The sequence below is a fragment of the Pseudomonas capeferrum genome, from assembly GCF_000731675.1.
GTDB classification, from domain to species: domain Bacteria; phylum Pseudomonadota; class Gammaproteobacteria; order Pseudomonadales; family Pseudomonadaceae; genus Aquipseudomonas; species Aquipseudomonas capeferrum.
Genome location: NZ_JMIT01000003.1, coordinates 162,463 through 218,866, shown reverse-complemented (window position 1 = coordinate 218,866; position 56,404 = coordinate 162,463). Strand labels below are relative to the sequence as shown.

54 protein-coding genes (2 of these 54 running past the window's edge) are annotated in these 56,404 nt (G+C 64.1%); 24 read left to right on the top strand and 30 right to left on the bottom strand.

Translation table 11 applies throughout. The annotated features are described in order from the left end of the window. From urtC to urtA, 3 genes are all read right to left on the bottom strand, one after another. On the bottom strand, window positions 1-612 hold the 5' portion of the coding sequence (urtC, locus tag PC358_RS18675) for an urea ABC transporter permease subunit UrtC (RefSeq protein WP_033701763.1). It extends 468 nt beyond the left edge of the window; the window shows 612 of its 1,080 coding nt (coding positions 1-612); the start codon lies at window positions 610-612; the stop codon falls past the left edge of the window. Then, a complete protein-coding gene (gene urtB, locus PC358_RS18670) occupies window positions 612-2,099 on the bottom strand; it encodes an urea ABC transporter permease subunit UrtB (protein ID WP_033701761.1) in 1,488 nt (495 codons plus the stop codon). Before urtB ends, urtC begins: the two co-directional genes overlap by 1 nt. Before the next feature lie 129 nt (window positions 2,100-2,228). Continuing rightward, window positions 2,229-3,494 carry an urea ABC transporter substrate-binding protein gene (gene urtA, locus PC358_RS18665; RefSeq protein WP_033701760.1) on the bottom strand — a complete coding sequence of 422 codons (1,266 nt, stop codon included), beginning with the start codon at window positions 3,492-3,494 and terminating at the stop codon, window positions 2,229-2,231. 265 nt (window positions 3,495-3,759) lie between these two features. Here urtA and PC358_RS18660 point away from each other — a divergent pair, with 265 nt between their 5' ends. Next, window positions 3,760-5,211: a hypothetical protein gene (locus PC358_RS18660; protein ID WP_033701759.1), complete on the top strand. Its 1,452-nt coding sequence runs from the start codon at window positions 3,760-3,762 to the stop codon at window positions 5,209-5,211. Window positions 5,212-5,253: 42 nt separating this feature from the next. Here the strand turns inward: PC358_RS18660 and cycA are convergent, their stop codons facing one another. The 11 genes from cycA to PC358_RS18605 all read right to left on the bottom strand — a co-directional run bounded on the left by cycA (window position 5,254) and on the right by PC358_RS18605 (window position 16,438). Next, window positions 5,254-6,660: a D-serine/D-alanine/glycine transporter gene (gene cycA, locus PC358_RS18655; RefSeq protein WP_033701758.1), complete on the bottom strand. Its 1,407-nt coding sequence runs from the start codon at window positions 6,658-6,660 to the stop codon at window positions 5,254-5,256. Window positions 6,661-6,792: 132 nt separating this feature from the next. Beyond that, window positions 6,793-8,157 carry a PepSY-associated TM helix domain-containing protein gene (locus tag PC358_RS18650; RefSeq protein WP_033701757.1) on the bottom strand — a complete coding sequence of 455 codons (1,365 nt, stop codon included), beginning with the start codon at window positions 8,155-8,157 and terminating at the stop codon, window positions 6,793-6,795. A gap of 58 nt (window positions 8,158-8,215) precedes the next feature. Then, window positions 8,216-10,282 carry a TonB-dependent copper receptor gene (locus PC358_RS18645; protein ID WP_033701756.1) on the bottom strand — a complete coding sequence of 689 codons (2,067 nt, stop codon included), beginning with the start codon at window positions 10,280-10,282 and terminating at the stop codon, window positions 8,216-8,218. 66 nt (window positions 10,283-10,348) lie between these two features. Beyond that, a complete protein-coding gene (locus PC358_RS18640; RefSeq protein ID WP_033701755.1) occupies window positions 10,349-10,789 on the bottom strand; it encodes a DUF2946 domain-containing protein in 441 nt (146 codons plus the stop codon). A gap of 23 nt (window positions 10,790-10,812) precedes the next feature. After that, window positions 10,813-11,298, bottom strand: a complete 486-nt coding sequence (locus PC358_RS18635; protein WP_033701754.1) for a copper chaperone PCu(A)C — start codon at window positions 11,296-11,298, stop codon at window positions 10,813-10,815. Window positions 11,299-11,344: 46 nt separating this feature from the next. After that, the gene (locus PC358_RS18630; protein WP_033701753.1) at window positions 11,345-11,734 is read right to left on the bottom strand and encodes a DUF2946 domain-containing protein; all 390 of its coding nucleotides are present in this window, start codon (window positions 11,732-11,734) and stop codon (window positions 11,345-11,347) included. A gap of 141 nt (window positions 11,735-11,875) precedes the next feature. Then, complete coding sequence (locus PC358_RS18625; RefSeq protein WP_033701752.1) at window positions 11,876-12,730, bottom strand: SPFH domain-containing protein; 855 nt, start codon at window positions 12,728-12,730, stop codon at window positions 11,876-11,878. A 26-nt stretch (window positions 12,731-12,756) separates the two neighbouring features. Continuing rightward, window positions 12,757-13,194 carry an NfeD family protein gene (locus tag PC358_RS18620; protein ID WP_033701751.1) on the bottom strand — a complete coding sequence of 146 codons (438 nt, stop codon included), beginning with the start codon at window positions 13,192-13,194 and terminating at the stop codon, window positions 12,757-12,759. A 226-nt stretch (window positions 13,195-13,420) separates the two neighbouring features. Beyond that, window positions 13,421-14,143, bottom strand: coding sequence for a cobalt-precorrin-6A reductase (locus PC358_RS18615; protein ID WP_033701750.1), 723 nt, complete (start codon window positions 14,141-14,143; stop codon window positions 13,421-13,423). Then, window positions 14,140-15,234 (bottom strand): cobalt-precorrin-5B (C(1))-methyltransferase, encoded by a 1,095-nt coding sequence (locus PC358_RS18610; RefSeq protein WP_033701749.1) that lies wholly within the window; start codon window positions 15,232-15,234, stop codon window positions 14,140-14,142. The genes PC358_RS18615 and PC358_RS18610 overlap by 4 nt, the downstream gene beginning before the upstream one ends. Continuing rightward, on the bottom strand, window positions 15,227-16,438 hold the full coding sequence (locus PC358_RS18605; RefSeq protein WP_033701748.1) for a bifunctional cobalt-precorrin-7 (C(5))-methyltransferase/cobalt-precorrin-6B (C(15))-methyltransferase: 1,212 nt from the start codon (window positions 16,436-16,438) through the stop codon (window positions 15,227-15,229). The genes PC358_RS18610 and PC358_RS18605 overlap by 8 nt, the downstream gene beginning before the upstream one ends. Window positions 16,439-16,569: 131 nt before the next feature. Here PC358_RS18605 and cobG point away from each other — a divergent pair, with 131 nt between their 5' ends. The 7 genes from cobG to PC358_RS18570 all read left to right on the top strand — a co-directional run bounded on the left by cobG (window position 16,570) and on the right by PC358_RS18570 (window position 23,079). After that, window positions 16,570-17,901 (top strand): precorrin-3B synthase, encoded by a 1,332-nt coding sequence (gene cobG, locus PC358_RS18600; RefSeq protein ID WP_033701747.1) that lies wholly within the window; start codon window positions 16,570-16,572, stop codon window positions 17,899-17,901. Then, complete coding sequence (locus tag PC358_RS18595; RefSeq protein WP_033701746.1) at window positions 17,894-18,520, top strand: precorrin-8X methylmutase; 627 nt, start codon at window positions 17,894-17,896, stop codon at window positions 18,518-18,520. The genes cobG and PC358_RS18595 overlap by 8 nt, the downstream gene beginning before the upstream one ends. Beyond that, on the top strand, window positions 18,517-19,251 hold the full coding sequence (locus tag PC358_RS18590; protein ID WP_033701745.1) for a precorrin-2 C(20)-methyltransferase: 735 nt from the start codon (window positions 18,517-18,519) through the stop codon (window positions 19,249-19,251). The genes PC358_RS18595 and PC358_RS18590 overlap by 4 nt, the downstream gene beginning before the upstream one ends. After that, window positions 19,239-20,936, top strand: a complete 1,698-nt coding sequence (gene cobJ / locus PC358_RS18585; protein ID WP_077068672.1) for a precorrin-3B C(17)-methyltransferase — start codon at window positions 19,239-19,241, stop codon at window positions 20,934-20,936. The genes PC358_RS18590 and cobJ overlap by 13 nt, the downstream gene beginning before the upstream one ends. Window positions 20,937-21,035: 99 nt before the next feature. Then, a complete protein-coding gene (locus PC358_RS18580; protein ID WP_033701743.1) occupies window positions 21,036-21,725 on the top strand; it encodes a hypothetical protein in 690 nt (229 codons plus the stop codon). Between the two features lie 63 nt (window positions 21,726-21,788). Then, entirely contained in the window at window positions 21,789-22,469 is a 681-nt protein-coding gene (locus PC358_RS18575) for a hypothetical protein (protein ID WP_033701742.1), read from the top strand. Beyond that, window positions 22,456-23,079, top strand: coding sequence for a hypothetical protein (locus PC358_RS18570; RefSeq protein ID WP_033701741.1), 624 nt, complete (start codon window positions 22,456-22,458; stop codon window positions 23,077-23,079). Before PC358_RS18575 ends, PC358_RS18570 begins: the two co-directional genes overlap by 14 nt. Here PC358_RS18570 and PC358_RS18565 read toward each other — a convergent pair. The 9 genes from PC358_RS18565 to PC358_RS18525 form a co-directional block, all read right to left on the bottom strand. After that, window positions 23,076-23,672, bottom strand: coding sequence for a MarC family protein (locus PC358_RS18565; protein ID WP_033701739.1), 597 nt, complete (start codon window positions 23,670-23,672; stop codon window positions 23,076-23,078). The two genes, PC358_RS18570 and PC358_RS18565, sit on opposite strands and share 4 nt — an antisense overlap. 53 nt (window positions 23,673-23,725) lie before the next feature. Further along, complete coding sequence (locus tag PC358_RS18560; protein ID WP_033701737.1) at window positions 23,726-26,497, bottom strand: hybrid sensor histidine kinase/response regulator; 2,772 nt, start codon at window positions 26,495-26,497, stop codon at window positions 23,726-23,728. A gap of 135 nt (window positions 26,498-26,632) precedes the next feature. Next, a complete protein-coding gene (purD, locus tag PC358_RS18555; protein ID WP_033701736.1) occupies window positions 26,633-27,928 on the bottom strand; it encodes a phosphoribosylamine--glycine ligase in 1,296 nt (431 codons plus the stop codon). Between the two features lie 99 nt (window positions 27,929-28,027). Then, complete coding sequence (gene purH / locus PC358_RS18550; protein ID WP_033701735.1) at window positions 28,028-29,635, bottom strand: bifunctional phosphoribosylaminoimidazolecarboxamide formyltransferase/IMP cyclohydrolase; 1,608 nt, start codon at window positions 29,633-29,635, stop codon at window positions 28,028-28,030. A gap of 79 nt (window positions 29,636-29,714) precedes the next feature. Further along, window positions 29,715-30,035 (bottom strand): DNA-binding transcriptional regulator Fis, encoded by a 321-nt coding sequence (gene fis / locus PC358_RS18545; RefSeq protein ID WP_012274390.1) that lies wholly within the window; start codon window positions 30,033-30,035, stop codon window positions 29,715-29,717. Next, window positions 30,032-31,045: a tRNA dihydrouridine synthase DusB gene (gene dusB, locus PC358_RS18540; RefSeq protein WP_033701734.1), complete on the bottom strand. Its 1,014-nt coding sequence runs from the start codon at window positions 31,043-31,045 to the stop codon at window positions 30,032-30,034. Before dusB ends, fis begins: the two co-directional genes overlap by 4 nt. Window positions 31,046-31,258: 213 nt before the next feature. Then, the gene (locus PC358_RS18535) at window positions 31,259-32,614 is read right to left on the bottom strand and encodes a DUF3426 domain-containing protein (RefSeq protein WP_033701733.1); all 1,356 of its coding nucleotides are present in this window, start codon (window positions 32,612-32,614) and stop codon (window positions 31,259-31,261) included. 40 nt (window positions 32,615-32,654) lie between these two features. Continuing rightward, a complete protein-coding gene (gene prmA / locus PC358_RS18530) occupies window positions 32,655-33,533 on the bottom strand; it encodes a 50S ribosomal protein L11 methyltransferase (RefSeq protein WP_033701732.1) in 879 nt (292 codons plus the stop codon). A 198-nt stretch (window positions 33,534-33,731) separates the two neighbouring features. Further along, window positions 33,732-34,187, bottom strand: coding sequence for a MaoC family dehydratase (locus tag PC358_RS18525; RefSeq protein WP_033701730.1), 456 nt, complete (start codon window positions 34,185-34,187; stop codon window positions 33,732-33,734). A 143-nt stretch (window positions 34,188-34,330) separates the two neighbouring features. On the opposite strand from PC358_RS18525, the gene PC358_RS18520 reads away from it, so the two are divergent. From PC358_RS18520 to PC358_RS18510, 3 genes are read left to right on the top strand one after another with little or no spacing between them, the layout of a single operon-like run. Continuing rightward, complete coding sequence (locus PC358_RS18520) at window positions 34,331-34,693, top strand: CidA/LrgA family protein (RefSeq protein WP_033701729.1); 363 nt, start codon at window positions 34,331-34,333, stop codon at window positions 34,691-34,693. After that, the gene (locus tag PC358_RS18515; RefSeq protein ID WP_033701728.1) at window positions 34,690-35,406 is read left to right on the top strand and encodes an LrgB family protein; all 717 of its coding nucleotides are present in this window, start codon (window positions 34,690-34,692) and stop codon (window positions 35,404-35,406) included. Before PC358_RS18520 ends, PC358_RS18515 begins: the two co-directional genes overlap by 4 nt. Window positions 35,407-35,415: 9 nt before the next feature. Further along, window positions 35,416-36,006, top strand: a complete 591-nt coding sequence (locus PC358_RS18510; RefSeq protein WP_033701727.1) for an LON peptidase substrate-binding domain-containing protein — start codon at window positions 35,416-35,418, stop codon at window positions 36,004-36,006. Between the two features lie 21 nt (window positions 36,007-36,027). On the opposite strand, the gene PC358_RS18505 is transcribed toward PC358_RS18510, so the two are convergent. Together PC358_RS18505 and PC358_RS18500 are read right to left on the bottom strand one after the other, a co-directional pair. Beyond that, entirely contained in the window at window positions 36,028-37,344 is a 1,317-nt protein-coding gene (locus PC358_RS18505; RefSeq protein WP_033701726.1) for a bifunctional DedA family/phosphatase PAP2 family protein, read from the bottom strand. A 3-nt stretch (window positions 37,345-37,347) separates the two neighbouring features. Then, window positions 37,348-38,016: a DNA-3-methyladenine glycosylase gene (locus PC358_RS18500; RefSeq protein ID WP_033701725.1), complete on the bottom strand. Its 669-nt coding sequence runs from the start codon at window positions 38,014-38,016 to the stop codon at window positions 37,348-37,350. Between the two features lie 260 nt (window positions 38,017-38,276). Between PC358_RS18500 and PC358_RS18495 the strand changes: the two genes are divergently transcribed. The 13 genes from PC358_RS18495 (at window position 38,277) to PC358_RS18435 (ending at window position 50,720) form a co-directional block, all read left to right on the top strand. After that, window positions 38,277-39,548 (top strand): glutamate-5-semialdehyde dehydrogenase, encoded by a 1,272-nt coding sequence (locus tag PC358_RS18495; RefSeq protein WP_033701724.1) that lies wholly within the window; start codon window positions 38,277-38,279, stop codon window positions 39,546-39,548. Between the two features lies 1 nt (window position 39,549). Beyond that, window positions 39,550-40,209 carry a nicotinate-nucleotide adenylyltransferase gene (gene nadD, locus PC358_RS18490; protein WP_033701723.1) on the top strand — a complete coding sequence of 220 codons (660 nt, stop codon included), beginning with the start codon at window positions 39,550-39,552 and terminating at the stop codon, window positions 40,207-40,209. A gap of 42 nt (window positions 40,210-40,251) precedes the next feature. Continuing rightward, window positions 40,252-40,674 (top strand): ribosome silencing factor, encoded by a 423-nt coding sequence (rsfS, locus tag PC358_RS18485; RefSeq protein WP_033701722.1) that lies wholly within the window; start codon window positions 40,252-40,254, stop codon window positions 40,672-40,674. Between the two features lie 9 nt (window positions 40,675-40,683). Further along, on the top strand, window positions 40,684-41,151 hold the full coding sequence (gene rlmH, locus PC358_RS18480; RefSeq protein WP_023382530.1) for a 23S rRNA (pseudouridine(1915)-N(3))-methyltransferase RlmH: 468 nt from the start codon (window positions 40,684-40,686) through the stop codon (window positions 41,149-41,151). A 16-nt stretch (window positions 41,152-41,167) separates the two neighbouring features. After that, window positions 41,168-43,057, top strand: coding sequence for a penicillin-binding protein 2 (gene mrdA / locus PC358_RS18475; RefSeq protein ID WP_033701721.1), 1,890 nt, complete (start codon window positions 41,168-41,170; stop codon window positions 43,055-43,057). 38 nt (window positions 43,058-43,095) lie between these two features. Next, window positions 43,096-44,199, top strand: coding sequence for a rod shape-determining protein RodA (gene rodA / locus PC358_RS18470; RefSeq protein WP_050506153.1), 1,104 nt, complete (start codon window positions 43,096-43,098; stop codon window positions 44,197-44,199). Between the two features lie 17 nt (window positions 44,200-44,216). Next, window positions 44,217-45,227, top strand: a complete 1,011-nt coding sequence (gene mltB / locus PC358_RS18465; RefSeq protein WP_033701719.1) for a lytic murein transglycosylase B — start codon at window positions 44,217-44,219, stop codon at window positions 45,225-45,227. Beyond that, on the top strand, window positions 45,227-46,228 hold the full coding sequence (locus PC358_RS18460) for a septal ring lytic transglycosylase RlpA family protein (RefSeq protein WP_033701718.1): 1,002 nt from the start codon (window positions 45,227-45,229) through the stop codon (window positions 46,226-46,228). Before mltB ends, PC358_RS18460 begins: the two co-directional genes overlap by 1 nt. A 240-nt stretch (window positions 46,229-46,468) precedes the next feature. Then, window positions 46,469-47,629: a D-alanyl-D-alanine carboxypeptidase family protein gene (locus PC358_RS18455; RefSeq protein WP_033701717.1), complete on the top strand. Its 1,161-nt coding sequence runs from the start codon at window positions 46,469-46,471 to the stop codon at window positions 47,627-47,629. Window positions 47,630-47,704: 75 nt separating this feature from the next. Next, window positions 47,705-47,980 carry a DUF493 domain-containing protein gene (locus tag PC358_RS18450; protein WP_033701716.1) on the top strand — a complete coding sequence of 92 codons (276 nt, stop codon included), beginning with the start codon at window positions 47,705-47,707 and terminating at the stop codon, window positions 47,978-47,980. Continuing rightward, entirely contained in the window at window positions 47,980-48,627 is a 648-nt protein-coding gene (gene lipB / locus PC358_RS18445) for a lipoyl(octanoyl) transferase LipB (RefSeq protein WP_033701715.1), read from the top strand. Before PC358_RS18450 ends, lipB begins: the two co-directional genes overlap by 1 nt. 2 nt (window positions 48,628-48,629) lie before the next feature. Beyond that, complete coding sequence (gene lipA, locus PC358_RS18440; RefSeq protein WP_033701714.1) at window positions 48,630-49,646, top strand: lipoyl synthase; 1,017 nt, start codon at window positions 48,630-48,632, stop codon at window positions 49,644-49,646. A 135-nt stretch (window positions 49,647-49,781) separates the two neighbouring features. After that, the gene (locus PC358_RS18435) at window positions 49,782-50,720 is read left to right on the top strand and encodes a S66 peptidase family protein (protein WP_033701713.1); all 939 of its coding nucleotides are present in this window, start codon (window positions 49,782-49,784) and stop codon (window positions 50,718-50,720) included. Between the two features lie 27 nt (window positions 50,721-50,747). On the opposite strand, the gene PC358_RS18430 is transcribed toward PC358_RS18435, so the two are convergent. The 5 genes from PC358_RS18430 to leuS form a co-directional block, all read right to left on the bottom strand. Further along, window positions 50,748-52,064 carry a lytic murein transglycosylase gene (locus tag PC358_RS18430; protein WP_033701712.1) on the bottom strand — a complete coding sequence of 439 codons (1,317 nt, stop codon included), beginning with the start codon at window positions 52,062-52,064 and terminating at the stop codon, window positions 50,748-50,750. 60 nt (window positions 52,065-52,124) lie between these two features. Further along, window positions 52,125-52,289, bottom strand: coding sequence for an alternative ribosome rescue factor ArfA (arfA, locus tag PC358_RS18425; RefSeq protein WP_016501800.1), 165 nt, complete (start codon window positions 52,287-52,289; stop codon window positions 52,125-52,127). A 144-nt stretch (window positions 52,290-52,433) separates the two neighbouring features. Further along, window positions 52,434-53,471 (bottom strand): DNA polymerase III subunit delta, encoded by a 1,038-nt coding sequence (gene holA / locus PC358_RS18420; RefSeq protein ID WP_033701710.1) that lies wholly within the window; start codon window positions 53,469-53,471, stop codon window positions 52,434-52,436. Window positions 53,472-53,508: 37 nt separating this feature from the next. Then, on the bottom strand, window positions 53,509-54,114 hold the full coding sequence (locus PC358_RS18415; protein WP_033701709.1) for an LPS-assembly lipoprotein LptE: 606 nt from the start codon (window positions 54,112-54,114) through the stop codon (window positions 53,509-53,511). 60 nt (window positions 54,115-54,174) lie between these two features. Then, on the bottom strand, window positions 54,175-56,404 hold the 3' portion of the coding sequence (gene leuS / locus PC358_RS18410; protein WP_033701708.1) for a leucine--tRNA ligase. Its footprint extends 377 nt past the window's final position; the window shows 2,230 of its 2,607 coding nt (coding positions 378-2,607); its start codon lies off the right edge, out of view — the gene reads right to left on this strand; its stop codon occupies window positions 54,175-54,177.

Below are 56,404 nucleotides of genomic sequence, written 5' to 3'. Positions count from 1 at the left end.
CCGTGTGCCTTGCGCGGCAATGTCAAAGCCCAGAATGGTGCGGAAGCTGGTAAAGCCGTTGTTGCCGCCAAACCCGGTCTCGTTGCGAAAGAACAGCAGCATGCCGGCAAAGGTCAGGGCCTGGGTCATGATCGAGAAGTAAACGCCCTTGATCCGCGAGCGGAAGGCGAAAAAGCCGAACACCAGCGCCAGCAGCCCAGGCGCCAGCACCACCAGGCACAGGGCCCAGGCAAAATGCTGGGTGCCGGCCCAGTACCAGGGCAGCTCGGTCCACGACAGGAAGGTCATGAAACCCGGCAGGCCATCGCCGGCGGCCTGGCGCATCAGGTACATGCCCATGGCGTAGCCGCCGAGGGCGAAGAACAGCCCGTGGCCGAGCGACAGCAGCCCGGCATAGCCCCAGACCAGGTCCAGGGCCAGGGCGACGATGGCGTAGCAGAGTATCTTGCCGACCAGTGTCAGCGTGTAGGCCGAGACCTGCAGGGCATGGTCGGCCGGCAGCAACGACAGCAGTGGTAGTGCCAGCAGCAACAGCACGACGACAGTGCCGATGGCCAGCGACAGGCGCGGCCCGGCTTTTTGCGAAGCGGTGACAAGCAGTGGCTGGTTCATCAGTCGATTACCCGTCCCTTGAGGGCGAACAGGCCTTGCGGGCGCTTCTGGATGAACAGAATGATCAACGCAAGGATGAGGATCTTGCCAAGCACCGCGCCGATCTGCGGCTCCAGCAGCTTGTTGGCGATGCCTAGGCCGAAGGCGGCCCAGAGGCTGCCGGCCAGTTGCCCGACACCGCCGAGTACCACCACCAGGAACGAGTCGATGATATAGCTTTGGCCCAGGTCCGGGCCGACGTTGCCGACCTGGCTCAGGGCCACGCCACCGAGCCCGGCGATACCGGAGCCGAGGCCGAAGGCGAGCATGTCGACGCGCCCGGTGGACACGCCACAGCAGGCGGCCATGTTGCGGTTCTGCGTCACCGCGCGCACGTTCAGGCCGAGCCGCGTGCGGTTGAGCAGCAGCCAGGTCAGCAGCACCACGGCGAGGGCGAAGCCGATGATCACCAGGCGGTTGTACGGCAACACCAGGTTCGGCAGCAGTTGGACACCACCGGACAGCCACGCCGGGTTGCTCACTTCGACGTTCTGCGCGCCGAAGATCAGGCGGATGGCCTGGATCAGGATCAGGCTGATACCCCAGGTCGCCAGCAGGGTTTCCAGCGGGCGGCCGTACAGGTGGCGGATCACCGTGCGCTCCAGCGCCATGCCGACCCCGGCGCTGACGGCGAACGCCACCGGCAGGGCGATCAGCGGGTAGAACTCGATGGCGCCCGGGGCGTAGCGCTGCAGCAGCACCTGGACCATGTAGGTGCTGTAGGCACCGAGCATCAGCATTTCACCGTGGGCCATGTTGATCACCCCGAGCAGGCCGAAGGTGATCGCCAGGCCCAGCGCCGCCAGCAGCAGGATCGACCCCAGCGACAGGCCGCTGAACGCCTGGCCCAGCAGCTCGCCAACCAGCAGCTTGCGTTTGACCTGGGCCAGGCTGGTTTCGGCAGCGGTACGCACGCCGGCATCGCTTTCGACGCCGGGCTGCAGCAGCGCCTCCAGGCGGGTGCGGGCGACCGGGTCGCCGGTCTCGCCGAGCAGGCGCACGGCGGCCAGGCGTACCGCAGGCTCGCCGGCGCCCAACTGCAGGTTGGCCAGGGCAAGGCCGAGGGCGGCGTGTACGGCAGGGTCCGCTTCGTTGGCGAAGCGCCGGTCGAGGAAGGCCATCTGCGCCGGTTGCGCGCTCTTCTGCAGTTGCTGGGCGGCGGCCAGGCGCGCGTCGTTGTTGTCGCTGAGCAACTGGTGGCTGGCCAGGGCGTTGTCGATCAGGCCACGCAGGCGGTTGTTCAGGCGCACCTTGCGGGTGTCGCCTTCGGCGATGCGGCCTTGGCGCAGGTTTTCCAGCAGCCCCAGGCGCGCGGCATCGGGTTGCGCCGCCCAGCCTTCGAGCAGGCGAGCCTGTTCGGCGGGCTTGGCGCTGAGGAAGAATTCGCCCTCGCTGGCCTGGGATGCCAGGGGCAGCATAAGGAGCAGGGTGAGCAGGAGTCTGAGCATGCGGGCAATCCTGGAAATCAGTGTGGATGCTTCGCGGGGCAAGCCCGCTCCCACAGGCTCGAGGCTGTTCTCAAGACCTGTGGGAGCGGGCTTGTCCCGCGAATGGGCTGCACAGCAGCCCCAGTGCACTCAGTTACCTTTCACTGCGTAATCAGGGCGCTTGTCGTTACCCGGAATGAACGGGCTCCAAGGCTGTGCCCGCAGTGGCTGCTCGGTCTCCCAGACCACGCTGAACTGCCCGTCATCCTGGATCTCGCCGATCATCACCGGCTTGTGCAGGTGGTGGTTGGTCTTGTCCATGGTCAGGGTGAAGCCGGACGGTGCCTTGAAGCTCTGCCCAGCCAAGGCTTCGCGCACTTTGTCGACCTCGGTGGACTTGGCTTTTTCCGCCGCCTGCGCCCACATGTGGATGCCCACATAGGTGGCTTCCATCGGGTCGTTGGTCACCGCCTTGTCGGCGCCGGGCAGGTTCTTGGCCTTGGCGTAGGCCTTCCAGTCGGCGACGAACTTCTGGTTCACCGGGTTATCCACCGATTCGAAGTAGTTCCACGCCGCCAGGTGGCCCACCAACGGCTTGGTGTCGATGCCACGCAGTTCTTCTTCACCCACCGAGAAGGCTACCACTGGCACGTCGGTGGCCTTCAGGCCCTGGTTGGCCAGCTCTTTGTAGAACGGCACGTTGGAGTCGCCGTTGACGGTAGAGATGACAGCAGTTTTACCGCCGGCAGAGAACTTCTTGATGTTGGCGACGATGGTCTGGTAATCGGCATGGCCGAACGGGGTGTAGACCTCTTCGATGTCCTTGTCGGCCACGCCTTTGCTGTGCAGGAAGGCACGCAGGATCTTGTTGGTGGTGCGCGGGTAGACGTAGTCGGTGCCCAGCAGGAAGAAGCGCTTGGCGCTGCCGCCTTCTTCGCTCATCACGTATTCCACGGCCGGGATGGCCTGCTGGTTGGGCGCGGCGCCGGTGTAGAAGACATTCGGCGACATCTCTTCGCCTTCGTATTGCACGGGGTAGAACAGCAGGCCGTTGAGCTCTTCGAACACCGGCAGCACCGACTTGCGCGACACCGATGTCCAACAACCGAACACCACGGCAACCTTGTCCTGGGTCAGCAGCTGGCGGCTTTTCTCGGCGAACAGCGGCCAGTTGGATGCCGGGTCGACCACCACCGGTTCGAGCATCTTGCCATTCACGCCACCCTTGGCGTTGATCTCGTCGATGGTCATCAGCGCCATGTCCTTGAGCGAGGTCTCGGAAATGGCCATGGTCCCCGACAGCGAATGCAGGATGCCGACCTTGATGGTCTCGGCGGCCTGGATGCTCCAGCTAAGGCCCATCGCAGCAATCGATGCGCTGAGGGTAAAGGCCTTGATCAGACTGCGACGCTTCATGTGCTCTCTCCGCTGGTTTTTTTTGGTGTTGGCCAAGCGGGAGGGGCGTTGCAAGGGGTGTGCCGAACCATCGGATGGCTCTGGAACGGGGTTTACAGTGGTAGATCGGGGTGGCTGTGCACTGCGATGGGAAGGCGGTGCAGAGCATGCTTCAAGTTGGGGCGTTGTTGCCGAGGACCTGATAATTCTGTCAGTAGCCGATTTTGCGCACGCCTTACACACTGAGGCAGTGTTTATTCTGTGCTCAACGAAGGAGCTCTGAGTTATGCCACTGACCCCCCTCTACAAGGTTATTGCAGGGACTTGCGCGCTGTCGTGTGTCCTCGCCACTACCGGTTGCGCACAGGTTTCAAGCGTCGAGGCGCCAGTGCCGGTTTCCGCTGATGTCTACGCTGATCAGATCGGAGACAGCCGGTTCGAGCCAGGCGCATTGCAGCAGCAGGCAAGCGGTTACAGCGTGCAAAGCGGCAATCTTCTCGGCAAGCAGGGGGTAAGCGGCGCCATGGTGGTGATCCGCGCACCCGATGGCGCCGTGACCGTCTTCGTTGACCGCGAAGGCAATCGTGGGCTGCTGCAGGTGGATGCCTCAGGCAAGCGAACTTTCACGCCTGATGTCGAGTTCGATCCACTGCAGCTAGACACTGTCGAGGACAAGCCGCAAGAAACAAGACCCTCCGCGCTACCGGCGCCCGGTGCTGTCACTTACGTGGACGCGTTGGTCGGTTTCACCACCCAGGCATTGGCCGCAAGAGAAGTCGACCCATATGCTTTTGCGCTTGGCCAGATGGAGTGGGTCAATTTGAGCTTGCGCAATTCCGCAGTCAGAAACATCGAGTTGCGCCTAGCGGGGGTTCTCGTCACTCAAGAAGATATTCCGGTGACTACCGCAGGGCTGTCGACGTGGCAGCAGCGACTGACGGCGCTGCGCTCCAGTTACCGGCATGACATCAACGTCGGCTTCTCGGTAGGCGGGGACGCCGGCGGCTGGGCCTACAGACCTGGGTATTCAAGTGTCAATTCCATCCATGGGACTTCGCCGTTCAAACACGAAATGGGCCACAACGTTGGCGGTGCCCACTGTTACCCCGCCGCTGGGGACAACTACAGACACGGCTTCGATGCGGGAGGTGGCTTTACCACCAACCTCTGTGGCAACAGCCGGCCTTATTATTCGACGCCCGACATTAGCGTCGACGGCCGCGTTATTGGTGACGCGAAAACGGCCGACATGGCTAGGCTCTGGCGCGAGCAGGCTGGTCGGCTCAGCAGCTATAGCCCAGCATTGGCCGGTGAGCGACTTATCTACGTGTCCACACAGGGAGCTGCGCAGGTTACCCTCCCGGCCGGTAATGCGAGGCGTCGCGTGGGCGTAGTGGCGCTTTCTACGGAAGTTGGCCCGATCTCCCTGGTTTACGGTGGGCAAGGTGTCACAACATTAACCGTCAAGTTGCAGGGCGCCGACGGGCGGCAGCATCCCGTCAACTTCCGCGCACTACGACACATGTCGGGGTGTCCACAGACCACGACGATGAACAGCTATCAGCTGTGCCACCCTGACAGTGGGGGGGCCATGACGCTGATTCTCTCCTACGAAGTCGAGGACAACCTTCAGCTTCCAGCGGGTTGGTACAACGGCACGGTAGAGCTGAAGGCTCTGGACGTCGACAATTCCACCTGGTCAGTCCCTATTCTGGTCACCATGGCCGTGCGTCGCTAAGCATGAGCAAGCACAGGGGCCGAGAGCAGCCCCTGTGCTTCATCAGGTATTGCGAACTGACGTCCGCGGACGGCGTTGACTGCGCACAGATTGATAGGTGACCGCCAACAGCACAAACCAGATCGGCGTGACGACAAGCGCGGAGCGGGTGTCTGCTTCAAGGCTCAGCAGCACCAGAATAAAGGCGAAGAACACCAGGCACACGTAGCACATGAAGCGCCCGCCGGGCATCTTGTACTTCGAAGCCTGGTGCAGCGCTGCGCGGGTTTTGCGGTACTTCAAGTACGACAGCAGGATCAGCGTCCAGACGAACATGAACAGCACCGCCGAAACCGTAGTGATCAGGGTAAACGCCTCGACCACGTCAGGAATCAGGTAGATCAGCACCGCGCCCAGCAACAGGCAGGTACAGGAGAAGTACAGGCCGTTGGCCGGTACCGCGCGGCGCGACAGTTTCTCCAGTGCCTTCGGCGCGTCACCTTCCTGGGCCAGGCCGTAGAGCATGCGGCTGGTGGAAAACACGCCGCTGTTGGCCGACGAGGCCGCCGAGGTCAGCACCACGAAATTGATGATGCTGGCCGCTGCCGGCAGGCCGGCCAGGACGAACAGTTCGACGAATGGGCTCTTGCCCGGTACCACGTCGCGCCACGGGGTCACGGCCATGATCGCGAGCAGTGCCAGCACGTAGAACACGATGATACGGATCGGGATCGAGTTGATCGCCCGGGGCAGGGTGCGCTCTGGGTTTTTCGCTTCGGCGGCAGTGGTGCCGACCAATTCGATACCGACGAAGGCGAACACGGCGATCTGGAAGCCGGCGAAGAAGCCCATCAGGCCATTGGGGAACATGCCGCCGTCGTTCCACAGGTTGGCCAGCTGCGCGGTGCGCCCGCTCGGCGACTCGAAGCCGCTGATGACCATGTACAGGCCGGTGGCAACCAGGCCGAGGATGGCGACGATCTTGATCAGGGCGAACCAGAACTCGAGTTCGCCGAACATCTTCACGGTCACCAGGTTCAACGACAGCAGCACCGCCACGCAGGTCAGCGCGGGTATCCACTGTGGCAGTTCCGGGAACCAGAATTGCGTGTAGGCGGCGATCGCCACCACATCGGCGATGCCGGTGACCACCCAGCAGAACCAGTAGGTCCAGCCGGTGAAGTAGCCGGCCCAGGGGCCCAGCAGGTCGGCGGAGAAGTCGATGAACGACTTGTAGTTGAGGTTCGACAGCAACAGTTCGCCCATGGCGCGCATGACGAAGAACAGCATGAAGCCGATGATCATGTAGACGAAGATGATCGATGGGCCGGCAAGGCTGATGGTCTTGCCCGAGCCCATGAACAGGCCAGTGCCGATCGCGCCGCCGATGGCGATGAGCTGGATGTGGCGGTTGGTCAGGTTGCGCTGCAGATGCTGCTCTTCAGCGGGAGGGGAAGAGGTCCGGGTCATTGGCTGCATTCCATTGAGGGTCAGTCTTTTTTTGTGAAAGCCAAGTAGGCTAACACGGGCGTCCCAATTCGGGGCGCGACAGATCGACACGATTCATGGGTTGCAGGGGGCCGCTTTGCGGCCCCGCAGGCCTCAAGCCTGGGCCAGTACCCGGCGGCGCACCACCAGGCTGTCGACCAGCCACATCACTACCATCGACACCCCCACCAGCGGGAACATCACCCCCAGCACGACCATCACCCCGACCGCCGTCTTCCAGCGCGGCAGGTCATGGCGCAGCGGCGGCACACCCAGCCCGCCCGTTGGCCGGCGCTTCCACCACATCACCAAGCCACTGACCGACCCCAGCAGAATCATCAGGCACACCACAAGGATGATGATCTGGTTCAACGCCCCGAACATCTTGCCTTCATGCAGCATCACGCCCAGCTCGGTAGCCCGGGCGACCGGGCTGTAGTCCTGCCAGCGCACGTCGGCCAGCACCTTGCCGGTGTACTGATCGACATGCAGGGTGGCGTCGTTGCGCGGGTCGTCGGCGAACACCGCAACGGTGAACACGCCGTCGGCCGTGGTCGGCAGGGTAATGCTGTAGCCCGGCTCGACCTGACGCGAAGTGGCGATGTCCTCGACCTGCTGCAAGCTCACTTGCGGCGCTGCCGGGGCGTTCGACATCATGTGGTGCCCGGCATGTTCGGCATGGGCGCCGGACTGCGGCATGGGGGTGTTCTCCACCGCCCAGGGCACGGTCTGGCGGTGGGCGCTGTTGAGCTCGCGGGCCTGCTGGTCGGACTTGGGCACGTCGTTCCACATCGCGGCGGGAAAACGGTTCCATAAGTCGGCGTACTGCTTGCCCCACATGCCCGTCCAGGTCATGCCACTGAGCAACATCAGCAGCAACAGGGCCGAGCCCCAGAACCCGGTCACCGCATGCAGGTCACGCCACAACAGCCGACCGCGTGCGGAAAACCGCGGCCACAGCACGCCGGCGCTGTTGCGCCCGCGTGGCCACCACAGATACAGGCCCGACACCACCAGCACGATGCCCCAGCCCGCCGCCAGCTCGACCAGGCGATCACCGACCGTGCCGACCATCAGCTCGCCGTGCAGGGCACGGGCAACCGCCTGCAGGTTCTGTTTGCCATCCTGCTCGCCGAGCAGCTTGCCACTGTAGGGGTCGACGAACACGTTCAATTCGCGCCCGCCGTCATGCACCACGAACTGCGCGCTGCGCTCGGCATCCAGCGGCGGCAGGTACTGGCCGACATGGCCTTGTGGATAAGCCTTGCGCACCTCGGCCAGCAGGGTGTCGGCAGGCTGTCGATGATGGCCGGCTTCGACCACCATCAGGTCGCGGTACAGCAGCGGGTCGAGCTGCGGTTTGAACAGGTAGATGATCCCGGTGATCGCCAGCAGGATCATGAACGGGGCGACGAACAGCCCCGCGTAAAAATGCCAACGCCAGGCCAGGTTGTAGAAAGAGATGCGTGTTCCGCGCATGGGAACCTCCTGTTTGACCAGGTGAGGGGCGCGACCGCAGCCGCGCCCATTGTTGTTGTCAGAAGCTGAAGTCGACCTTGGTCCAGAAGGTCCTGCCTGGCTCGTTCACCGGCTGTGGGTCTGTGGCCGGGTAGCCGAACCCGGCGTTCCCGGCCAGGTTCAAGTGCTCGGCGTAGGTTTTGTCGAACAGGTTGTCGACCCCTGCGCTGAGCTTGAGGTTGTTGTTCACCTTGTAGGCACCATTGAGCGAGAACACGCCGAAGCCAGCGCTCTTGTCGTAGTCCTTGCCCACCACATTGCCTTGGTTCTCGGCGATGCGGTTTTGCGCGGCCACCAGCCGCCACAGGGCGCCGACACTCCAGACGTCGCGGCTGTAGGTCAGGCCCAGGCGACTCTCCAGGGGCGGCATTTGCGGTAGCGCTTTGCCATCACTGCTGTTCTTGCCCCAAGCGTAGGCCAGGGTAGCGTCGGCTTTCCAGTTTTCGCTGAGCTTGTAGGCCGCGCCCAATTCGCCGCCCATGATGCGCGCGTCGATGTTCTGGGCCTGGGAGGTGCTCATGCCCATCATGCCGGTGCGGTAGTCGAACAGAATGTAGTCGCGGATCTGCCCGACATACCCCGAGGCCCAGGCCTCCAGGCGTTCGTCGCGGTACTGGATGCCGAAGTCGAGCTGGGTGGTCTTCTCTGGCTTGATGCCGTCGAAGGCGTTGGCAGCACCGGCCGGCGCTTGCTTGGGCGAGAACAGTTCCCAGTAGTCGGGGAAGCGCTGGGCATGGCCCAGGCCGATGTAGGTGGTAGCGGAAATGGCCGCCAGGTCGTGCTCGTAGCGCACGAAACCGCTGGGCAAGGTATCGGCGCGGGTGTCGCCTTCAGTGGCGCTGCCTTTGCGCAAGTCACGGGCCGAGGCACGGTCCAGGCGGGCGCCGCTGATCAGCCGGTCTGCGTCGCTGACGTACCAGGTCAGCTCGCTGAAGGCACCGTAGTTATGGAAGTCGGCGTCCTTGGTCCAGGCCTGGCCCTTGTGCGCATCGACGCCCATGCCGCCGCGCTGGCGATGCTCGTTGGTCTGCGCATCGATGCCGCTGACCAGTTGCACATCGGCCCAGCGCCAGGTCGCCTTGACCCGGGCGCCCATGGTGCGGCGGTCGACGTTGCTGACCATGGGCATGCCCATCATGCCGCTGCCGGAGGGGGTACGCAGGCTGTAGTTGTCCATCACGTGGTCGGCGTAGTTGTAGTAGACCTGCGCCTCGACCTTGTCGAGCACGTCGCCGAGGTTGGACTTCTCGAACCGCAGCCCCAGGCTTTCACGCTTGAACTGCGAGCCGTCCATGCCGCGCCCGGCATAGCGTGCTTCGCCGTCGCCCTTGCCGGCGGTGAGTTCCAGCAGGGTGTCCTGGTCGGGGGTCCAGCCGAGGGTGACATCGCCGTTCCATTTGTCCCAGCGCGACGGCACGGTGTCATCGTTGCCGTCATGGTAGTCGTCCGAGCGCGACTGGTTGCCGACGAAGCGGGCATAGGCCTGGCTGTTGCCGGCGGCGGCGTCCAGTACCTTGTCGAAGCGGCCATTGGAGCCGGCCAGCAGGCTGGCGTTGACGCGGCTGCCCAGGGTGCCGAATTTTTCCGGTTCGCGTTCGAAGAGGATGGTACCGGCCGAGCCGCCAGGGCCCCAGATCACGCTTTGCGGGCCTTTGATCACGGTCAGGCGGTCGTAGGTTTCGGGTGATATGTACGACGTCGGTGCATCCATGCGGTTGGGGCAGGCGCCCAGCATCACGCCGCCATTGGTGAGGATGTTCAGGCGTGAACCGAACATGCCGCGCAACACGGGGTCACCGTTGGTGCCGCCGGAGCGGATTGCCGAGAAACCGGGGATGGTCTTGAGGTAATCGGCACCGTCGCTGGCCGGTACCGGCTGGCGTGGGTCCTTCGGGTTGGTGACCACGGTCAGCGGCGAGCTGGGCGCCACGGCGGTGATCACCGTCGGGCTCAGCTCGGGGGCGGCATGCGCGTGCTCGGCGTGGCTGAGGTCGCTGGCCAGGGCCATGGGCGCGATCAGCGAACCGCAGACGGCGGCGATGGCCCCGCGCAGGGACAGGGCAAAAACAGGGGTGCAGCCAGACATAATGATTCCAGTCGATCAGTCATGAGTGAGCGCGAAGCCTCCTGGCTCCGTGCGGACAATGTGTTTTCAGACGCTGATCGAGGAAGGCGGCGCGCGGCTGCGCGCACCCGGGAATACAGCCTGCCGGGCATGCCCCTGGCGCGTGGTTGCAAGAAGGTGAGTGGAGGGGACTGCTACGCCGGCACTGAGCGGGCTGAGGGTTTGCGGCAGTGCGGGGCAGTTGAACAGCAGGCTGCAGTAGCCGCACTTTTCCCACATCACATGCAGTTGGCCATCGCCGCCATGGCCATCATGGCTGTGGTGCGAGTCCACGCTCTGCGCGTGCTCGGGGGCCATCGACATGCCCGTCGGCATGTTCATGCCGGCGTGGTGGTCCATCGGCATCGACTGGGAAACCAGCGGGCCGATGAAGATCATCCACATGGCGAACAGGCTCAGCCAGCCGCCCCCAACGCGCCTGCGTTCAGGGCGGGGGGTACGGCTGATGCTGTTGCGCGGCAGGCTCATGGCGAGTGCCTGTCAGCTAATGTTCAGTGCGCGTGTTCGTGAGCCTGGGGCTGGCCCGAGGGCGCCTCTTTCTGCACGGCGACTTCGACCGTGACATCACCGGCCTTCTCGAAGTGCAGGGTCAACGGGAAACGCTTGCCGTCGCTGAGCAGGCTGCGGTCCTTGGGCTGCATCAGCATCACGTGGTAGGCGCTGGGGGCGAAGGTCACATCCTTGCCGGCGGGTACTACCACGCTGGGCACCTGTTGCATCTTCATGGTGCCGCTGGCCGTCATGGCATGCTCGTGCAACTGGGCGTCATCGCTGATGGGGCTGTCGACACTCAGCAGGCGGTCATCGGCCTGGCCATTGTTGTGCACGACGAAATACGCGGCGACGTTGGGCGCGTTGGGGGGCAGTTGCAGCGACCAGGGGTGCGCGATGTGCAGGTTGCCCACGGTGTATTCGTGGGCAGTGGCGAAGGCGCTGGGCAGCAGCAGGGCGGCCACGACGAGGGCTTGCTTGAGCATGGTGAGTCTCCGATCTGTTCAGGTTCAGGCGGACAGCGTGAGCAACTCAGACCAGAGGGGAGGCACGGGGGTTGAGCGCGGGCCATAGCTGGCGCGGCGTGGGTTGGTAGTCGGCAAGCAGCGGCAGGTGCCCGGCGTGCAGTGTCGGCGGGTTGTGCAGCTGCGGCGGGTAGCCGGGCAAGGCCAGCAGCGGTGCGGCACCCGAGCAGCACCAGCAGTTCATCATGCTGGCGCTGTCGTCGCTTTGCGGGCCGAGGTCGATCTTGGCCAGGGCCTGGACGTCGACCTTGGCCTTGTTGGCCATGCTGGAACAGAAAGCCCCCCACAGCAACTGCTCGGCCGGGCCCTTGGGCGCGGCAGAAGACAGCGGCATGGCCAGCAGGTTGAACAGCACTGCTAGGCAGGCTATCCAGGCAATGTGCCGACGTGGGGGCATGGAGAGATCCGGTCAGGAATCGTGGTGGGTATTGTAAGGCGCAGTATAGGTAAAAAAGGCGGGGTGCGGTGAAGTGACGCAGGTGGGGAGGGGCTGGGGCCGCTTTGCGGCCCCTTCGCGGGGCAAGCTTGGCCCGCTAACTCAGGGCTTGTTGCGGCCCATCAGGCCGCGCACGGTCTCTTGCAGGTCTGCCGGCAACACCACGACTTTGGCATTGCTGCTGCTGGCCAGGTTCTCCATCGCGCCGATGTAGCGCTCGCCCAGCAGGTACATGGCCGGCACGGTCTCGTTGCCCACGGCCTCCTTGACCAGCGAAATCGCCCGTGCCGACGCCTCGGCCAGGTTGATCTGCGCCTCGGCGTCCAGCTTGGCGGATTGCAGGCGTGCTTCAGCTTCGAGGATCGCAGCCTGCTTGGCACCCTCGGCACGGGTGACGTCGGCTTTACGTTCACGCTCGGCAGCGGCCTGGCGTTCCATGGCCAGTTGCATGTTCTCGGACGGCTTGATGTCCTGGATCTCGACCGAGCGCACGGTCACGCCCCAGTCTTCGGTCTGCTCGGACATCGCCTCGCGCAGGCGGGCCTTGATCTGCTCACGGCTGGACAAGGCTTCGTCCAGGTCCATGGCACCGACGATGGCGCGCAGCGAGGTCATGGTCAGGCTGGTGACGGCGAAGGAGAAGTTCTGTACGCCGTACGAGGCCTTCTGCGGGTCGACTACCTTGGCGAAGCACAAGGCGTTGGCGACGATCACCGCGTTGTCCTTGGTGATGATTTCCTGCTCTTGCACATCGAGGATGATGTCTTTGGTGGGCAGGCGGTAGGCGACCACGTCCACGTACGGAATGACGATGTTCAGGCCGGGTTTGAGGGTGTTGTTGTAGCGGCCAAGGCGCTCGACGATCCACTCCTCGCCTTGGGGCACGATACGCACCCCCTTGAACACGGTGATCAGGACGAACAGGGCGAGGGCGCCCACGACGATAAGGCTGGTCATGATACGAACTTCCTTTCAGTACGGATTCAGGCCCGGATGACGCGGGCGGTATTGCCTTCGATGGCGGTGAGGCGCACACGCTCGCCGGACGGGATTTCAGTGTCGGCGACGCAGGTCCATTCTTCGTTGCCGAGGATCGGCTTCTGGAAACGCACGCGGCCTTTCTGGAACTCGGAAACGCTGGCGGTCAGCAGGCCGACTTCACCGATCACGCTATCGGCCGTCCATCGCACATCCGGTTTTTTGCGCCGGAACAACTTGAACCACAGGGCGGTGGTGGCTGAAGACAGCAGCACCCACAGCAGCATCTGCATATCCAGTTGCAGGCTGGGTGCGGCGAGCGAGATGAGCGAAACCAGCACGGCACCGATGCCGAACCAGAGAATGAAGAACGTAGGCAGGACCAGTTCGAGCAGGATCAGCGCGATACCGAACACCAGCCAGATCCACCATTGCATTTCCATATGAATGAAGCCTTCCGGGGGAGGGGGGAAGAGTTTAGGGCAGAGAATGGGCGGAAGGCTATTCAGACAAGTTGGCGTTGGGTGTAGGGAGAGGCTGATTTGGCATGGAGGCGGTTGGGGGGGAGAAGTGCTTGCCGTAGGTTTTTTGGCGCCTTGAAGATCGAGCGCCGCCCGCGCGGCGCTCGATCTCGAAGGCGCTACAAAACCCACGCCATGCGCCTCGTCCCTACCCGCGGCCCAAGTCCGCCATCAACGCTTCACACGCCCCATACTCCCGATCCACCCCAGGCAGCGCCGGCCGCTCCAGAATCAACACCGGCACCCCCAGCTCCCGGGCCACTTCAAGCTTGGGCTCGGTCGCCAGGCTGCCGCTGTTCTTGCTGATCAGCACATCAATCTGCCGCCGCGCGAACAACGCACGCTCGTCTTCAATACGAAACGGCCCACGTGCGCCAATCACTTCGCAGCGGTCGTTACCCGGGCAGGCTTCCAGGGCCCGCAATGTCCAGAACTGTTCTGGCGGTATCTCTGCCAGATGCTGCAACGGCTCGCGCCCCAGCGTGAACAGCGGCCGCCGGAAGGGCGCGAGTGCGTCGATCAGCCCCGCCCAGTCTTGTACCTCGCGCCAGTCGTCACCCGGCTGCGCCTGCCAGGCAGGCCGGCGCAACGCCCAGCACGGAACACCTGCAGCGCGTGAGGCAACAGCGGCGTTGTGGCTGATTTGCGCGGCATAGGGGTGGGTGGCATCGATCAGCAGGGTGATACCCGCCTCACGCAGGTAGCGGGCAAGGCCTTCGGCACCGCCAAAGCCGCCAACCCGCACCTGGCATTGCAGGCCCTGCGGCACGCGGCCGATGCCTGCCAGGCTGTAGACATGCTGCGGGCCAAGCTGGCGGGCGATGGCCAGGGCCTCGGTCACGCCGCCCAGCAGCAGGATGCGCGCGCTCATTGCACGCCCGCCTGGCCGACGATACCGCCTTGGCGGTCGATGGCGAACACCTCGACCTGGACCTGCGCGGGCACCACGCTGCGGGCGAATGCCAGCGCATGCGCGCAGACGGCGTCGCCCAGGGCAATGCCGGCGGCATGGGCCAGTGCCAGGGCTTGCTGGCTGGTGTTGGCGGCGATGATCGCGGCCTGAAGGTTTGCATCGGCGCCGACAGCCGCCGCCCAGCCGGCCAGTTGCGGCAGGTCGATGCTCGAATGGCGGCTGTGCAGGTCCATGTGCCCGGCGGCCAGCTTGCTGATCTTGCCGAAGCCACCGCACAGGCTCAGGCGCGGTACCGGCACCTTGCGCAAGTGCTTGAGTACGGCACCGACGAAGTCGCCCATTTCGATCAGGGCGATTTCCGGCAGGCCGTAGACCCGGCGCATGGTGTCTTCGCTGGCGTTGCCGGTACAGGCGGCAATGTGCGTGTAGCCGTTGGTGTGGGCCACGTCGATACCCTGATGGATCGAGGCGATGTAGGCCGCGCAGGAAAACGGCCGGACGATGCCGCTGGTGCCCAGGATCGACAGCCCGCCGAGGATGCCAAGGCGCGGGTTCATGGTTTTGAGCGCCAGCAATTCACCGCCCTGCACGTTGACCGTCACTTCGAAGCCGCCGTGATAGGCACACGCCTCGGCCAGGCGTTGCAGGTGTTCGCCAATCATGCGCCGGGGCACCGGGTTGATCGCCGGCTCGCCCACCGCCAGTACCAGCCCCGGGCGCGTCACGGTCCCCACACCATGGCCGGCGACAAAGCGGATGCCGGGCTCGGCCAGCAAGCGGACCTGGCTGTAGAGCAGGGCGCCATGGGTCACGTCCGGGTCGTCGCCGGCGTCCTTGAGGGTACCGGCTTCAGCGCACTGGCCTGCGCGACGGCAGAACTCCAGGCGCATCTGCACCACCTTGCCCTTGGGCAGGGTGATGCTCACTGCGTCGTCACAGACGCCTGTCAGCAGCAGGCGCGCCGCTGCGAGGCTGGTGGCGGTGGCACAGCTGCCGGTGGTCAGGCCGCTGCGCAGCGGCGCGGGTTGTTCGTGGGTTTCTTCACGCATCGAAGGGTTTCACCACGTCCAGCAAGGTGATCGGCAAGGCCTGGCGCCAGGTGTCGAACGCCCCTAGCGGCTGCACGTGGGCAACATGGATACGGGTCAGCTCGCCACCGTGCTGCTCGCGAAAATGCGCCAGGGCCAATTCGCTTTGCAGGGTGACCGCGTTGGCCACCAGCCGCCCACCCGGGCGCAGACCCTCCCAGCACAGCTCCAGCACGCCTTCACGGGTTACCCCGCCACCGATGAAGATCGCGTCGGGCTGCTCAAGGCCTGCCAATGCCGCCGGCGCCTTGCCGCGTACCAGTTGCAGGCCGGGTACGCCCAGTGCATCGCGGTTGTGTTCGATAAACCCCTGGCGCCCTTCGTCGGCCTCGATGGCCAACGCACGGCAGGCAGGGTGGGCACGCATCCACTCGATGCCGATCGAGCCACAGCCTGCGCCCACGTCCCACAGCAGCTCGCCGGGCTGCGGGGCGAGGCGGGCCAGGGTGATGGCGCGGACATCGCGCTTGGTCAGTTGGCCGTCATGCTGGAAGGCCGTGTCTGGCAGCCCGGCAACCCGTGGCAAGCGTGGTGCATCGGGCGCGGCGAGGCACTCGATGGCCACCAGGTTCAGCGCTGCAACCTGGGTGTGAGGCCAGTCCTGGGCGCTGCCGGCCAGTTCGCGTTCATCGGCGCCGCCAAGGTGTTCGAACACGCGCAGGCGACTTGGCCCGAAACCACGCGCGCACAGCTGGGCGGCAATCGCGGCAGGGCTGTCGCCGTCGTTGCTCAGCACCAGCAGGCGGGCACCGCTGTGCAGCTGGGCATTGAGCGCCGCCAGCGGCCGGGCGACCACCGATACCACCTGCACCTCCTGCAGCGGCCAGCCCAGGCGGGCGGCAGCCAGGGCGCAAGAGGACGGCATCGGCAGCACGCGCATCTCACTGGCGGGCACCTGGCGTGCCAGGCTGGCGCCGACGCCGAAGAACATCGGGTCGCCGCTGGCCAACACGCAGACAGGGGCACCGCGCGCTGCGAGTACCGGCGCCAGGGCGAACGGGGTGGGCCAGCTCAGCCGCTCGCCGACCACGCAGCGCGGCAGCAAGGCCAGTTGGCGGGGGCTGCCGAAGATCCGCGAAGCGCCCAGCAGGGCGCGCCGGGCCTGCTTGCCCAGGCCGTTGAAGCCGTCTTCGCCGATGCCTACTACTGTCAGCCAGGGTGCCATGTGTTTCAATCCGCCATTTCTGGGGCGCGAAGCGGCCCCGGGTAAACGATAAGCTCGACCACCGGCTTTTCATGCCGCCGGACAAAGCAGGCATAATACCGCGCCTTCTACACTCAAGCGCACTTCACAGATTGCCGGACACCCCTTTGAAGCAGGCCCAAGCCCCCGATGTTTCACCTCGCCCCTCGGCCTGCCCGGGGTTGTGGCGCATCGTCAATGCGCGTGATGGTGGGATTTGCCGGGTCAAGCTGCCCGGTGGCCTGCTGCTGGCCGATCAGGCCGATGCCGTGGCCGAGGCCGCCGAACGCTTCGCCGGCGGCGTGATCGAGGCGACCAACCGCGCCAACCTGCAGGTCCGCGGTATCGGCAGCGACCACAATGGCCTGGTCGCCAGGTTGCTGGCCGCCGGCCTGGGCCCGCGCGATGCCGCCGGTGACGATGTGCGCAACCTGATGCTCAGCCCGCTGGCCGGGCATGACCCGGCCATGTTGCTGGATGCCCGACCATTGGCGGGGCAGATCCTCGCCATGCTCGAAAGCACACCGCGCTTTCATCAATTGTCGGCCAAGTTCGCCGTGCAGCTGGACGCCGGCGAAGGCCTGGCCATGCTCGAACACCCCCATGACCTATGGCTTTCGGCTCTGCACCTTGAGCAGCGCACGTGGCTGGCGTTTGGCCTGGCGGGCTGCCCGGCCGACGGCCAGGTGCTCGGTGCCGTGCCGCTGGAGCAGGGCCTGGCCCTGGTGCGTGCGGTGCTGGCGCGTTTCCTTGATCTGGCGTCTGCGGACCAATCGCGTATGCGCCAATTGCTGGAAGGCTGTTCGGCCGCGTTTTTCGTCGAAGGGCTCGGCCTGGACATTCGTCGCGATGCTGCCGTGCTGCAATGGCGCCGTGCACGAAACCACCCCGTATGGCTGGGGGTACTGCCACAAAACCACGGCCTTGCGCTGGGCGTCGCCCCGCCCCAGGGCCGGTTGACGCCGGAGATGCTGCGCGGTGCCGCGCACATCGCCCGCCACCTGGGTGACGGCAGCCTGCGCCTGAGCCCCTGGCAAAGCCTGGTGCTGACCAATCTCGATCTGGCCCACATCGAGCAGGCCCAGGCGCAGTTGTCCGCCTTGGGCCTGCTTTGCCACCGCCATGAGCCGCTGGCGCGCATCACCGCGTGCACCGGCAGCAGTGGGTGCGCCAAGGCCCACGGCGAGACCAAGGCCGATGCCGTTGCCCTGGCCGCGCTGCTCGGCCCAGGCGTTCCCGGCAGCGTGCACCTGTCCGGTTGCCCCCGATCCTGCGCCGTGGCCCATGTTGCCCCGGCCACTTTGCTGGCCCGTTCACCGGGCCGTTACGACTTGTATGTGCGCGATGCGCGCCTGCCGGGCTTCGGTGCCCTGCGCGCCATCGACCTCACCTTGAACGAAGCAGGCGCCATGCTCGACCTGCCGACGGAGCACCTTGATGATTGACTACATCCGCGATGGTCAGGAGATCTATCGCAATTCCTTCCGGATCATCCGCGAGGAAGCCCGACTCGAGCGGATACCCGCAGACCTCGAAAAGCTCGCCGTGCGCGTGATCCATGCCTGCGGCATGGTCGAGGCCATCGACGGCTTGCAGTTCTCCGAAGGGGCAGGCCGCGCCGGGCGCGAGGCCCTGGCCAAGGGCGCGCCGATTCTGTGCGATGCGCACATGGTTGCTGAAGGCATTACCCGCGCGCGCCTGCCGGCGAACAACCCGGTGATCTGCACCCTGCGTGACCCGAGCGTGCCTGGCCTGGCCAAAGACGCCGGCAATACCCGTTCTGCCGTGGCCCTGGAGCTGTGGCGCCCACACCTGGAAGGCAGTGTGGTGGTGATCGGCAATGCCCCGACCGCACTGTTCTACCTGCTGGAAATGCTCGACGCCGGTGCGCCCAAGCCTGCGCTGATTCTCGGCTTCCCGGTCGGTTTCGTGGGTGCGGCCGAATCCAAGGCCATGCTGGCCGCCGACAGCCGCGGCGTGCCGTTCGTGATCATGCAAGGCCGCCTGGGCGGCAGCGCGATGGCCGCTGCCGCGGTCAACGCCCTGGCCACGGAGGTGGAATGATGACCCCACGTGGACGTCTGCTCGGCCTGGGCGTAGGCCCCGGCGACCCTGAACTGATCACCGTCAAGGCCCTGCGCCTGCTGCGCGAGGCGCCGGTTGTCGGCTACTTCGTGGCCAAGGGCAAGCGCGGCAACGCGTTCGGCATCATCGAGGCGCACCTGCAGGCCGAGCAGACACTGCTGCCGCTGGTCTACCCGGTCACCACCGAAGCGCTGCCGGCGCCGCTGTCCTATGAACAGGTGATCAGCGATTTCTACGATGAAGCCAGTGTGCAGGTTGCCGAGCACCTGGATGCCGGCCGCGACGTGGCGGTGATCTGCGAGGGCGACCCGTTCTTCTACGGCTCCTACATGTACCTGCATGACCGCCTGGCGCAGCGCTATGAGGCCGAAGTGATCCCTGGCGTCTGCTCGATGCTGGGGGGGGCGTCGGTGCTGGGCGCGCCGCTGGTCTACCGCAACCAGAGCCTTTCGGTGCTGTCGGGCGTGCTGCCGGCCGAGGAACTGAAGCGGCGCCTGGCCGATGCCGATGCTGCCGTGATCATGAAGCTTGGCCGCAACTTCCCCAAGGTGCGTGAGGTGTTGGCCGAGCTGGGCCTGGACAGCCGTGCGCTGTATGTCGAACGGGCAACCATGGCCAATCAGAAGATCGTGCCGCTGGCGGAGGTCGACCCGCTGTCGTCGCCGTACTTCTCGCTGATTATCGTACCGGGTGAAAAATGGCAGGGATGAGCATGCACAAGGCACCGGCAATCGTCGTGCTTGGCCCTGGCAGCCTGGCCACGGCGCAGCGCATTCAGCTGTGTTATCCACAGGCCTCGATCCATGGCCTGAGTGGCCGGGTCGAGGGCGCCGATCAGCTTTACGCATCGTTTGGCGACACCCTGCGCACGTTGTATCAGCAGGACACCCCGATCATCGCCCTGTGCGCCGCAGGCATCGTTATCCGCAGCCTGGCCAGCCTGCTCAGTGAAAAAGGCGTCGAGCCGCCGGTGCTGGCAGTGGCCGAGGATGGCAGTGCGGTAGTGCCGCTGCTCGGTGGCCTGGGTGGCGTGAATGTGATGGCGCGTGAGATCGGCGAAGCGCTGGGCGTGGCCGCAGCCATCACCACCAGTGGCGAGCTGCGCTTTGGCACCTGCCTGCTGAACCCGCCACAGGGCTATGCCCTGGCGGACATCGAGCAAGGCAAGCGCTTTGTCTCTGACCTGCTGGCCGGTGAGGCGGTGCGCGTCGAAGGCGATGCACCTTGGCTTGAGCAGGCGCAGCTGCCCGCGAGCGAGAGCGCCCGGCGCATCATCCATGTCGGCCATCAGGCACGCCCGAGCAGCCGTGATGAGCTGTTGATCCACCCGCGTTCGGTCGTGGTGGGCGTCGATACCGCTGACCTGCAAGGCATCCGCGCCGCGCTGCAGGCGGCGGGTATCGCCGAGCAATCGCTGGCCTGCCTGTTAGCTGGCGAGCACGCCATGGCCGATGCCGCCCTGCACGAGGCTGCACAGGCCCTTGGCGTGGCGCTGCGTTTTGCAGCCAAGCCTGGCGACCTGCGTGACATGCTGGCCCAGGCGCTACCCGGCGCCGAGTTGATCGAGCAGGCGGGTACCGTCATCGCCGTGGCCCCGGCGCCGGTGGATGCCGCGCAGGTCGGCCGCCGCCGTGGTCGGCTGGCGGTGATCGGCCTTGGCCCAGGCGCTGCCGAGCTGATGGTGCCGGCGGTCAAGGCCGAGCTGGCCCGCGCCGAGGACATCCTCGGCTACGAAACCTACGTGCGCATGGCCGGGCCGTTCCGCGCCGATCAGGTGCAGCATTGCACCGACAACCGCGAAGAGATGCAGCGCGCTCGGCATGCCTTCGAACTGGCCGCCCAAGGGCGTTCGGTGGTGGTGGTGTCGTCGGGTGACCCGGGCGTGTTCGCCATGGCCGCAGCGGTGCTCGAAGCGTTGCACGAATCCAGTGACCCGGCCTGGCATCGGGTCGATCTCGAGATCCTGCCGGGGGTTTCGGCCTCGCTGGCCACTGCCGCTCAGGCGGGGGCACCGCTGGGGCACGACTTCTGCGTGATGTCGCTGTCGGACAACCTCAAGCCGTGGTCGATCATTGAAAAACGTCTGGACCTGGCCGCCCAGGCGGACCTGGTGCTGGCCTTCTACAACCCGATTTCCAAATCCCGACCGCATCAGCTTGGGGTGGCACTGGAGGTTGTGCGTCGGCACCGCGATGGGAGCACGCCTGTAGTCCTTGGCCGTGATATCGGTAGGCCGGGGCAGACGCTGAAGGTAGTCACTTTGGCCGAGCTGCTGCCTGAAATGGTCGACATGCGCACCATGGTCCTGCTCGGGTCGTCCACGACCTGCCAATTTCCGAGGGCCGATGGCGAACAGTGGGTGTACACCCCGCGCTGGTACCCGGCCCCGGGTTGAGGCACCGAGGGAACCTGTTCATGCCTGTTACCCGGCCCTTTGCAGCATAGGGTGAAGGCCCCTCGACGATACCCGTCGGGGCCTTCAAGGACCCTGCAAATGACCGATGAAAACACTATCAATGGCGATAGCATCGCCGTTGTCGAGCAATCGCTGCTCGCGCTCAGCGCAGGCATGTCGGTGCAAAGCCGGCGCGATGCCAAGACAACGTTCCAGTTTGCCTCTCGTGTAGCGTCCAAGCTGCATGATCGCGATGGCGAATCCGAAGCCTGGTTCAACAAGTTCGTGCAGGTGATGCACACCTTGGGTTGGGCGGTGGGTAAACGCTCCTACGAGCGCGACTATGACCAAAGCCGATCGCTGACGTTGGGGCCGATTGCTTTCAAAGTCGCCAGCACCGCAGGCCAGGCCTTGCTCGGCGGCCCCATGGGCGCGGCCATGGCCAAGCTGGCGGGCAAGGCCCTTTCGGCACTGGGCAACATCGAGGAAGCCCAGCAGATCTACAAGCAAAACCTCAAAGGCCACCCTGTCTCGACCACGGGGCTGGCGGCCTGCATCGAAACGCCTGAAGGCGAACTGTTCATGCTGGTGAATGCCTTCAGTGCCTCGCCGAGTGAAAACGACCTGAATACCACCGTGTTCGAATGGAAGAGTTCGAGCAAGGAGCGCTATTGCGGTTCGGTTGTGCTCAGTCTCAACTATGTGGTCTACACCGACGAGGTGCGGGCAACGACCGAGCAGAAGCTGATCGACAAGGCGGTCAAGGCTGTCAGCGAATTTGAAATCTGACAGCGGAGCGGGGCTTTCAGGCCCCGTTTTTCTTCTCATGTGATTGAACATCGAGGTATTGCGATGAGTAAGGATGCCTATTCCTTATGGCTCGTTGGCGGCACGGCTTTGTTGGTCGCAGAAGTGGCATTGCCGTCTCGGCAATATGCACTGGACTCGTTGCTGTTTGCACAGTTGCGTTCGGACAAACTGAATGGCTCACGCTTTGCCGATTATGCACGCTGGTACAGCGGTTACCGTGAAGCGTTGGAAGCGCGTGGGTGGGTCATCCCAGGCAGTCGCAGTGATTATCAGCCCTTGCAGGGCAGCGTCCCGCTGACTCAGCGTCTTACCGATGAATTGCAGGCCCGTCATCCGGGGCTCTCGCCCTATTTGCAGGCAGCCATCGCCAGGCTGTCTCAGAATGAGGTGCAGCAGTACCTGCGGCCTTTCACCCTGGACGAGCACGGTCAGGCAACCCATGTGGTCTACGAGCTGGGGGTGATGCTGCCAGGCCCTTCCCTGGATCTGTGTGGGTTGGCCTTGACCACTGCCACGCCTGCCACCCAGATCCTCCCTGGCGCGGTACTGGCGTCGTCACCCACCGATAAGGTCGATCTGCGCACTACCCTCGCAACCTTGGGCGAGCAACTGACCGAAGTTGACCGTGAAAGCCTGCACGCGCTGCTTGAGCGCAAGCAGTACGCAGAACGAATCAGGAACTTGGGCGTGCTGAACCCGGAGGGCAGCCATGCAAACCTATGAAGCCGCAGTGGTCGGTGCCAGCCTGGTCTCTTTCATCCCCGGTATCAGCTTAGGACAGCGCAAGGCCGTCAAGCTCGCCACACTGTGGGCTGAGACTGTGACGTTGCAGGATATGGCCAAAGAGACTACCCAGGAACAGTATCAGTATTACCGCAAGAAGTTGATGTACCTGGGGTGGGACGCGAAGTCGGCTGAAGAAGTGCATTGGCCGGACCCTGAGCGGCCGAAAATCGTTGATCAGGCGCTGAGCAAGATCGACGCCATCGCCGGGGTTCGGCATTCCAGCCATATGGCACTGGCGCTTGAGGCACTGAAGAAGAACAGCAAGCCGTTGCTGCATTTTGAAGCGCGCAGTATGGCTAGGGCGCAGTTTCAGCTTCTGTCCTGCGCGCCGGTGAGTGGTAGCTACGTGGACATCGTGGTGTATCACGAGGCCGGCAAAACCGCAGCGTTCACGGCAGGATTTGTGTTTCATGAGCGCCGCGACATGCACGTGAACGCAGAGCTGGTGCGGTTCAATACACGTCTGTTCGACCAGGAACGCCGCAGTGCGGTTGAGCGTGCGTTGGTGAGCATCGCGCTGAAGGAAATCCATGAAATGGAGGTCTAGAGCACCAGGTAACCCTTGATCCCGGTAAAGATGATCTGCGCCGCCAGGGCACAGACGAACAGCCCCATCAGGCGGCTGACGATCTGCAGGCCCTGGTCGCCGAGCAGCCGCTCGATGCCGTGCGACAGGTACAGCACCAGGCCCACGGTAAAGCTGGCCAGCGCGATACTGACGATGGCCAGCAGCTTGTCGTCCCAGTGCGGCTGGCCCACGCCCATCACCAGCAGCGCACCGATGGTGCCGGGGCCGACGGTCAGCGGGATGGTCAGCGGCACGATGGTCACATCCTGCTGCACGTTGTCGGCTTGCACGGCGGGTTTGCCCTGGGCCATGCCCAGTGCAGAGATGAACAGCACACTGCCGGCACCGATGCGGAAGGCGTCGGCGGTGATGCCGAAAATACCGAAGATCGCCCGCCCGAACAGGTACAGCAGTATGCTGGCGACCAGTGCGGCGAAGGCCACCTTCCAGGCCAGTTGCTTGCGTTCCTTGCTGGAGTGGCCGCGGGTCAGGCTGATGAAGCAGGACAGCACGAAGAACGGGCTGTAGAGCACGAGCATCTTCAGGTAGACGCTGAACAACTCATGGAGCATGGGCGTTGATCCTCGGCTGCGGTGCAGGCCTGTTGGCACTTCATCGGCATGGGTTACGGGATAGGCGCAGGGTCCGTCTTGGCTTCCCGGTGATTCGCCCAATACTGGATCAGCTCGCGCAACTGCGACAGCTCCACCGGCTTGGCCATGTGCCCATCCATGCCCGCCAGCTTGGCGCGCTCCTTGTGCTCGGCAAGGATATGCGCAGTCAGCGCCACCACCGGCGTGCGCTGGCGCTGCTGTGCGGCTTCCCACGCGCGCAGTTGCTGGGTCGCCGAGAAACCGTCCAGCACAGGCATCTCGCAGTCCATCAGCACCAGGTCATAGCGTTGCGCTTTCATCGCTTGCAACGCCTCTTCACCGTTGCAGGCCGTGTCCGGCTCAAGGTTGAGCTTGCCGAGCATGCCACGGATGACCTTGGTGGAAATACTGTTGTCCTCGGCGACCAGCACGCGGAAGTCGCTGGGCAGGTCCAGTGCTTGCGGGGTACCGGGCAGGCTGGCGGGCACCGCTTGCTCACGGCCGCGTTGGGCCAGCTCTTCAGCCAGCGTGGTCTTGAGTGTATAGCCCGCCACCGGTTTGGCGAGAATCCGCTTGACCCCGGCATTGCGCGCGATGACCTTGCTCGGCGCATTGCTGATGCCGGTGAGCATCACCACCAGGATGTCGTGGTTGAGGCTGGGGTCTTCCTTGATCTTGGCCGCCAGTTGCATACCGGTCATGCCGGGCATGTTCTGGTCCAGCAGCACGGCATCGAAGTAATCACGCAAGTGGGCCTTGGTGCGCAGCAACGCCAGCGCCTCCTTGCCTGACGGCACCGCGCTGACATTCATGCCCCAGGCGCTGCACTGCTGTACCAGCACCTTGCGGCAGGTGTCGTTGTCGTCCACCACCAGTACCCGAGCGTCGCGCAGCGGGCCGTCGAGGTCGGCGGGTGGCTGTTCAAGGCGCGAAGGGTCCAGCGGCAGGGTCAGCCACAGAGTGTTGCCCATGCCGCTGCTGCTCTTGATGCCGAATTCGCCCTGCATCAGGCCGATCAACTGCTTGGCGATGACCAGCCCGAGGTGGCCGCCCAGCTTGTTGCTGGAGAGGAAGTGGTGGCTGTGCAGCTCGGCTTGCAGCAGCGCTTCGCGCTCGGCGGCGGGCAACGGTTCGCCGCTGTCCTGCACGGCAATGCGCAAACGCGGGGTCGCGCCGCGCTGGTCGAGCGCCACCACCAGCAGGATCTCGCCCTGGTCGGTGTTTTTAAGAGCATTTTCCAGCAGGCTCGACAGCGCCTGGCGCAGGCGTGTCGGGTCGCCACTGATCACCCGTGGCACTTGCGGCTGGGTAAAGCTGATCAGCTCGATGTTCTGCTGCTCGGCCTTGGCCCGGAAGATGTTCAGGCAGTCCTCGATCAGGGCGTTGAGGTCGAACTGCACATCGTCCAGCTCGATCTGCCGTGACTCCAGCTTGGAGATGTCGAGAATCTCGTTGATCAGCGTCAGCAACTCGTTGCCGGCACTATGGATGGTTTGCACATAGTCGCGCTGCTTGACCGACAACGGCGTGCCGAGCAGCAGCTCGGTCATGCCCAGCACGCCGTTCATGGGCGTACGGATTTCGTGGCTGATCTTGGCCAGGAACTCGGCCTTGGCGTTGATCTCGGCATCGCTGGCGGCCAGTGCACGGCTGGCGCTGAAGCGCTCTTCGCTCATGCGTCGCAGGCGTTCGCTGACCGCCAGGTTCAGCAGCAGGCCGCTGATGACGGTCAGGCCCATGAGCACGCACAGCAGCCAGGGCGTGGAGGTGCGGGTCAGGCCCAGCAGCGCCGGCAGCAGTACCAGCCCGCCAAGGTTATAGACCACCATGGCGAGGCTGAACAGACGGGCTGGCGCATAGCCCTTGTACCAGTGGAAGGTGCTGACCAGCAGCATGCTGACACTGCCCAGGGCCAGCAGCGCATAGGTCATCAGGTTGAGCGGCAAGGTGTCGACGAACAGCAGCACCAGGCCGCTGACTGCTGCCACCAGCATCTCGCCTTGCAGCAGGCGGTTCAGCCGCGGCGAATTGCACGGCGAGAAGAAATGCAGGGTGAAATACAGCCCGGCCAAGCCCGCGAGCACCAGGGTGAGATAGGCAGCGGGCGTTTGCGCACTGTGCCACACATGCCACCAGGGGCCGCTAAGATTGAGCAGGATCAACCCGCTGAGCAACATCAGCCCGTGGTACAGGGCCAGAATCAGGGTAGTGCTGGAGCGGCTATAGAGGAAGCGGATCAGGTTGTGCAGGATCAGCATCACCAGGCCGCCAAAGAGCATGCCGAACAGCAGTGGCCGGCTTTGGTCCGAGGCAGCCACGGCGGCGGGCTCCAGGCTGATCGCCGGGCGCAGTTGATGCTCTGAGACCAGGCGCAGGTAGATGTCCAGCGGCTGCTTGCTGTTGGGCAGGGGCAGTACATGGTCGCTGCCGCGCAGGGTCGGGCTGGCATTGCCGGCCTGGCGCCCGTGGTGCAGCTGACGGAGTAATTTGTCGCCCTCGAGGGCGTAGAGGTCCAGGCCAGACAGGTCTGGCGCGAAGACCCGCAGCAGTTGCTCCTGATCGCCGGGTTCCAGGCGATAGTGCAGCCACAGGGCTTGTTCTGCGGGGGCAGCGTCCAGGTCAGCGAGCAGCAGGGGGCTGAACTGGTTGCGGTAGCGGTCGGAGCGCACGTCGCTCAATTGCAGGTTGGCCTGTTCGTCGAGCAGCACAGACCAGCCTCCGCCTTCTTCGGCCGAAGCCGGGAGCAGGCAGAGCAAGGTCAGCAAGCTGACGATCAGAGCTGTGGCAATCCGAAGCCGACGCACTACGAAATCCCTTCTTAGCCGATGTGCCGGATACTAACTATGCGCGGCGCGCCAAGTCGAAGGCAAGGCCCACACAGGGCCCTGTCGACGAGCCGAAGGCCGTGGGCGCAAGGCGTCACGGCGCTTCGGTAAAGGTTACTGCTGGTGTTCACCGCGCTCGCGGGCGATGGCCCGGTAGCCGATGTCGGTGCGGTAGAAGCTGCCGTCCCATTTGACCTGCTCTGCCAGGCGGTAGGCCTGCTGCTGAGCGGCTTCGACGGTCTCGCCCAGGGCGGTCGCGCAGAGCACACGGCCGCCGGCGGTCACCACCTGGCCATCTTTGAGGGTGGTGCCAGCGTGGAACACCTTGCCTTCGAGCTTGGCAGCCGCGTCCAGGCCGCTGATTGCGTCACCCTTGGCGTAGTCGCCCGGGTAGCCGCCGGCGGCCAGTACTACGCCCAGGCTCGGCCGTGGGTTCCACTGCGCTTCGACCTTGTCCAGGGCCTTGGCGAAAGCGGCCTCGATCAGCAGCACCAGGCTCGATTCCAGGCGCAGCATGACGGGCTGGGTTTCCGGGTCGCCGAAGCGGCAGTTGAACTCGATGACCTTGGGGTTGCCCGCTTTGTCGATCATCAGGCCCGCGTAGAGGAAGCCGGTGTAGACGTTGCCTTCCTCGGCCATACCGCGCACGGTCGGCCAGATGACCTGGTCCATCACGCGCTGGTGCACGTCGGCGGTGACGACCGGGGCAGGGGAGTAAGCGCCCATGCCGCCGGTGTTCGGGCCGGTGTCGGCGTCGCCGACGCGCTTGTGGTCCTGGCTGGTGGCCATTGGCAGCACGTTGTGGCCGTCGACCATGACGATGAAGCTGGCTTCCTCGCCGTCCAGGAACTCTTCGATCACCACACGCGAGCCAGCGTCGCCAAAGGCGTTGCCAGCCAGCATGTCACGCACGGCGTCTTCGGCTTCCTGCAGGGTCATGGCGACGATCACGCCTTTGCCCGCAGCCAGGCCGTCGGCCTTGATCACGATCGGCGCACCCTTTTCCTGCAGGTAGGCCAGGGCTGGCTCGATTTCGGTGAAGTTCTGGTAGTCGGCGGTCGGGATCTTGTGACGCGCCAGGAAATCCTTGGTGAAGGCCTTGGAGCCTTCCAGCTGGGCCGCGCCCTTGGTGGGGCCGAAGCAGTCCAGGCCACGGCTGCGGAACAGGTCGACCACACCGATGACCAGTGGCGCTTCCGGGCCGACGATGGTCAGGTCGACGTTCTTCTCGGCGAAGTCGGCCAGTTGCTCCAGGGCGCACACGTCGATGGCAACGTTCTCGCACTTGGCTTCAATGGCGGTGCCAGCGTTGCCTGGGGCAACGAAGACTTTCTCGACGCGTGGGTCCTGGGCAACTTTCCAGGCCAGGGCGTGCTCACGGCCGCCGCTGCCGATGATCAAAACTTTCATGTCAAAACCTCGAATTCTTTCGGGCGTAAGGCAAAGCCTCACGCTGTACGAGGTCGCAATGAAGCAGATGCCTGCTTCAGTGCGGCCGATTGCCGTAAATCAGTGGCGGAAGTGGCGCATACCGGTGAAGACCATGGCGATACCGGCTTCATCAGCGGCAGCAATCACCTCGGCATCGCGCATCGAGCCACCCGGCTGGATCACGGCGCTGATACCCACTTTTGCTGCATTGTCGATGCCGTCACGGAACGGGAAGAACGCATCCGATGCCATGACCGCGCCTTGTACCTGCAGGCCAGCATGCTCGGCCTTGATTGCAGCAATGCGGGCGGAGTTGACGCGGCTCATCTGGCCGGCGCCGACGCCGATGGTCTGGCGCTGCTTGGCGTAGACGATGGCGTTGGACTTGACGAACTTGGCCACTTTCCAGGCGAACACCAAGTCATGGACTTCTTGCTCGGTCGGTGCGCGTTTGGTGACGATCTTCAGGTCATCGGCGGTGATCATGCCGATATCGCGGCTCTGTACCAGCAAACCACCGTTGACCCGCTTGAAGTCCCAGCCGGCAGCACGCTCGGCAGGCCACTCGCCGCACTCCAGCAGGCGCACGTTCTGCTTGGCAGCCACCACGTCGCGGGCGGCCTGGGAAATTTTCGGGGCGATGATCACTTCGACGAACTGGCGCTCGACAATGGCCTTGGCGGTTTCGCCGTCCAGCTCGCGGTTGAAGGCGATGATGCCGCCAAACGCCGACTCGGTGTCGGTGGCGTAGGCCAGGTCATAGGCCTTGCGGATGCCGCCTTCTTCTTCCGGTACCACGGCCACGCCGCACGGGTTGGCGTGCTTGACGATGACGCAGGCCGGCTTGACGAAGCTCTTCACGCACTCCAGTGCGGCGTCGGTGTCGGCCACGTTGTTGAACGACAGCTCTTTGCCTTGCAGCTGGATGGCGGAGGAGATGCTCGCCTCACCCTTGCGCGCTTCGACATAGAACGCCGCGCTCTGGTGCGGGTTCTCGCCGTAGCGCATTTCCTGGGCCTTGACGAACTGGCTGTTGAAGGTGCGCGGGAATTCGCTGCGGTCGGACGTCGACAGGGTTTCTTTGGCCTGGTCGATGGTGCCCATGTAGTTGGCGATCATGCCGTCGTAGGCAGCAGTGTGCTCGAAGGCCTTGAGCATCAGGTCGAAGCGCTGGGCGTAGGTCAGGCCACCGGCTTTCAGGCCGTCGAGGACGCTGGCGTAGTCGCTGGCGTTGACCACGATGGCGACATCCTTGTGGTTCTTGGCGGCCGAGCGGACCATGGTCGGGCCACCGATGTCGATGTTCTCGATGGCGGTCGGCAGGTCGCAGCCTGGCTTGGAGATGGTCGCTTCGAAGGGGTACAGGTTGACGGCGACCAGGTCGATCGGCTTGATGCCGTGCTCGTTCATGATGGCGTCGTCGACGCCGCGACGGCCCAGAATGCCGCCGTGGATTTTCGGGTGCAGGGTCTTGACCCGGCCATCCATCATTTCGGCGAAGCCGGTGTAGTCGGCCACTTCCACCGCGTTCACGCCGTTATCCTTGAGCAGCTTGTAGGTGCCGCCGGTGGACAGGATCTCGACACCGAGCTGCTGCAGCTCACGGGCGAATTCGAGGATACCGGTCTTGTCGGAGACGCTGATCAGGGCGCGGCGGATCGGCAGGCGGGTAGTCTGGTCGGTCATTTCGGATTCCATAACGCGGTGGAGTCAGCAAAAAAGGCGTCCCTTTGCAGGAGCCGCCTTTTCTGATTGGGATTCTGGCTTACAACAAGTCGTACTGCTTGAGCTTCTTGCGCAGGGTGCCTCGGTTGAGCCCGAGCATCTCGCTGGCCTTGGTCTGGTTGCCCTTCACGTAGTTCATCACGCTTTCAAGCAGGGGCGCCTCGACTTCGGAGAGCACCAGGTTGTACACGTCCGTGACGGTCGCGCCTTCCAGGTGGGCGAAGTAGTTGTGCAGCGCCTTCTCGACGCTGTCGCGAAGGGTCTGGCCCTCTTCGCTCGGCGTGTTGAGGTGCTGTTTCAGGTTGGCGTTGTCGCTCACGGGCGTTGTTCCACTCACAAATGTCTCGGTCATCATCGTCATGCGGCCACCCCTTGTCCGTCCTCTGTCTCAAGGCTCTGTCGACGTTCACTGAAAAACGCGCGAACGTTGGCGCACTGCGCTTGTGTGTCTTCCAAAGCATTGAACCGGGAGCGAAACTCCTTGCCGCCGGGTCGTGTCGCCAGGTACCAGCCAACGTGCTTGCGGGCAATACGTACGCCCATCACATCGCCATAGAAGGCATGCAGCGCGGCCAGGTGCTCCAGCAGGATGCGTTCCACTTCGTCCAGCTGCGGGGCTGGCAAGTGTTCGCCAGTACGCAGGTAATGCTCGATCTCGCGAAAGATCCATGGCCGCCCCTGGGCGGCGCGGCCGATCAACAGGCCATCGACGCCAGTGGCGTCCAGTACCGCCCGGGCCTTTTCTGGCGAAGTGATATCGCCGTTGGCAAATACCGGGATAGACACCGCCTGCTTGATGGCAGCGATGGTGTCGTATTCTGCTTCGCCTGTGTACAGGTCGGCGCGTGTGCGGCCATGCACCGCCAGCGCCTGGATACCGGCCTGCTCGGCGATCTTCGCCACATTCAGGCCGTTCTTGTTCGCCCGATCCCAGCCAGTGCGGATCTTCAGCGTCACCGGGACGTCCACGGCGCCTACCACGGCGTGGAGAATCTCGCTGACCAAGGCTTCATCTCTCAATAAAGCAGAGCCTGCAGCTTTGTTGCAGACTTTTTTTGCCGGGCAGCCCATGTTGATATCGATGATCTGGGCACCCGCTTGTACGTTGGCCTTTGCCGCCGCCGCCATCATCTGTGCGTCACCACCGGCGATCTGTACCGAGCGTGGCTCGGGATCACCTTCGTGGATGCGGCGCAGGCTCGACTTGCGGCTGTTCCACAGGTTCATGTCGCTGGACACCATCTCCGATACCACCATGCCTGCGCCAAGGCGCTTGCAAAGTGTTCGGAAAGGCTGGTCCGTGACCCCGGCCATGGGGGCGAGGATCAGGTTGTTGCGCAGTGTGTATGGGCCGATGCGTACCGCCGACATAGGTGATCCCTGTTGTGGGGCCGAATCTTGGAGTTCGAAAAAGGGTGGGCATGATACCCGCTCTCGGTGACCGGATAAAGATGGATTTGGATAAAATCTGAACAGTTGTCGGCTTATGACTTTGAGCTTCAAGCCGCAAGCCGCAAGCGGCAAGACAAAAGCGGGCGCGGTCTGGGCCTCTTGTCTTGTAGCTTGCGGCTAGCCGCTTGTCGCTTATTCCGGCGAGCGGAAGCTGAGGCTGTAGTTCACGGCCTTGGGGCCCGGGTCGAGGATGTCCAGGGCGATGTGGATCGGGGTCTGGCTGGGCATTTCGCCACGCCCGGCCAGTTCGCCGGAGAGGTACTCGCTCGGTTTGAAGCGCCGGCTGGCGATCAATTGGCCATTGAGGTCGGCGAAGCGCAGCTCCAGCAGCGGGAACGGCTGGGCGAAGGGCGCGCGGTTGTAGATGATCGCATCGACGATCAGCGCACCCTTGAAGTCCGGATGGCTGCGCACCACCAGGTTGCTGCTCTTGATGCGGGCGATGTCGACGCGGGTCGGCACCTTGCAGCCCAATACCGGGCACAACTGCTGGAAGATCGGCCGGTACTGGTCTTGGCGGGCCATTTCGTCGAAGTGGAACCAGACGTACTGGAACGCCAGCAGGCCGGCGGCCAGCAGCGTCAGGCAGCCCCACAGCAGGCGCTTGCCCCAGTTCGGCTGGGGTTTTTCCCAGCCCAGTTGCAGCGGGTCGTCGACCACGTCGACCAGCGGCTCCTTGCGCGGTGCACGCTCGGGTCTGCTGGACAGGCCTGGCTCCAGGCGTTCGCCGGGCAGCGGCGCGTCAGGGTCGTCGTGATGGGCCGACAGGTGCAGGTCCAGTTCGTCGTCGTCGCGGGCGCTCAGGTCCTTTTCCGGGGCGGCATCATCGCTGGCGGCGAAGTGCTCGCTGACGAACGCATGGTGCTCGTCGGCCTCGATGTCCCGGCGTACAGGCGGCTCATCGTCGATGTCCAGGTCCAGATGGCCGCCCAGGGTCGGCTCGGTGCGATCGCCCGGGGCCGGCTCCAGGTCCAGAGGTTCCTGTTCCAGCAGCACCGGTGCAGGCGCGGGCGCCTGCTGCTGCTCGAAGCGGTCGTCGGTGGCGTTGCCGAACAGGGTGTCGGCATGCGCGTCTGGCTGATGCTCGTCACGGCGGGCCTGCAAGCCGTTGTCCGGCTTGACCGGGCGAGCGGCGGCAGGGTCGCCGCGACGTTCAAGGCGGGCAAGCTCCTGGTCCAGGTCCAGTTCATCCAGGGCCTGGGCGGTGAGCGCCCAGTCTTCCTCGATGGCCGCTGGGCGCTCGCTGATGGGCGGATCGGGCGTAACCGCAGGCGCGGCAACCGGTTCGGCAGGCGCGGCCGGTGCTGGCGGCACCACGGGGGTGCTGGCGGCATCGGTACGGTTCTGCTCCAGCAGTTGCTTTGCGGCGTTGAACACCTGCAGGCAATGGCCGCAACGCACCACCCCGCGCGCCACACTCAACTGGTGATGGGTGACGCGAAAGCTGGTCTGGCAATGCGGGCACTGGGTGACGAAACTGTCGGTCATGCGGCGATCCGGGGTTGTACAAAGGTTATTCTAGGCCCGCTTAACGGCGGCGACCACTGATGCGCACCCAACCATCGCGTACGGCGATCGGGTCCAGCTCGAAGTCGGCGGCGTAGGCAGCGGCCACTTCCTCGCCTTGTTCGGCAAGGATGCCCGACAGTGCCAGCAGGCCGCCAGGGCGAACCAGGCCAGACAACTGTGGCGCCAGCGAGACCAGCGGGCCGGCCAGGATGTTGGCGACCAGTACGTCGGCTTGCATGGCCGGCATGTGCTCGGGCAGGTACAGGGGGAACTGTGCGTCAGCGATGCCGTTGCGCCCGGCGTTGTCGCGCGAGGCTTCCAGCGCCTGCACGTCGATGTCGGTGCCGACCGCTTCGCGGGCGCCCAGCAGCAGCGCCGCGATGGCCAGAATCCCCGACCCGCAGCCGAAGTCCAGCACGTGGGTGCCTTCGAGTTGCTGGCCGTCGAGCCATTCCAGGCACAGGGCGGTGGTCGGGTGCGTGCCGGTGCCAAACGCCAGGCCCGGGTCGAGCAGCAGGTTGACTGCGTCCTTCTCCGGGGCTTCGTGCCAGCTTGGCACGATCCACAAGCGGCGGCCGAAGCGCATCGGCTGGAAGTTGTCCATCCAGCTGCGCTCCCAGTCCTGGTCTTCGATCACTTCGGCCTGGTGCTCGGGCAGCTCGGCGCCGGTCAGCAGGCGGACGTGGGCGAACACCTGCTCGGGTTCGGCATCGGCCTCGAACAGGGCCAGCAAATGGGTGTGCGACCACAGGGGCGTGGTGTTGAGGTCGGGTTCGAAGATCGGTTGGTCTTCTGCGTCCACGAACGTGACTGAGACGGCGCCGACTTCAAGCAGCGCGTCTTCGTAGGTTTCGGCTTGTTCCGGGCTGATGGCCAGGCGTACTTGCAGCCAGGGCATGGCGGGCACCTTTGGTAAATCGACAGGGGCAGCCCGAGGCTGCGCGAAGGCTGGCAGTTTACGCGAGTGCGCAGGGTTTGTAGAGAAGACCAGGCGCGGACCCTGTAGGAGCGGCCTTGTGTCGCGAAAGGGCCGCAGAGCGGCCCCGGCGATGGCAGAGCAAGCACAAGACAGTTGCCCCCACAGTTATCGTGGTGCCTAGACGAAACAGAGCGAAAGCGACTCAGCTATATAGGCAGGCTTGTCTTCATTCTCGATTTCCAACGTTGCAATCGCCTTGAGCAACCATTGCCCCGGCTTCTTCTCCACCACTTCAGCCAGGTCCACCTTCAGCCGCACCTTGCTGTTGACCTTGACCGGCTGGATGAACCGTACGCTGTCCAACCCATAGTTCACCACCATCTTCAGCCCTTGCGGCAGGACCAGGATGTCCTCCATCAATGTCGGGATCAGCGACAACGTCAGAAAACCATGGGCAATGGTGCCGCCAAAGGGTGTTTTCGCCGCCTTTTCCGGGTCGACATGAATGAACTGGAAATCGCCTGTGGCCTCGGCAAACAGGTTGATGCGCTGCTGGTCGATCGTCAGCCATTCGGAACGTCCGAGTTCCTTGCCAACGTACTGCGAAAGCTCTGTAACCGGTACATAAGGCATCGCGACTCTCCAGGTTGTTATTTGGTACGAAAGTGCAAGATCAGCACGGCGAACCGTTTCAGTCAAGTTATGCGTTTTTCGGCGAATATCGGCTTATAGCTGCGGCGTGCTTATAATGGCCGCCATGCCCGAGGGAGATGCTTATGCTGTTGCGTGGTTTGACCTGGCTGGTGTTGTTCCAGCTGCTGGGTACGGCGATCAATCACCTGTTTGTGCCGTTTTTACCAGGGCCGATCATCGGCTTGCTGTTGCTGCTGGCCTTTCTGATGGCCCGGGGTGAGGTGGGCAAGCCGCTCAACGAGGCTGCCGGCAGCCTGCTGCGTTACCTGCCTCTGTTGCTGGTGCCTCCGGCGGTGGGGGTGATGGTGTATGCCAAGGATATTGCTGCCGACTTTTGGGCGATTGCCGGTGCGTTGTTCATTTCGTGCCTGCTGACCTTGGTATTCGTCGGCGTGCTCATGCAAAAGCTCATCCATCGCCAGGGCAAGCGCGAGGAGCAGCCATGATGTTCGACTGGCAAGGCGCGCTCGACGCAGTCATCCACCACCCCTTGTTTGGTATCGGCATTACCCTCGGGGCTTACCAGGTGGTGCTCGCGGCGTACGAGAAGACCCGCTGGATCTTCCTGCAGCCGGTGCTGGTTTCGATGCTGCTGGTGATCGGGGTGCTGCTCGTGTGTGGCATCGACTACAGCGAGTACCGCAAAAGCACCGAGATCATGAACACGCTACTGGGGCCTGCCACCGTGGCTCTGGCTGTGCCGCTCTATCTCAACCTGCGGCGGATCCGCCAACTGTTCTGGCCGACATTTACTACGCTGGTAGTCGGGGGCCTGTTCGCCACCGTCTGCTGCCTGCTGCTGGGCTGGTGGTTCGGTGCCGAGCACATGATCCTGATGACCATGGCGCCAAAATCGGTGACTTCGCCGATCGCCATGCTGGTGGCTGAGCAGATCGGCGGCGTGGCCGCACTGGCTGCGGTGTTCGTGTTGATCACCGGTGTGATTGGCGCAATCTTCGGCCCAGCGCTGCTGACCCGGCTGGGTGTGCACAGCCCCGAAGCGCGTGGCATGTCGCTGGGCGTTACCGCGCACGCGGTGGGCACTTCGGTAGCCTTGCAGGAAAGTGACGAATGCGGCGCTTTTGCCGCGCTGGCGATGAGCCTGATGGGGGTGGCCACGGCGGTGTTCCTGCCGCTGGCGGTCAGCCTGGTGGCTTGAGGAGTTGTGATGACGCTACCGCTGTTTCCCCTCAATACCGTGCTGTTTCCCGGCTGTTTTCTCGATTTGCAGATTTTCGAGGCGCGTTACCTGGACATGATCAGCCGCTGCATGAAGCAGGGGGCGGGCTTTGGTGTGGTGTGCATCCTTGAAGGCGAGCAGGTCGGCAAGGCGCCGCCGGTGGTGGCTTCGATCGGCTGCGAAGCGATGATCCGCGACTTCGTGCAGCAGGATAACGGCCTGCTGGGGATCCGCGTCGAAGGGGTGCGGCGTTTCAGCCTGGAGCAGACCGAGGTGCAGAAGGACCAGTTGCTGGTGGGCCAGGTGCAATGGCTGCCGGAGTTGGCGGACAGCCCGGTGGGCGAGCCGGACGAAGACCTGCTGGCGTTGCTGGTTGCCTTGGGCGAACACCCGATGGTCGAGGCGCTGGACATGCCGCGACCGGTGGACGGGCGGCAGGCGTTGGCCAATCAGTTGGCGTACCTGCTGCCGTTCATGGAAGAGGACAAGCTCGATCTGCTGGCGATCGATTCGCCGCAGTTGCGCCTGGAAGAGATCCAGCGGCTGCTGGAGCGCATCCAGGGCGAGTTGTTTGCCTGATGCTGCGGTGTTTAGTCGGCCTCAGTACTGATAGCGCAGCAGCGCCTGCGGCAATGCATGCATGGCAAAGAACGCCAGCAACGCAATGCACGCCGGCAGCACCAGCCACCACACCCGCAGCGGCAGTGCGGTAAGCGGTTGGCGGTACTGCGACAAGGTCAGGCTCAACGCACAGACGCAGCACGCCAGCAGGGCGCCGGCCAGAATGTCGGTCGGCCAGTGCGCCCCCAGGTATACCCGCGACAAGGCAATCGCCAGGGCGGGGATGCACCCCAGCATCACCCAGGTCAGGCGCATCCGCGGCGGTTGGCCGCGCCCGGCGAGCACCGCCATCACCAGAAAGAACGCGAACGACGCCGAGCTGTGGCCGCTGGGCATGCTGTAGCTCGTCAGCGGGTCGGTCAGCACCTCGGGGCGCGCGCGGGCGAACAGCCATTTCAGCGTGCCGTTGGCTAGCGCCGTCCCCATCAAGGCGCCGCCGGCAAACAGGGCGTGGCGCCATTGCCGGGCGAGCAGCAGCAGGCCGGTCAGCAGCCCGCCGAGAAAGAACTGGGTGCGAAAATCGCCTAGTCGGGTCACCAGCACCACAACGCCGTCGACGGCCTGGCTGCGGTGCTCCTGCACCAGTGTCATCACGCCCTGGTCGAATTCGTGCAGGTACGGCCAGCCGAGGAATACCCCGGTCAGGGCTGCGAAGCTCATGCCGGCGATCAGTCGTGTTCCATGGCGCTGGTCACGAATGCTGGTGGTCAGGCTGAGGCCGATGATGACTGCCAGGGTGCCGGCGATGATGCCGGCATCCAGCCAGAAGCCTTCCGGTAGCGGTAGACGCATGGCCGCGCCGGTGGCCCAGCCTGGCAGCAGGTAGGCGACCGACCAACCGGCGCCGGCCACCAGGCTGACGGCGATGAAGCGCGGCAGCGGCATGTCGAACATGCCGGCGACCATCGGCAGCATGGGCCGCAGCGGCCCGATGAAGCGCCCCACCAGCAGGCTGGCGATGCCGTAGCGCTGGAAGTAGGCCTCGGCGCTGCCGATCCATTCCGGGTGATGGCGCAGCAGCGGCAGACGCCGGATGTTCTGATGGAAATACTTGCCCACGGTGTATGACAGCGCATCGCCCAGCAAACCGCCGAGAAAACCCAGCAGCAGGGTTTCGCCCAGGCTGAAGGTACCGCTGCCGGCCAGCACGGCGACCGCGAACAGCAGCACCGTGCCAGGCACGATGATGCCGGCAATGGCCAGGCATTCAATGCAGGCCACCAGGAAAATCGCCAGGCCAAGCCACTGTGGGTTGGCGCTTAGCCAGCCGGTCAGGCTGTCGAGCCATTGGCCCATGTGTCAGCTTCCTTGTTCGAGTATGAAGAAGTCTTGGCCTTCGACTTGGCCACGACGCAACGGGTTCCGCGTACAGACGCGGGCGTATTCGGCGTCGACGAAGCGGTACGGCAGGTGTTCGTCGCGCCCGTCTGGGATGCCCAGGCGGGCGGCCTGGATCACTCGCGGTACGGCGATGCCGCAATCGTCGACGTAGAACCGCTCGGGGTCGAACCGTTGGGCGTCCCAGTGCGGCACTTTCAAGCCCAGTGCGCGGCACAGCAGGGTCTGGCCGGCGCAAAGGCGCTCGGCCGGGCGCAGGTTGCCGCCGGCATCGGGGTTGTTCAACTGCATCTGCGCCAGGCTGTTGGGGCCTGAGGTCGCATCCTGCCAAGGGTAGGCGGATTTGATCAGCACGGCGTTGCCCGGGCCTTGGGCGCTGAAGTTCAGTGAGTCGCCACCGCGGGCGTAGTACATATAGATGTGCCCGCCGTCGAGGAACAGCGCCTTGCGTTTTTCGGTGTAGCCGAGCGAAGCATGGCTGCCTTTGTCGGTAAGGTAGTACGCCTCGGTCTCGATGATGCGTGCCGCCAGCCACAGGTCGCCTTGGCGATGGCGGATGACCTTGCCCAGCAGGGCCTTGGCCAGAATTTGGGCGTCACGGTCGAAAAAGCTGTCGGGCAGGGCTGGCATGCTGGCAGTTCGTCGGTGGAAAGGCGGGGATAATAGCAATGAATGGCTTAATCGAGGCTGAACCAGTGCCCTGATTCATTGGTATCGATATGTTTCGCCAGGGTGATGTTTGCCTTGGGAGGGGCGGCGCTCGACCTCGCAGGCACCGAAAATACCAAGTCGTGAACAGCCATTTTCTACCATCCGCCAGCCGCCGCTGGGCGTACACCTGCGCGCCAGTTATAATCAGCCGATTTCCCCTTCGCCAAGACACCGAACCCATGACTGAGTCCGTTCTTGACTACATGACCCGTTTGGGTCGCGCTGCTCGCCAGGCTTCCCGGGTGATCGGCCGTGCCAGCACCGCGCAGAAGAACCGCGCCTTGCAAGCGGCCGCCGACGCTTTGGACGCCGCACGCGCCGAGCTGACCGCCGCCAACGAGCTGGACCTGGCCGCCGGCCGCGGCAATGGCCTGGAGCCAGCGCTGCTCGACCGCCTGGCGCTGACCCCGGCGCGTATCGACGGCATGATCACCGGCCTGCGCCAGGTGGCCAGCCTGCCGGACCCGGTCGGTGCCATCCGCGATATGAGCTACCGCCCATCGGGTATTCAGGTCGGCAAGATGCGCGCTCCGCTGGGGGTGATCGGGATCATCTACGAATCACGCCCGAACGTGACCATCGACGCTGCCAGCCTGTGCCTTAAATCCGGCAACGCGACCATCCTGCGTGGCGGCTCCGAAGCGATCCACTCCAACCGTGCCATCGCCACCTGCATCCAGCGCGGCCTGGCCGAGGCCGGCCTGCCGGCGGCAGTGGTGCAGGTGGTCGAGACCACCGACCGCGAAGCCGTGGGCGCGCTGATCAGCATGCCCGAGTTCGTTGATGTCATCGTGCCGCGCGGCGGCCGTGGCCTGATCGAGCGTATCAGCCGCGATGCGCGGGTGCCGGTGATCAAGCACCTGGACGGCATCTGCCATGTCTACGTCAGCGAGCACGCCGACCTGGACAAGGCCTGGCGCGTCGCCTTCAACGCCAAGACCTACCGCTACGGCATCTGTGGCGCCATGGAAACCCTGCTGGTCGACCAGCGCGTAGCCGAACGGTTCCTGCCGGAAATGGCCCGCCGTTTCCAGGAAAAAGGCGTCGAACTGCGTGGCTGCGAGCGCACGCGTGCGTTCATCGACGCCAAGCCGGCCAGCGAAGACGACTGGCACACCGAGTACCTGGATGCGATCCTGTCGATTCGTGTGGTCGATGACCTGGACCAGGCCATCGAGCACATCAACCACTATGGCTCGCACCACACCGATTCGATCATCACCGAGCACCAGGGCCAGGCCCGCCAGTTCATGGCCGAGGTCGACTCGGCGTCGGTGATGCTCAATACCCCGACCTGCTTTGCCGACGGTTTCGAGTACGGCCTGGGTGCGGAGATCGGTATTTCCACCGACAAGCTGCATGCCCGCGGCCCGGTCGGCCTGGAAGGGCTGACCTGCGAGAAGTACGTGGTGATCGGCGACGGCCAGCTGCGCGGCCAGGAGTCCTGCTGAGTTGAGCAAGGCCCAGGCAGTCCGGCGCATCGGCATTCTAGGCGGCACCTTCGACCCCGTGCACATCGGCCACTTGCGCAGCGCGCTGGAAGTGGCCGAGCTCATGGCGTTGGACGAGTTGCGCCTGCTGCCCAACGCCCGGCCGCCGCACCGCGACACGCCGCAAGTGGCCGCGCAGGATCGCCTGGCGATGGTGCAAAGTGCCGTGCAGGGTGTCGAGCGCCTGAGTGTCGACGCCCGCGAGCTCGCGCGCGACAAGCCGTCGTACACCATCGACACACTGGAGTCGATCCGCGCCGAGCTGGGCACGCACGACCAGTTGTTCCTGGTGCTGGGCTGGGATGCCTTTTGTGGTTTGCCAGGCTGGCACCGCTGGGAAGAACTGCTGCAACACTGTCACATCCTGGTGCTGCAACGCCCGGATGCCGACGTAGAACCCCCTGACGAGCTGCGCAACCTGCTGGCTGCGCGCTCCGAGAGCGATCCCACCGCCATGTCCGGCCCGGCGGGAAATATTTCGTTCGTCTGGCAGACCCCGCTTGCGGTGTCGGCTACACAGATCCGACAGCTGCTGGCCAGCGGCAAGTCGGTGAGGTTCCTGGTGCCGGACGCCGTACTGGCCTACATCGAGGCGCACGAACTGTATCGTGTGCCTAACTGACGGTGCTCCGGCACCTCATCCAACAAGTTGAACGAGTTTTATATGAACAAGCAGAAAATTCACGGCGAAGATCTGGTCAAACTGACCATTAGCGCGCTGGAAGACGTCAAGGCCCAGGACATCCAGGTCATCGACGTGCGCGAAAAGCACAGCCTGACCGACTACATGATCATTGCCACCGGTACCTCCAACCGCCAGATCAACGCGATGCTGGAAAAGGTCCGTGAAGCGGTCAAGAAACAAGGCGCGCAGCCGCTGGGCGAAGAAGGCAAGGGCGACAGCGACTGGGTGCTGCTGGACCTGAATGACGTCATCGTGCACATGATGACCGCCGCTGCCCGTCAGTTCTACGACCTGGAGCGTTTGTGGGCCGGTGCCGAGCAGAGCCGTGCTGTTGATGCCAAGCATCACAGCCCGGAAAACGTCAGCGCCTACTTCGATGACAAGATCAAAGACCGGGAATAAGGAAGCGTCGTGCGTCTGCGCCTGATCGCGGTCGGCTCGCGCATGCCCAAGTGGGTCGAGGACGGTTGGCATGAATATGCCAAGCGCCTGCCCCCGGAGCTGTCGCTCGAGCTGGTGGAAATCCCGCTGAATACCCGTGGCAAGAATGCCGACGTCGCTCGCCTGATCCGTCAGGAGGGCGAGGCCATGCTGAGCAAGGTGCAGCCTGGGGAACGCATCGTTACCCTCGAGGTCCATGGCAAGCCCTGGAGCACCGAGCAACTGGCGACCGAGCTGGACCGCTGGCGCCTGGATGCGCGCACGGTGAATTTGATGGTTGGCGGCCCGGAAGGGCTGGCGCCTGAGGTCTGCGCGCGCGCCGAGCAACGCTGGTCGCTGTCGCCGCTGACGTTGCCGCACCCGTTGGTAAGGATACTCATCGGCGAGCAGATCTACCGCGCCTGGACCGTGTTGTCCGGGCATCCTTACCACAAATGAGCCTGTAAGCAGTCCGATGTCGCAGCCGATCCGTCTCAAGGACCACGAGAAAGACGCCCGCCTGGTGCGTAACCGCGTCGTGGTCGGCGCGGTGGCGATCATGCTGCTTATCTGCGTCTTGATCGCGCGGCTGTATTACCTGCAGATCATCCAGTACGACTACCACTCGACGCTGTCGGAGAACAACCGGGTGCATGTGCAGCCGATCCCGCCGACCCGCGGGCTGATCTTCGACCGAAACGGGGTGATCATCGCCGATAACCGGCCCAGCTTCAGCCTGTCCATGACCCGTGAACGCGCAGGGGACTGGCAGGTGGTGCTGGACAACATCGTCGAAGTGCTGGAGCTGACAGCGGACGACCGCGCCCTCTTCGAAAAACGCATGCGCCAAGGCCGCCGGCCGTTCGAGCCGGTGCCCATCCTGTTCGAGCTCAACGAAGAGCAGATTGCCCGTGTGGCAGTGAACCAGTTCCGCCTGCCGGGCGTGGAAGTGGTCGCGCAGTTGGTGCGGCACTATCCGCAGGGTGCACACTTCGCGCACTCGGTGGGGTATGTCGGGCGCATCAACGAGAAAGAGCTGAAAACCCTGGACCCGGTGAATTACAGCGGCACGCACCATATCGGCAAGACCGGTATCGAGCGCTTCTACGAAGATGCCCTGCACGGCCAGGTCGGTTACGAAGAAGTCGAGACCAACGCCCGCGGCCGGGTGCTGCGGGTGCTCAAGCGTACCGACCCGAAGCCGGGCAAGGACATCGTCCTGAGCCTGGACATCAAGCTGCAGGAAGCCGCCGAAGCGGCCCTGGGCGGCCGGCGCGGCGCGGTAGTTGCGCTCGATCCGCGCACGGGTGAGGTGCTGGCAATGGTCAGCCAGCCGAGCTTCGACCCCAACCTGTTCGTCACCGGCATCAGCTTCAAGGCCTATGCCGAACTGCGTGATTCGATCGACCGGCCGCTGTTCAACCGCGTGTTGCGCGGGCTGTACCCGCCCGGCTCGACCATCAAGCCGGCGGTGGCCATCGCCGGCCTGGACAGTGGCGTTGTCAATGCCGGCAGCCGGGTGTTCGACCCAGGCTATTACCAGTTGCCCAATTACGATCACAAGTACCGTAACTGGAACCGCTCTGGCGATGGCTGGGTCGACCTGGATACCGCGATCATGCGCTCCAACGACACCTACTTCTACGACCTTGCCCACAAGATGGGCATCGACCGCCTGTCCACCTACATGAACAAGTTCGGCATTGGCCAGAAGGTGTCCCTCGACATGTTCGAAGAGTCCTCCGGGCTCATGCCGTCGCGTGAATGGAAGCGCGCCACCCGTCGCCAGGCCTGGTTCCCCGGTGAAACCCTGATTCTCGGTATCGGCCAGGGCTACATGCAGGCCACGCCGCTGCAGCTTGCCCAGGCCACCGCGTTGATCGCCAACAAAGGCGTGTGGAACCGCCCGCACCTGGCCAAGACCATCGAAGGCCAGCCACCGGTGGACGACAACCCCATGGAAAACATCATCCTGCGGGACAAGTCCGACTGGGCCAAGGTTACCCATGGCATGGAGCAGGTGATGCATGGCGCACGGGGTACCGCGCGCAAGGCTGCGGTTGGCGCCCAGTACCGTATCGCCGGCAAGAGCGGTACCGCCCAGGTGGTGGCGATCAAGCAAGGCGAAAAATACGACCGCAACAAACTTCAGGAACGCCACCGCGACCACGCCTTGTTCGTCGCCTTTGCACCGGCCGATGACCCGAAGATCGTGATTTCGGTGATGGTCGAGAACGGCGAGTCAGGCTCTGGCGTCGCCGCACCGGTGGTGCGCCAGATCATGGACGCCTGGTTGCTCGACGAGCACGGCCGGCTCAAGACCGAGTTCGCTCCCGCCACCGTTACCCAGGAATCGGCCCTGTGATGAACAATTTCGATCGCATGCTCTCCAGCGAGGATGTGATGCGTCGGCGCGCCAGTTTTCTGCAGCGCATTCATATCGACGGACCGTTGCTGGTCATTTTGCTGGCCCTCGCGGCCGGCAGCCTGTTCGTGCTCTATTCGGCCAGTGGCAAGAACTGGGACCTGCTGCTCAAGCAGGCCACCTCGTTCGGCATCGGCCTGGTGTCGATGTTCGTCATCGCCCAGCTGGAGCCGCGTTTCATGGCGCGCTGGGTGCCGTTGGCCTACCTGACGGGGGTGCTGTTGCTGGTGGTCGTGGACGTCATGGGCCACAACGCAATGGGCGCGACGCGCTGGATCAACATCCCGGGGGTGATCCGCTTCCAGCCCTCGGAGTTCATGAAGATCATCATGCCGGCGACCATCGCCTGGTACCTGTCCAAGCGCACCTTGCCGCCGCACCTCAAGCATGTGGCGATCAGCCTGGTGCTGATCGGCGTGCCGTTCATTCTGATCGTCCGCCAGCCTGACCTGGGCACGGCGCTGCTGATTCTCGCCTCCGGTGCCTTCGTGCTGTTCATGGGGGGGCTGCGCTGGCGCTGGATCGTCAGCGTGGTGGCCGCCGCGGTGCCAGTGGCGGTGGCCATGTGGTTCTTCGTCATGCACGACTACCAGAAGCAGCGCGTGCTGACCTTCCTCGACCCGGAAAGCGACCCGCTGGGCACCGGCTGGAACATCATCCAGTCCAAGGCCGCGATCGGCTCGGGCGGCGTCTTTGGCAAGGGCTGGCTGCTGGGCACCCAGTCGCACTTGGACTTTTTGCCCGAGAGCCACACCGACTTCATCATTGCGGTGCTGGGTGAGGAGTTCGGCCTGGTCGGCATCTGCCTGCTGCTGATCGTCTACCTGCTGCTGATCGGCCGCGGGCTGATGATCACGGCCCAGGCGCAGACCCTGTTCGGCAAGCTGCTGGCGGGCAGCCTGACGATGACTTTCTTTGTATACGTGTTCGTCAATATCGGTATGGTCAGCGGCCTTCTGCCCGTGGTGGGCGTGCCGCTGCCCTTCATCAGCTATGGCGGAACTTCGTTGGTGACGCTGCTGTCAGCGTTTGGCGTTCTGATGTCGATCCATACGCACCGCAAATGGATCGCACAGGTTTGAATAAGGTGAAGAATTTAATGCAAGCAGTGCGTAACTGGGCTGCCCGTTGTACGCCGTGGATCGGTGCGGTGGGCCTGTTCGGCGCTGTCCAGCTGGCCCATGCGGGCGACTACGATGGCTCGCCCCAGGTGGCCGAGTTCGTTGGCGAAATGGCCCGTGACTATGGCTTTGCCAGTGAGCAGCTGACCGGCGTGTTCCGCGAAGTGCAGCGTAAGCAGTCGATCCTCGATGCCATCTCGCGGCCGGCCGAACGGGTCAAACCGTGGAAGGACTACCGGCCGATGTTCATCACCGACGCGCGCATCGCCCGCGGTGTGGACTTCTGGCGCCAGCACGAAGCGGTGCTGGCCCGTGCCGAGCAGGAATACGGGGTGCCGGCGCAAGTCATCGTCTCGATCATCGGCGTAGAGACCTTCTTTGGCCGCAATACCGGCAATTACCGGGTGATCGACGCCCTGTCGACGCTGGGCTTCGACTACCCGCCGCGGGCCGAATTCTTCCGCAAGGAGTTGCGCGAGTTCCTGCTGCTGGCCCGCGAAGAGCAGCTTGACCCGCTCACGCTCAAGGGTTCCTACGCCGGTGCCATGGGCCTGCCGCAGTTCATGCCGAGCAGTTTCCGCAACTATGCCGTGGACTTCGACGGCGATGGTCACATCAATATCTGGAACAACCCGGACGATGCCATCGGCAGTGTCGCCAGCTACTTCAAGCGCCATGGCTGGGTGGCCGGCGAGGGCGTGGTCAGTCGTGCCATGGTGCAGGGCGAGCGGGCCGACGAAGGCCTGACCACCGGTATCGAGCCGGTGAAGACGGTCGGGGAGTTGCGGGCGCTGGGCTGGTCAAGTCATGATGCGCTGCGCGATGATCTGCCGGTTACCGCCTTCCGCCTGGAGGGCGAAAACGGCCCCGAGTACTGGATGGGCCTGAAGAACTTCTACGCGATCACTCGCTACAACCGCAGCGTGATGTATGCCATGGCGGTGCATCAGCTTTCGGAACAGCTGGTCCAAGCACGGGGCGTCAAGTAATGCGCGCAATCATCTCTACCAACGCTTTCAAGCTGCTGACCTGCCTCGCCGTCGGCGTGGCCCTGGCCAGCTGTTCTTCCAGCCGCCCGACCCCGCAAAGCAGCGGTAACACCGTGCGCACGCAGCCCGGGCTGGACATCAACCGTGCCCACAAGGACGGTGCGCCGTGGTGGGACGTGGATGTGAACAAGATCCCCGACGCCACGCCGACGGTGCACACCGGCAACTACAAGGCCAACCCGTACACGGTGCTGGGCAAGACCTACTACCCGATGCAGGAATCGCGCAACTACCGCGCCGAGGGTACCGCGTCGTGGTATGGCACCAAGTTCCACGGGCAGAACACCGCCAACGGCGAGCTCTATGACCTGTACGGCATGAGCGCCGCGCACAAGACCTTGCCGCTGCCGGCCTACGTGCGGGTGACCAACCTGGCCAACGGCCGCAGCGTGGTCCTGCGGGTCAACGACCGTGGCCCGTTCTATTCCGACCGCATCATCGACTTGTCGTACGCAGCGGCGAAAAAGCTCGGCTACGCCGAAATCGGCACCGCGCATGTGCGCGTCGAAGGCATCGACCCGCAACAATGGTGGGCCCAGCGTGGCCAACAGCCACCGTTGGTGCTGAAGGAGCCTCAGGTCGCGCAGACCCAGTCGATCCCGGCCAGCACCGGCCGCGTCGAGCAGTGGACCCCGCCACCGCAGCAGCACGCGGCGCCTGTCGTGCCCGTGCAAGTCGGCGGCAACAATGTGCCGGCGGGCAACGGCGGCAGCTTCCTGCAGGTGGGCGCCTTCGCCAACCCGGACGCCGCCGAGTTGCTGCGTTCGAAGCTGAGCACCATGGTCAGCGCACCGGTGTTCATCAGCTCTATCGTGCGTAACCAGCAGACGCTGCACCGCGTGCGTCTGGGGCCGATCGGCAGCCAAGGTGAGATCCAGCAGGCGCAAGACAGCATTCGCCTGGCGAACTTGGGGCAGGCCAAGCTGGTCACAGCTGACTGACCGAGTCGGCTTCTTCGCGGGTAAACCCAAGCGGTTTACCCGCGAAGCGCGCTACACCAAACTGTCGGTTTTGTCATGAATTGCCGGGCGCGCGCATGTACAATGGCCGTTTTTGCCCGCAGCGACATAAAGCCGCACTTCGTGGGCACGGCCCAAGGCCTTAAAACTAGACTGACTGGCGCTGGGTACACGACGTGGCCCAGGGAACATCTCAGACCATTAGCGATTTTCGAGAGACGGATGAACATCACCAACCTTGCCAAACGACTTTGCCTGCCCGTACTGCTGATGATCACGCCTGCTGCTTTCGCGGCAGAGCAAATGATGCCGGCACCACCGCAACTGGCAGCCAAGTCCTACGTACTCATGGACGCGTCCAGCGGCAACGTGCTGGTCGAGAACAACGGTGACGAGCGCCTGCCACCGGCCAGCCTGACCAAGCTGATGACCGCCTACATCGCCACCCTGGACATTCGCCGTGGCCAGATCGGTGAAAACGATCCGGTTACCGTCAGCGAAAACGCCTGGCGTACCGGCGGTTCGCGCATGTTCATCAAGGTCGGCAGCCAGGTCACGGTCAGCGACCTGCTGCACGGCATCATCATCCAGTCGGGTAACGATGCTTCGGTCGCCCTGGCCGAGCACATCGCCGGCAGCGAAGACGCCTTCGCCGACATGATGAACAAGACAGCCGCCGACCTCGGCATGTCCAACAGCCACTTCATGAACCCGACCGGCCTGCCGAACACGGAGCACTACTCCTCGGCGCATGACATGGCCCTGCTGGCGCGTGCGATCATTGACGTCGACCCGGCCCACTATGCGATCTACTCGCAGAAAGAGTTCTTCTGGAACAACATCAAGCAGCCCAACCGCAACCTGCTGCTGTGGCGCGACAAGACCGTCGATGGCCTGAAGACCGGCCACACCGACGAAGCCGGTTACTGCATGGTGGCTTCGGCCGTACGTGACGGCCAGCGCCTGATCGCCGTGGTGTTCGGCACCAACAGCGAGCAGTCCCGTGCCGCCGAGACCCAGAAGCTGCTGACCTACGGCTTCCGCTTCTTCGAAACCCAGACCTTCTACCAGAAGGGCACCGAGCTGACCCAGGCCCCGGTCTGGAAGGGCGCCACCAGCCAAGTCAAGGCGGGCCTGGCCAACGACCTGACCATGACTATGCCTAAAGGCCAATTGAAGCGCTTGCAAGCTTCGATGACCATGAACCCGCAGCTCACCGCGCCGATCGCCAAAGGTGACGTGATCGGCAAAGTGGAAGTCAAACTGGACGAGAACGTGGTTCACAGCGCCGACCTGATCGCCCTCGATGGCGTCGAGGAAGGTGGTTTCTTCCGCCGTATGTGGGATAGCATCCGTCTATTCTTCTACGGGTTGTTCAACTGATAACGTGACCTGCCACGCTCCCGCTGTGCATGCGGGAGCGTTGTTGTTGCCACGGCTTACGAGGCCGTTTCCGCCATGAGCGAACCTGACGTCAAGTCGCACAAGATCGAATTCCCCTGCGCTGATTACCCGATCAAGGTGATCGGTGACACCGTGGTCAATTTCAAGGACACGGTCATCGAGATCTTGAAGAAATATGCTGAGGTCGACATGCAGACCTTGGCCGAGCGCCAGAGCAAGGAAGGCAAGTACACCACGGTGCAACTGCACATCGTTGCCACCAGCGAGGATCAGTTGCACGATATCAATAGCGCCCTGCGTGCTACCGGCATCGTGAAAATGGTGCTCTGATGTCCGCCTGTCTCGGTTTTCGCGATCTCGGCCTGCAGCCCTATGAACCGGTGCTGGAAGCCATGCGTCGCTTTACCGAGCAGCGTGGGCCCGACAGCCAGGACGAAATCTGGCTGGTCGAACACCCTTCGGTCTTTACCCAGGGCCAGGCTGGCAAGGCCGAGCACCTGCTGATCCCGGGCGATATCCCGGTGGTGCAGACCGACCGCGGTGGCCAGGTGACCTATCACGGCCCCGGGCAGTTGGTGGCTTACCTGCTGCTGGATGTACGGCGGCTGGGGTTTGGTGTACGTGAGCTGGTCAGCCGCATCGAGCAGGCGCTGATCGACCTGCTTGCCAGTTACGATGTCCAGGCCGCGGCCAAGCCCGACGCCCCGGGTGTCTATGTCGATGGAGCGAAGATCGCCTCCCTCGGCCTGCGAATCCGCAACGGCCGTTCTTTCCACGGCCTTGCCCTGAACGTGGACATGGACCTTGCGCCATTCCGCCGAATCAACCCCTGCGGCTATGCGGGGCTGGCCATGACCCAGCTACGCGATCAGGCAGGCCCGATCGAACTCAACGAGGTCAGGACAAGGCTGCGCGGACAGCTGGTCAAGCACCTCGACTACGCTGAGCAGACGACCCTCACGGGCGGAATCGACTGAATATGACAACTGTGCAAGAAGCCGTGCCGAACCTGATACCTACCCTGGATGCCACCCCGCGCACTGCGCCGAAGAAGGTGGAAGCTGGGGTCAAACTGCGTGGCGCCGACAAGGTGGCGCGCATCCCGGTGAAGATCATCCCCACCGATGAGCTGCCGAAGAAACCCGACTGGATCCGTGTGCGCATCCCGGTTTCGCCCGAGGTAGACCGCATCAAGCAACTGCTGCGCAAGCACAAGCTGCACAGCGTCTGCGAAGAGGCCTCCTGCCCGAACCTGGGCGAGTGCTTCTCTGGCGGTACCGCGACCTTCATGATCATGGGTGACATCTGCACCCGTCGTTGCCCATTCTGCGACGTTGGCCACGGCCGACCGAAGGCACTGGACGTCGATGAGCCGAAAAACCTCGCGGTCGCCATCGCCGACCTGCGCCTGAAGTACGTGGTGATCACCTCGGTAGACCGCGACGACCTGCGTGACGGTGGTGCCCAGCACTTCGCCGACTGCATTCGCGAGATCCGCGCCTTGTCGCCGGGCGTGCAGCTGGAAACTTTGGTCCCGGACTACCGTGGTCGTATGGATGTCGCCCTGCAGATCACCGCGCAAGAGCCGCCGGATGTGTTCAACCACAACCTGGAAACCGTACCGCGCCTTTACAAGGCAGCGCGCCCCGGTTCGGACTACGATTGGTCGCTGGACCTGCTGCAGAAGTTCAAGCAGATGGTGCCGCACGTGCCGACCAAATCGGGCCTGATGCTCGGCCTGGGTGAGACCGACGAAGAAGTCATCGAAGTGATGCAGCGCATGCGCGAGCATGAGATCGACATGCTGACCCTCGGCCAGTACCTGCAGCCGTCGCGCAGCCACTTGCCGGTGCAGCGTTTCGTGCACCCCGACACCTTCGCCTGGTTCGCCGAGGAAGGCTACAAGATGGGCTTCAAGAACGTCGCCTCCGGCCCGCTGGTGCGTTCTTCGTACCATGCCGACCAGCAGGCTCACGAAGCCAAGATCAAGCTCTGAGCCTGGTCTGAGCCACACATGCCGATGCGCGCCGAAAGGCGGCATCGGCATTTTTGTTTAGGCTTTTTTCCTACTGTGTTGGAAAGCCTTGCGTATTTAGATTTGGGCGGCCCTATACCTGCAAGGAGTTGCACGATGTACTGCACTGAACGCACCGAGTCACGCCTACCTGTTGCACTGCCAGGCAATGCCTGCTTTGCCATCGTCGCCCCGGCCGGTCCGGCACGGCTGGATGCGCAAAAGGCCAGCCAATGGTTTGCCGGGCGTGGCTACCGTTGCCGTATCTACCCGGGGGTGGAAGAGGCCCAGGGTTACCTCGCAGGTACCGATCAGCAAAGGCTGCAGGACCTTCACGATGCCTTCGCCGATCCAGCCATCGATGCGATTGTGTGCATGCGCGGGGGGTACGGCAGCATGCGTTTGCTCGATAGGCTCGATTTTGAGCTCATTCGGCGTAATCCCAAGCCGCTGATCGGCTACAGCGACATCACCGCGCTGCACACGGCCATCTACCGCAAGACCGGGTTGATTACCTTTCATGGGGCGATGCTCAATGCCGACCTGCTAGGTGCCAAGCAGCAACCGACCGAGTCGTCGCTGGTGGCCCAGTTGATGGGGCAGGTAGGGGCGGGGGACGCGATCGCTCATCCGGCAGACTTTGCCCTGAGCTGCGTAGTGCCGGGTGTTGCCAGCGGGCGTTTGTTGGGCGGCAACCTGTCGATGCTGGGTGCGACCCTGGGCACTGTGGCCCAGATCGATACGCAGGGCTGCATCTTGTTCATCGAAGACGTCAACGAGCCGCTGTTTCGCGTGGACCGTTTGCTGACCCAGTTACGCCTGGCGGGCAAGCTTGCAGGGGTGAAGGGGGTGCTGGTGGGGGATTTCGCCGGTATTACCGTGGCGGCTATGACGCCGTTGCTGCAGGACATTTTCGGGCCGCTGGGTGTGCCTGTGCTGGCCGGGTGGCGCAGTGGGCATTGTGACCCGAATGTGTGCTTGCCGCTGGGAGCCGAGGTGGTGCTGGACAGCGAGAAGATGAGCCTGGTGTTGCAGCAGGATCTGTTCAGGGCTTGATGGGGCTGCGGCGCAGCCCCAACTGCCTCAACGCTGACGCAAGCTCTCAAGCAGCTTGTGCGTCGGATACCCATCCGCCGGCCAACCCAACCCCTGCTGGGCGGTGCGAATGGCCTTGCGGGTATTGGCGCCAATGATGCCGTCGGCATTGCCCGCGTCATGCCCGCTGGCATTGAGCAGGTGCTGCAGCTCCATGCGTTCGCTGCGGCTCAGGGGCAGGTCCTCTTTCGGCCAGCTGCCGGCAATGAATCCCCAGCCTGAGAACCGATCACCCAACAGGCTCACTGCCAGGGCATAGGACGATGAGTTGTTGTACTTGAGGATCGCGCGGAAGTTGTCCAGTACCAGGAACGCCGGGCCGCGAGCGCCCGCAGGCAGCAGCAGGGCGGCGGACAGCTGATTGCTGTTGGCGGGCAGTTGGGTGCCGGCTGGCAGTGTCACGCCCAGTTGCAGCCACTCGCTCACCGGCTTGCGCAGCGAACCATCCGCCAGCCAGAAGTCGAAACCTGCCGGCACCTGCACTTCAAAGCCCCAGGGTTGGCCACGCTTCCAGCCGGAGCTTTGCAGGTAGTGCGCGGTCGAGGCCAGGGCGTCCGGGGTGCTGTTCCAGATGTCCCGGCGGCCATCGCCGTCGAAATCCACCGCATGGGTGTTGTAGGTAGTCGGAATGAACTGGGTCTGGCCCATTGCACCGGCCCACGAACCGCGCATGGCCTCCGGCTGGATGTCACCGTTCTGCAGGATCTGCAGGGCGGCAATCAGTTGGTCCTGGGCGAACTGCGGGCGGCGGCCTTCGTAGGCCAGGGTCGCCAGCGAGCGAATGACCGACTTGCTGCCCTGGAACTGGCCGAAGTTGCTTTCCATGCCCCAGACCGAAACCAGCACCTGGCGATCCACGCCATAGCGCTGTTCGAGTCGGGTCAGCAGCTCTGCATTCTGCTCCAGCAGTTTCTTGCCGTTGCGCACACGCAGTGGCGACAGGGCGCCTTCAAGGTACTCCCACACCGGCCGGCTGAACTCAGGCTGGCTGCGGTCGGCCTTGATCACGTCCAGGTCGGGGGTAACACCGAGGAATGCACGGTCGAAGGTGTTGGGCGAAATACCGGCCTGCAGCGCTTGTTGGCGGAAGCCAGCCTGCCATTGCGCGAAGGTTTGCAGGGGTTGGATCTCAGTGCTGGCGTCGGGCGTTGCACCGGGCAGGTTCACCACTGGAGCGGGCTGGGCAGGGGCCAGCGGCAAGGCATCGGCGGCGGTGGGCTTTTCCGCACAGGCGACGAGCAGGATGAAGCTGGAGGCCGCGATCAGCTGACGGGATTTCCAACGGGGGAGAAGACTGAAGAGCATGCACAGATCCAGAATTTCAGGTCAGGTGCCGACCATACCATGCCTGCGCTTTCGATGCTTTCATGCGGCCAAAAAGTAAGAAGCCTCCCAATCTCTCGATTGGAAGGCTTCGCGGCGGTAGCTGCCTTTGCCCTTGTCTGGTTGTTCCTGGCGGCAGCGGAACAGGGGCTGGGCGACGATCGACTTGGCCTTGTTGGGGCCGTGCTTTTTCGGCTTTTTGCTCATGGTGCAGGTTCCCGATGGGTGGCTTTCGGGGCGCACTGTAGGCCCCAGGGCTACTACGGGCCAATTGATTGTGTTTATGGGTGGCAGTACGCGACGCTCGTAGGGGCGGCCTTGCGTCGCGAAAGGCGCGCGCAGCGCGCCCGGCTATTGCGAAGGAAGCGCCAATCGCTGCCCCGCCATCAACAACGAAAGCCGCGCCAGCCCGGTCCAAGGCGACCCCTCGGCCTGCCCTTTGATCTGCGCATCGATACGTTGGGCATCCTGCAACAGCTGGGCCCAACGCTGCGCGGAAAGGCGCTGCAGTGCTTTGCTGACCAGCGGGCGGCGTTTATCCCACACCGGTGGTCGTGCTTGGCTGAAGGCTTTGTCCAGCGGTACGCCCTGGCTGAACTGCTGAGCCAGCCCGGCCAGTTGCCGCAGCTCGCGGGCCAGTGCCCACAGAATCACCGGTGGCTCCACGCCTTCACCGCGCAGCCCTTCGAGCATGCGCAGGGCATGCGCGGCTTCGCCATTGAGAATGGCATCGACCAGCCCGAAGACATCGAAGCGGGCGCTGTCGGCGACTGCCGACTGCACGGTCTCCACGGTGATCTGGTTACCCTCGGCCAGCAGCTTGAGCTTTTCGATTTCCTGGGCGGCGGCCAGCAGGTTGCCTTCGACGCGTGCGGCAATCAGGTCGACCGCATCACGCTGCGCCGAAAGGCCCGCCTGTGACAGCCGCTGGTTGATCCACTGGGGTAGCTGGTGGGCATCTACCGGCCAGATCTGGATGAACTGGCAGTGGGCGCCTTCGATCAGGGCCTTGCCCCATTTGGTCTTCTGCGCGCTGCCGTCGAGCTTGGGCAGGCTGATCAGCAGCAGCGTGTCCTCGGCCGGGTTGGCGCAGTACTCCATTAACGCGGCGGCGCCCTTGTCCCCGGGTTTGCCAGAGGGCAGGCGCAGTTCCAGCAGGCGGCGCTGGGCGAACAGGGAAAGGCTGGCACCGGCCTGAAGCAGGGTGCCCCAGTCGAAATTGGCGTCGGCGCTGAACACCTGGCGTTCGTCGAAACCCTGCTGGCGTGCGGCGCCACGGATGGCATCGGCGGCTTCCTGGCACAGCAACGGGTCGTCGCCACTGACCACGTAGACCGGTGCCAGGGCGCCTTGCAGGTGCTTGTTGAGTTGGGCGGGGGCGAGTTTCATTGGAAACAGGCGGGGCACCGGGGTGCCCCGCGCGGGCTCAGTTGCCCGGAACTTCCAGTGGCGACTGCTGCGGCGTTTCAGCCTGCTGGCTGCGGGCCGCTTCCAGCGCGTCGGCTTCGGCCTTGGCGCGTTCGTCGGCTTTGACCTGCAGCTCGTCCAGTTGGGCCGGGGTCAGCATTTGCAGGCGTACAACCATGGCGTTGACCAGGTCGCGGCGCATTTCTTCACGTGCCCGATTGGCTTCCTGCTCGGAACCGGTGATGTTGGAGGCGTCACGCACGTAGATCTTGCGCACTTCCAGCTTGTCGCTGAGCAGTTCCAGGTTGTTCAGGCCCTGGATGCTGTAGTTCAGCACCGTGGTCAGCTCGTACTCGGCCGAGCGGCTGCCACCGCTGTAGGTCGCGGCGCGCTGGTTTTCCTGCTCGTTGGTCAGGACCAGGCGGTACGGTGCGCCGGCGTGCACGTTGACGCCGCTGCGCTCCAGCACCTGGCGCAGTTCGGTCACGGTTTCGCCATAGGCATTACGTGCACTGACGTCCATCTCCTTGACACTCAGCTCGGTAGAGCCAGTGCCGCGCAGCTGGAAACCGCAGGCGCTGAGCAAAACGGCCAGGCCGATTACCAGCAGATTGCGTTTGATCATGTTGTTGCTCCCTCTTGGGCCTGTACCGCCCGCCCGCAGTGGCTGCGGGCGGGCGTGCCATCAATTGGCGACGATGTTGACCAGCTTGCCCGGCACCACGATGACCTTGCGGATGGTCAGGCCATCGATGAAGCGCAGGACATTCTCGTTGCTGCGGGCGGCGGCTTCGATTTCCTCGCGGCTGGCGGCGGCCGGCATTTCGACCTGGCCACGCAGCTTGCCGTTGACCTGTACCACCAGGACGATGCTGTCCTGCACCAGCGCGCTCTCGTCGACCGCTGGCCAGCCAGCATCGATGACCGCCTGGTCGTGGCCCAGCGCCTTCCACAGTTCGTGGGAGATGTGCGGGGTGATCGGTGCCAGCAGCAGCGTCACGGCTTCCAGGCCTTCCTGCAGCAGGGCGCGGTCCTGTTCGGTGGCTTGCGGGGCCTTTTCCAGCACGTTCATCACGGTCATCACCTGGGCAATGGCGGTGTTGAACTTGTGGTACTGGCCCACGTCGGTGCTGGCCTGCTTGATGGCGGCATGGATGGCGCGACGGATGGTTTTTTGCGCGTCGTCCAGCGCGGCGACATCCAGCGTGCCCGGCAGGCCCTGGTTGACGTGGCCCTGGGCCAGGCGCCAGACACGGCGCAGGAAGCGGCTTGCACCTTCGACGCCGGAGTCGGACCACTCCAGGCTCATGTCTGGTGGCGAGGCGAACATCATGAACAGGCGGCAAGTGTCGGCGCCGTAGGCTTCGATCATCGATTGCGGGTCGACGCCGTTGTTCTTCGACTTCGACATCTTCTCGGTGCCGCCGATTTCCACCGGCAGGCCGTCGGTCTTCAGCCGCGCACCAATGATCTTGGCCTTGGCGTCACGCTCGATTTCGACGTCGGCCGGGTTGAACCAGTCCTTGCCACCGTTGCTGGCGACGCGGTAGTAGGTCTCGGCGACCACCATGCCCTGGGTCAGCAGGTTCTTGAACGGCTCGTTCGACGTGACCAGGCCTTCGTCACGCATCAGCTTGTGGAAGAAGCGCGCGTACAGCAGGTGCAGGATCGCATGCTCGATGCCGCCGATGTACTGGTCGACCGGCAGCCAGTGGTTGGCCGCTTTCGGGTCGACCAGGCCCTGATCGTAGTTTGGCGAGGCGTAGCGGGCGAAGTACCAGGACGACTCGACGAAGGTGTCCATGGTATCGGTTTCGCGCTTGGCCGCGGTGCCGCATTTCGGGCAGGTGCATTCGTAGAATTCTGGCAGGCGCGCCAGTGGCGAGCCGGCGCCGTCCGGTACCACGTTCTCCGGCAGGGTGACCGGCAGTTGGTCTTCCGGTACCGGCACGTCGCCGCAGGACGGGCAGTGGATGATCGGGATCGGGCAGCCCCAGTAGCGCTGACGGCTGATGCCCCAGTCGCGCAGGCGGAACTGGGTACGCGACTTGCCGAGGTCCTTGCGGATCAGGGCGGCCTCGATGGCGTCGAAGGCGCCGGCGAAGTCCAGGCCGTCGAACTCGCCGGAGTTGATCAGCTGGCCATGCTCGCCATAGGCGGCCAGCCACTCGTTGCCGACGTCATCGCCAGCGCTGGTGCGCACCACGGCCTTGACCGGCAGGTTGTACTTGTGGGCGAACTCGAAGTCGCGCTCGTCGTGGGCCGGCACGGCCATCACCGCGCCATCGCCGTAATGCATCAATACGTAGTTGGCGACCCACACCGGCAGCTTCTCGCCGGTCAGCGGGTGGTCGACGAACAGGGAAGTGGGCATGCCCTTCTTCTCCTGGGTGGCCATGTCGGCCTCGGCGACGCTACCGCTCTTGCACGCGTCGATGAACGCCTGCAGCGCCGGGTTGCCCTGGGCGGCCTGGGTGGCCAGCGGGTGTTCGGCGGCGACTGCGACGTAGGTGGCGCCCATCAGTGTGTCGGGGCGGGTGGTGAAGACCTTGAGGGTGCCTTCGTGGCCGATGCTGGCCTGGTCGAACGGGAACTGCACTTCCATGCCGCGCGACTTGCCGATCCAGTTGCGCTGCATGGTCTTGACCTGTTCAGGCCAGCCCGGCAACTCGTCGAGGCTTTCCAGCAGCTCGTCTGCATAGTCGGTGATGCGGAAGTAGTACATCGGGATTTCGCGCTTTTCGATCAGCGCGCCCGAACGCCAGCCGCGGCCGTCGATGACCTGCTCGTTGGCGAGCACGGTCTGGTCGGCCGGGTCCCAGTTGACGGTACCGTTCTTGCGGTAGATGACGCCCTTTTCGAACAGGCGGGTGAACAGCCACTGTTCCCAGCGGTAGTAGTCCGGCTTGCAGGTG

Coding starts and splice junctions, on each gene's coding strand:
- urtB (WP_033701761.1), bottom strand. CDS start 2,099: ATGCTCAGACTCCTGCTCACCCTGCTCCTTATGCTGCCCCTGGCATCC.
- urtA (WP_033701760.1), bottom strand. CDS start 3,494: ATGAAGCGTCGCAGTCTGATCAAGGCCTTTACCCTCAGCGCATCGATT.
- PC358_RS18660 (WP_033701759.1), top strand. CDS start 3,760: ATGCCACTGACCCCCCTCTACAAGGTTATTGCAGGGACTTGCGCGCTG.
- cycA (WP_033701758.1), bottom strand. CDS start 6,660: ATGACCCGGACCTCTTCCCCTCCCGCTGAAGAGCAGCATCTGCAGCGC.
- PC358_RS18650 (WP_033701757.1), bottom strand. CDS start 8,157: ATGCGCGGAACACGCATCTCTTTCTACAACCTGGCCTGGCGTTGGCAT.
- PC358_RS18645 (WP_033701756.1), bottom strand. CDS start 10,282: ATGTCTGGCTGCACCCCTGTTTTTGCCCTGTCCCTGCGCGGGGCCATC.
- PC358_RS18640 (WP_033701755.1), bottom strand. CDS start 10,789: ATGAGCCTGCCGCGCAACAGCATCAGCCGTACCCCCCGCCCTGAACGC.
- PC358_RS18635 (WP_033701754.1), bottom strand. CDS start 11,298: ATGCTCAAGCAAGCCCTCGTCGTGGCCGCCCTGCTGCTGCCCAGCGCC.
- PC358_RS18630 (WP_033701753.1), bottom strand. CDS start 11,734: ATGCCCCCACGTCGGCACATTGCCTGGATAGCCTGCCTAGCAGTGCTG.
- PC358_RS18625 (WP_033701752.1), bottom strand. CDS start 12,730: ATGACCAGCCTTATCGTCGTGGGCGCCCTCGCCCTGTTCGTCCTGATC.
- PC358_RS18620 (WP_033701751.1), bottom strand. CDS start 13,194: ATGGAAATGCAATGGTGGATCTGGCTGGTGTTCGGTATCGCGCTGATC.
- PC358_RS18615 (WP_033701750.1), bottom strand. CDS start 14,143: ATGAGCGCGCGCATCCTGCTGCTGGGCGGCGTGACCGAGGCCCTGGCC.
- PC358_RS18610 (WP_033701749.1), bottom strand. CDS start 15,234: ATGCGTGAAGAAACCCACGAACAACCCGCGCCGCTGCGCAGCGGCCTG.
- PC358_RS18605 (WP_033701748.1), bottom strand. CDS start 16,438: ATGGCACCCTGGCTGACAGTAGTAGGCATCGGCGAAGACGGCTTCAAC.
- PC358_RS18595 (WP_033701746.1), top strand. CDS start 17,894: ATGATTGACTACATCCGCGATGGTCAGGAGATCTATCGCAATTCCTTC.
- PC358_RS18590 (WP_033701745.1), top strand. CDS start 18,517: ATGATGACCCCACGTGGACGTCTGCTCGGCCTGGGCGTAGGCCCCGGC.
- cobJ (WP_077068672.1), top strand. CDS start 19,239: ATGGCAGGGATGAGCATGCACAAGGCACCGGCAATCGTCGTGCTTGGC.
- PC358_RS18580 (WP_033701743.1), top strand. CDS start 21,036: ATGACCGATGAAAACACTATCAATGGCGATAGCATCGCCGTTGTCGAG.
- PC358_RS18575 (WP_033701742.1), top strand. CDS start 21,789: ATGAGTAAGGATGCCTATTCCTTATGGCTCGTTGGCGGCACGGCTTTG.
- PC358_RS18570 (WP_033701741.1), top strand. CDS start 22,456: ATGCAAACCTATGAAGCCGCAGTGGTCGGTGCCAGCCTGGTCTCTTTC.
- PC358_RS18565 (WP_033701739.1), bottom strand. CDS start 23,672: ATGCTCCATGAGTTGTTCAGCGTCTACCTGAAGATGCTCGTGCTCTAC.
- purD (WP_033701736.1), bottom strand. CDS start 27,928: ATGAAAGTTTTGATCATCGGCAGCGGCGGCCGTGAGCACGCCCTGGCC.
- purH (WP_033701735.1), bottom strand. CDS start 29,635: ATGACCGACCAGACTACCCGCCTGCCGATCCGCCGCGCCCTGATCAGC.
- fis (WP_012274390.1), bottom strand. CDS start 30,035: ATGACGATGATGACCGAGACATTTGTGAGTGGAACAACGCCCGTGAGC.
- dusB (WP_033701734.1), bottom strand. CDS start 31,045: ATGTCGGCGGTACGCATCGGCCCATACACACTGCGCAACAACCTGATC.
- PC358_RS18535 (WP_033701733.1), bottom strand. CDS start 32,614: ATGACCGACAGTTTCGTCACCCAGTGCCCGCATTGCCAGACCAGCTTT.
- prmA (WP_033701732.1), bottom strand. CDS start 33,533: ATGCCCTGGCTGCAAGTACGCCTGGCCATCAGCCCGGAACAAGCCGAA.
- PC358_RS18525 (WP_033701730.1), bottom strand. CDS start 34,187: ATGCCTTATGTACCGGTTACAGAGCTTTCGCAGTACGTTGGCAAGGAA.
- PC358_RS18520 (WP_033701729.1), top strand. CDS start 34,331: ATGCTGTTGCGTGGTTTGACCTGGCTGGTGTTGTTCCAGCTGCTGGGT.
- PC358_RS18515 (WP_033701728.1), top strand. CDS start 34,690: ATGATGTTCGACTGGCAAGGCGCGCTCGACGCAGTCATCCACCACCCC.
- PC358_RS18510 (WP_033701727.1), top strand. CDS start 35,416: ATGACGCTACCGCTGTTTCCCCTCAATACCGTGCTGTTTCCCGGCTGT.
- PC358_RS18505 (WP_033701726.1), bottom strand. CDS start 37,344: ATGGGCCAATGGCTCGACAGCCTGACCGGCTGGCTAAGCGCCAACCCA.
- PC358_RS18500 (WP_033701725.1), bottom strand. CDS start 38,016: ATGCCAGCCCTGCCCGACAGCTTTTTCGACCGTGACGCCCAAATTCTG.
- PC358_RS18495 (WP_033701724.1), top strand. CDS start 38,277: ATGACTGAGTCCGTTCTTGACTACATGACCCGTTTGGGTCGCGCTGCT.
- rsfS (WP_033701722.1), top strand. CDS start 40,252: ATGAACAAGCAGAAAATTCACGGCGAAGATCTGGTCAAACTGACCATT.
- mrdA (WP_033701721.1), top strand. CDS start 41,168: ATGTCGCAGCCGATCCGTCTCAAGGACCACGAGAAAGACGCCCGCCTG.
- rodA (WP_050506153.1), top strand. CDS start 43,096: ATGCGTCGGCGCGCCAGTTTTCTGCAGCGCATTCATATCGACGGACCG.
- mltB (WP_033701719.1), top strand. CDS start 44,217: ATGCAAGCAGTGCGTAACTGGGCTGCCCGTTGTACGCCGTGGATCGGT.
- PC358_RS18460 (WP_033701718.1), top strand. CDS start 45,227: ATGCGCGCAATCATCTCTACCAACGCTTTCAAGCTGCTGACCTGCCTC.
- PC358_RS18455 (WP_033701717.1), top strand. CDS start 46,469: ATGAACATCACCAACCTTGCCAAACGACTTTGCCTGCCCGTACTGCTG.
- PC358_RS18450 (WP_033701716.1), top strand. CDS start 47,705: ATGAGCGAACCTGACGTCAAGTCGCACAAGATCGAATTCCCCTGCGCT.
- lipB (WP_033701715.1), top strand. CDS start 47,980: ATGTCCGCCTGTCTCGGTTTTCGCGATCTCGGCCTGCAGCCCTATGAA.
- lipA (WP_033701714.1), top strand. CDS start 48,630: ATGACAACTGTGCAAGAAGCCGTGCCGAACCTGATACCTACCCTGGAT.
- PC358_RS18435 (WP_033701713.1), top strand. CDS start 49,782: ATGTACTGCACTGAACGCACCGAGTCACGCCTACCTGTTGCACTGCCA.
- PC358_RS18430 (WP_033701712.1), bottom strand. CDS start 52,064: ATGCTCTTCAGTCTTCTCCCCCGTTGGAAATCCCGTCAGCTGATCGCG.
- arfA (WP_016501800.1), bottom strand. CDS start 52,289: ATGAGCAAAAAGCCGAAAAAGCACGGCCCCAACAAGGCCAAGTCGATC.
- holA (WP_033701710.1), bottom strand. CDS start 53,471: ATGAAACTCGCCCCCGCCCAACTCAACAAGCACCTGCAAGGCGCCCTG.
- PC358_RS18415 (WP_033701709.1), bottom strand. CDS start 54,114: ATGATCAAACGCAATCTGCTGGTAATCGGCCTGGCCGTTTTGCTCAGC.